Origin of the sequence: Catellatospora coxensis (assembly GCF_016862635.1) — a bacterium.
Lineage (GTDB): Bacteria > Actinomycetota > Actinomycetes > Mycobacteriales > Micromonosporaceae > Catellatospora > Catellatospora coxensis.
The window spans coordinates 55,933-96,589 of record NZ_BONI01000031.1; the positions used below are offsets into that span (position 1 = coordinate 55,933).

The 40,657-nt window shown below is 71.9% G+C and carries 30 protein-coding genes; 13 read left to right on the plus strand and 17 right to left on the minus strand.

Annotated elements, in window-relative coordinates; all coding sequences use genetic code 11:
• Positions 1 to 143: 143 nt before the first annotated feature.
• From Cco03nite_RS19300 to Cco03nite_RS19310, 3 genes are all read left to right on the plus strand, one after another.
• The gene (locus tag Cco03nite_RS19300; RefSeq protein ID WP_203693531.1) at positions 144 to 686 is read left to right on the plus strand and encodes a dihydrofolate reductase family protein; all 543 of its coding nucleotides are present in this window, start codon (positions 144 to 146) and stop codon (positions 684 to 686) included.
• 124 nt (positions 687 to 810) lie between these two features.
• Complete coding sequence (locus Cco03nite_RS19305; protein ID WP_203693532.1) at positions 811 to 1,716, plus strand: ABC transporter ATP-binding protein; 906 nt, start codon at positions 811 to 813, stop codon at positions 1,714 to 1,716.
• The gene (locus Cco03nite_RS19310; protein ID WP_203693533.1) at positions 1,713 to 2,666 is read left to right on the plus strand and encodes an ABC transporter permease family protein; all 954 of its coding nucleotides are present in this window, start codon (positions 1,713 to 1,715) and stop codon (positions 2,664 to 2,666) included. The genes Cco03nite_RS19305 and Cco03nite_RS19310 overlap by 4 nt, the downstream gene beginning before the upstream one ends.
• A gap of 60 nt (positions 2,667 to 2,726) precedes the next feature.
• Here the strand turns inward: Cco03nite_RS19310 and Cco03nite_RS19315 are convergent, their stop codons facing one another.
• Together Cco03nite_RS19315 and Cco03nite_RS19320 are read right to left on the minus strand one after the other, a co-directional pair.
• Positions 2,727 to 4,880 carry a bifunctional SulP family inorganic anion transporter/carbonic anhydrase gene (locus Cco03nite_RS19315; protein ID WP_203693534.1) on the minus strand — a complete coding sequence of 718 codons (2,154 nt, stop codon included), beginning with the start codon at positions 4,878 to 4,880 and terminating at the stop codon, positions 2,727 to 2,729.
• Between the two features lie 80 nt (positions 4,881 to 4,960).
• Positions 4,961 to 5,509: an ArsR/SmtB family transcription factor gene (locus Cco03nite_RS19320; protein WP_239167489.1), complete on the minus strand. Its 549-nt coding sequence runs from the start codon at positions 5,507 to 5,509 to the stop codon at positions 4,961 to 4,963.
• A 57-nt stretch (positions 5,510 to 5,566) separates the two neighbouring features.
• Between Cco03nite_RS19320 and Cco03nite_RS19325 the strand changes: the two genes are divergently transcribed.
• Entirely contained in the window at positions 5,567 to 6,523 is a 957-nt protein-coding gene (locus Cco03nite_RS19325) for a S41 family peptidase (protein ID WP_203693535.1), read from the plus strand.
• A 111-nt stretch (positions 6,524 to 6,634) separates the two neighbouring features.
• Entirely contained in the window at positions 6,635 to 8,593 is a 1,959-nt protein-coding gene (locus tag Cco03nite_RS19330; RefSeq protein ID WP_203693536.1) for a hypothetical protein, read from the plus strand.
• A 6-nt stretch (positions 8,594 to 8,599) separates the two neighbouring features.
• On the opposite strand, the gene Cco03nite_RS19335 is transcribed toward Cco03nite_RS19330, so the two are convergent.
• Complete coding sequence (locus Cco03nite_RS19335; protein WP_203693537.1) at positions 8,600 to 9,454, minus strand: phosphotransferase family protein; 855 nt, start codon at positions 9,452 to 9,454, stop codon at positions 8,600 to 8,602.
• Between the two features lie 286 nt (positions 9,455 to 9,740).
• Between Cco03nite_RS19335 and Cco03nite_RS19340 the strand changes: the two genes are divergently transcribed.
• Positions 9,741 to 10,328, plus strand: coding sequence for a hypothetical protein (locus Cco03nite_RS19340; protein ID WP_203693538.1), 588 nt, complete (start codon positions 9,741 to 9,743; stop codon positions 10,326 to 10,328).
• Between the two features lies 1 nt (position 10,329).
• On the opposite strand, the gene Cco03nite_RS19345 is transcribed toward Cco03nite_RS19340, so the two are convergent.
• On the minus strand, positions 10,330 to 11,862 hold the full coding sequence (locus Cco03nite_RS19345) for an aldehyde dehydrogenase family protein (protein ID WP_239167490.1): 1,533 nt from the start codon (positions 11,860 to 11,862) through the stop codon (positions 10,330 to 10,332).
• Positions 11,863 to 11,938: 76 nt separating this feature from the next.
• On the opposite strand from Cco03nite_RS19345, the gene Cco03nite_RS19350 reads away from it, so the two are divergent.
• The 5 genes from Cco03nite_RS19350 to Cco03nite_RS19370 all read left to right on the plus strand — a co-directional run bounded on the left by Cco03nite_RS19350 (position 11,939) and on the right by Cco03nite_RS19370 (position 15,129).
• On the plus strand, positions 11,939 to 12,307 hold the full coding sequence (locus Cco03nite_RS19350; protein ID WP_203693539.1) for a VOC family protein: 369 nt from the start codon (positions 11,939 to 11,941) through the stop codon (positions 12,305 to 12,307).
• Complete coding sequence (locus tag Cco03nite_RS19355; protein WP_203693540.1) at positions 12,283 to 12,936, plus strand: 2'-5' RNA ligase family protein; 654 nt, start codon at positions 12,283 to 12,285, stop codon at positions 12,934 to 12,936. The genes Cco03nite_RS19350 and Cco03nite_RS19355 overlap by 25 nt, the downstream gene beginning before the upstream one ends.
• Before the next feature lie 49 nt (positions 12,937 to 12,985).
• Positions 12,986 to 13,417, plus strand: a complete 432-nt coding sequence (locus Cco03nite_RS19360; protein WP_203693541.1) for a hypothetical protein — start codon at positions 12,986 to 12,988, stop codon at positions 13,415 to 13,417.
• 125 nt (positions 13,418 to 13,542) lie between these two features.
• Positions 13,543 to 13,863, plus strand: a complete 321-nt coding sequence (locus Cco03nite_RS19365) for a beta/gamma crystallin domain-containing protein (RefSeq protein WP_203693542.1) — start codon at positions 13,543 to 13,545, stop codon at positions 13,861 to 13,863.
• Between the two features lie 297 nt (positions 13,864 to 14,160).
• Positions 14,161 to 15,129, plus strand: a complete 969-nt coding sequence (locus tag Cco03nite_RS19370; RefSeq protein WP_203693543.1) for a carbohydrate-binding protein — start codon at positions 14,161 to 14,163, stop codon at positions 15,127 to 15,129.
• An 8-nt stretch (positions 15,130 to 15,137) separates the two neighbouring features.
• Here the strand turns inward: Cco03nite_RS19370 and Cco03nite_RS19375 are convergent, their stop codons facing one another.
• Positions 15,138 to 15,563 (minus strand): RrF2 family transcriptional regulator, encoded by a 426-nt coding sequence (locus Cco03nite_RS19375; RefSeq protein WP_203693544.1) that lies wholly within the window; start codon positions 15,561 to 15,563, stop codon positions 15,138 to 15,140.
• Between the two features lie 136 nt (positions 15,564 to 15,699).
• On the opposite strand from Cco03nite_RS19375, the gene Cco03nite_RS19380 reads away from it, so the two are divergent.
• Positions 15,700 to 16,923: a globin domain-containing protein gene (locus tag Cco03nite_RS19380; protein WP_203693545.1), complete on the plus strand. Its 1,224-nt coding sequence runs from the start codon at positions 15,700 to 15,702 to the stop codon at positions 16,921 to 16,923.
• A gap of 40 nt (positions 16,924 to 16,963) precedes the next feature.
• On the opposite strand, the gene Cco03nite_RS19385 is transcribed toward Cco03nite_RS19380, so the two are convergent.
• A complete protein-coding gene (locus tag Cco03nite_RS19385; protein WP_203693546.1) occupies positions 16,964 to 17,422 on the minus strand; it encodes an SRPBCC family protein in 459 nt (152 codons plus the stop codon).
• Positions 17,423 to 17,496: 74 nt separating this feature from the next.
• On the opposite strand from Cco03nite_RS19385, the gene Cco03nite_RS19390 reads away from it, so the two are divergent.
• The gene (locus tag Cco03nite_RS19390; protein ID WP_203693547.1) at positions 17,497 to 18,027 is read left to right on the plus strand and encodes a hypothetical protein; all 531 of its coding nucleotides are present in this window, start codon (positions 17,497 to 17,499) and stop codon (positions 18,025 to 18,027) included.
• Positions 18,028 to 18,038: 11 nt separating this feature from the next.
• Here the strand turns inward: Cco03nite_RS19390 and Cco03nite_RS19395 are convergent, their stop codons facing one another.
• The 11 genes from Cco03nite_RS19395 to Cco03nite_RS19445 all read right to left on the minus strand — a co-directional run bounded on the left by Cco03nite_RS19395 (position 18,039) and on the right by Cco03nite_RS19445 (position 40,477).
• Entirely contained in the window at positions 18,039 to 20,096 is a 2,058-nt protein-coding gene (locus tag Cco03nite_RS19395) for a bifunctional diguanylate cyclase/phosphohydrolase (RefSeq protein ID WP_203693548.1), read from the minus strand.
• A gap of 104 nt (positions 20,097 to 20,200) precedes the next feature.
• On the minus strand, positions 20,201 to 21,133 hold the full coding sequence (locus tag Cco03nite_RS19400; protein ID WP_203693549.1) for a 4-hydroxy-3-methylbut-2-enyl diphosphate reductase: 933 nt from the start codon (positions 21,131 to 21,133) through the stop codon (positions 20,201 to 20,203).
• Positions 21,134 to 21,216: 83 nt separating this feature from the next.
• Positions 21,217 to 22,140: a 1-phosphofructokinase family hexose kinase gene (locus Cco03nite_RS19405; protein WP_203693550.1), complete on the minus strand. Its 924-nt coding sequence runs from the start codon at positions 22,138 to 22,140 to the stop codon at positions 21,217 to 21,219.
• Positions 22,137 to 22,796 carry an HAD family hydrolase gene (locus Cco03nite_RS19410; protein ID WP_203693551.1) on the minus strand — a complete coding sequence of 220 codons (660 nt, stop codon included), beginning with the start codon at positions 22,794 to 22,796 and terminating at the stop codon, positions 22,137 to 22,139. Before Cco03nite_RS19410 ends, Cco03nite_RS19405 begins: the two co-directional genes overlap by 4 nt.
• Positions 22,793 to 23,620 carry an endonuclease/exonuclease/phosphatase family protein gene (locus Cco03nite_RS19415; protein ID WP_203693552.1) on the minus strand — a complete coding sequence of 276 codons (828 nt, stop codon included), beginning with the start codon at positions 23,618 to 23,620 and terminating at the stop codon, positions 22,793 to 22,795. Before Cco03nite_RS19415 ends, Cco03nite_RS19410 begins: the two co-directional genes overlap by 4 nt.
• A gap of 117 nt (positions 23,621 to 23,737) precedes the next feature.
• Positions 23,738 to 26,530, minus strand: a complete 2,793-nt coding sequence (locus tag Cco03nite_RS19420) for a helix-turn-helix transcriptional regulator (RefSeq protein WP_203693553.1) — start codon at positions 26,528 to 26,530, stop codon at positions 23,738 to 23,740.
• 188 nt (positions 26,531 to 26,718) lie between these two features.
• Positions 26,719 to 27,543 carry a peptidase gene (locus Cco03nite_RS19425; protein ID WP_239167491.1) on the minus strand — a complete coding sequence of 275 codons (825 nt, stop codon included), beginning with the start codon at positions 27,541 to 27,543 and terminating at the stop codon, positions 26,719 to 26,721.
• Positions 27,543 to 28,826 carry a VWA domain-containing protein gene (locus Cco03nite_RS19430; RefSeq protein WP_203693554.1) on the minus strand — a complete coding sequence of 428 codons (1,284 nt, stop codon included), beginning with the start codon at positions 28,824 to 28,826 and terminating at the stop codon, positions 27,543 to 27,545. The genes Cco03nite_RS19425 and Cco03nite_RS19430 overlap by 1 nt, the downstream gene beginning before the upstream one ends.
• Before the next feature lie 105 nt (positions 28,827 to 28,931).
• Positions 28,932 to 29,270 (minus strand): Imm51 family immunity protein, encoded by a 339-nt coding sequence (locus Cco03nite_RS19435; protein ID WP_203693555.1) that lies wholly within the window; start codon positions 29,268 to 29,270, stop codon positions 28,932 to 28,934.
• 46 nt (positions 29,271 to 29,316) lie between these two features.
• Positions 29,317 to 29,856, minus strand: a complete 540-nt coding sequence (locus Cco03nite_RS19440) for an SRPBCC family protein (RefSeq protein WP_203693556.1) — start codon at positions 29,854 to 29,856, stop codon at positions 29,317 to 29,319.
• Between the two features lie 370 nt (positions 29,857 to 30,226).
• Positions 30,227 to 40,477: a hypothetical protein gene (locus Cco03nite_RS19445; protein ID WP_203693557.1), complete on the minus strand. Its 10,251-nt coding sequence runs from the start codon at positions 40,475 to 40,477 to the stop codon at positions 30,227 to 30,229.
• Between the last annotated feature and the right edge of the window lie 180 nt (positions 40,478 to 40,657).

Sequence of the window (40,657 nt, forward strand, 5' to 3'; positions counted from 1 at the left end):
AGGCAGATCATGTCTAAGCAGCTCACGGGGCCGACAAAACTTTCTTCCCGGGGCCGATGAGTTTCGCGGGGCTCGTTCGTCGGAGTGGGTGAGACGGCAGCCGAGCCAACCGGGCGCGGCGCCGGCACCGACCGGAGGTCATCATGAGGAAGATCGTCGCTGGGCTGTTCGTGTCGCTGGACGGCGTCGTCGAGGCGCCCGAGACGTGGCACTTCCCGTACTTCGACGACGCCATGGGCGCGGCTGTCGGCAAGCTGATGGAAGACTCGGACGTGATGCTGCTGGGCCGCACCACCTACGACGGCTTCGCCGAGTACTGGCCCAAGAGCGAGGACGAGTTCGCGGCCGTCATGAACGGGCGGCGCAAGGTCGTCGTGTCCAGCACCCTGCAGGACCCGACCTGGGAGAACACCACGGTCGTGCGCGACCTGGACGAGCTGCGCGCCCTCAAGGCCGAGCCGGGCAAGGACCTCGGCATCACCGGCAGCGTCGTGCTGGTGCGCTCGCTGCTGCGGGCCGGGCTGCTGGACGAGCTGCACCTGCTGGTCCACCCGATCGTGGTCGGCCACGGCCAGCGTCTGTTCGACGACGGCGAGACGATCCCGCTGACCCTGGTGTCGTCGGAGACGTTCAAGACCGGCGTGCTGAACCTGGTGTACGCCCCCGCCCCGGCCGCCGAGGCCTGATCCGACGCCGCGTGGCCTGGGCGCACCCGGTGCGCCCGGCCGCGGACCCCGTCCTTGCGCGCCAAGATACCTAGAACTACTATGCATCACGCTTCTATGTATCTGACGTAAGGGGAGCTGGCCGATGGCCGACGATGGTATCGCCGTCAGTGGGTTGACCAAGGTTTACAAGAACGTGCGCGCGGTCGACGACCTGTCGTTCACCGTCAGCCCGGGCCGGGTCACCGGCTTCCTGGGACCGAACGGCGCGGGCAAGACGACCACGCTGCGCATGGTGCTGAACCTGGTCCGCCCCACCGCGGGCACCGCGACCATCGGGGGGCGGCGCTACGCCGATCTCACCGATCCCATCCGCAAGGTCGGCGCGCTGCTGGAGGCCTCGGGCGCGCACCGCGGCCGCACCGGCCGCAACCACCTGCGCATGCTGTGCGACGCGGCCGGCATCCCGGTCAGCCGGGCCGACGACGTGCTGTCCACCGTCGGACTGACACCGGCCGCCAACCGCAAGTTCAAGGGGTACTCGCTGGGCATGCGCCAGCGGCTGGGCATCGCCGCCGCGCTGCTGGGCGACCCGGACGTGCTCGTCCTGGACGAGCCCGCCAACGGCCTGGACCCCGAAGGCATCCGGTGGATGCGGGACCTGCTCAAGTCGCTCGCCGACGAGGGCCGCACGGTCCTGGTGTCGAGCCATCTGCTGACCGAGATGGAGCTGCTCGCCGACGACGTCGTGATCATCGCGGCGGGCAAGCTGGTCCGGCAGGGCACGGTGGCCGAGATCCTCGCCTCGGCCGGTGCCGCGCAGATGCTCGTACGCACGCCGCGCCCCGAGGCGCTGGTCGCCGAGCTGGGCGCCGGGGTCACGGCCACCCCCGCCGAGGGCGGAGCGCTGCGGATCGTGGGCGCGGACGGGCCGACGATCGGGGCGGCGGCGCTGCGGGTGGGCGCCGAGATCCATGAGCTGACCGCCGAGCGGCGCGACCTCGAGAACGTGTTCCTGCAGCTGACGGCCGGAAAGGCAGACATCCGATGACCGCGACCCTCCAGACGCCCCCGGCCACGGCCCGCCCGGTGATCGCACACGTCGGCGTCCCGGGGCTGCGGCTCGTCCGCAGCGAGTTCCGCAAGATCACGACGACGAACGCGTGGTGGCTGTTCGGCCTCGCGTCGGTGTTCTTCACCGGGTTCGCGCTGTTCATCAACATGTCCGAGGCGGCCCAGCACCTCGAGCGGGCCCGCGACACCGCCGCGGTGTTCAAGCCGGGCCGCGGCATGAGCGCGGCCGAGGTCGCCGCGGCCAGGGCGGAGTTCGCGCAGCTGCACGACCTGCCGCTGCAGGCGGTCAACGCGGCGGGCAACATCTTCACCAGCGGCCAGTTCTTCGGTCTGCTGCTGGTGATGCTGCTGGGCGCGCTCGTGATCACGAACGAGTTCCAGTACCAGACGGCGACGGCCACGTTCCTGACCACGCCGCGCCGTACGCAGGTGGTGTTCGGCAAGCTGCTGGCGGTGCTCGGGCTCGGGTTCGTCTTCTGGCTCGTGGCGCGGGTCCTGTCGCTCACGGCCGGGCTGATCTTCTTCGACAACCTCGGGCTGACCAACTCGCTGGGCGAGTGGCCGGTGCAGCGGGCGCTCATCTTCAACCTGGTCGCGTACCTGCTGTGGGCGCTGCTCGGGTTCGGGCTCGGCACGCTCATCAACAGCCAGATCGGCGCGGTCGTCACCGCGATGATCATTTATCTCGGGGGTTTCGTCGGTGCGATCGGCGTGTTCAGCCTCATCCGGGAGTACCTCATCCACGAGGACTGGGTGCTGACCTCGGCCGTCATGATGCCGTCGATCGCCTCGCAGGTCATGGTCTCGCCGGAGAAGCTGTACCCGGAAGCCGCGGCGTGGTGGGTCGGCGTGCTGGTGCTGACCGGCTGGTCGCTCGTCGCCGGAGCCATCGGCATCGTGCTCAACCGCCGCCGCGACATCGCCTGACGACCGGCGCGCGTCTCGCGGGTGCGCGGCGGGCGGCAGTGCCCGCCGCGCACCCGTGCCTCAGTGCGCCGAGACGGGTGTGAACCGGGTGTGCGTCGGGTCGAGCAGGTGGATGCGGCTGGTGGCGATGTCGAAGTACATGCCGACCAGCTCAAGTCGTCCGTCGTGGACGCGTTCGGCGACCGCCGGGTAGGACATCAGGTTCTCCAGCTGCTGGACCACGTTCTGCTGGCAGAGCCGGGTCAGGTGGTCGCCGTCGCCGACCTGACCCACCCGGTGCAGGCTGGGCTGGGCGTGGCGCAGCCAGCGCAGCAGGTGCGGCATCGGCGCGGGCAGGGTGCCCGGGCGCAGCAGCGCGGCCAGCGCGCCGCAACCGGAGTGCCCGCACACCGTGATGGTGCGCACCTCCAGCACGTTCAGCGCGAAGTCCATCGCCGCCGGCACGCTGCCGTCATGATCGCCGTCATCGTGCCGGGGCACCAGGTTGCCGACATTGCGCACGGTGAACAGGTCCCCGGGACCCGTCGACGTGATCATGCTGGGCACGATGCGGGAGTCGGCGCAGGTGATGAACAGCTGGGTCGGCTGCTGGCCGGTGCGGGCCAGCTCGGCCAGCAGCGGGCCGACCCGGCGGGCCCCGTGCCGGTGGAACAGCCGCGCGCCGCGGGTCAGGCGCTCGCGGGCCCCGTGCGGCACGGCGCGGTGCATGCGGGGCAGCAGCCACGCGGTCGGGTGGATCTTCCGGGCCGGCGCGCGCTGGCCGGTTATCGCGTCGGCGTACCAGTTGTGGTGCAGTTCGTGCACCTCGACGGTGCCGCCGCCGCGCTCGTGGCCGGTGCGCCAGTCGTGCAGCGCGGTCACCGCGGCGTGGTCCATGAAGTCGGCGTTCAGCTCGACGCCGACCGCGACGCCCGCGGGCACCTGGGCCAGCGTCCGGCTCAGCCGCGGCACCGCCAGGAACGTCAGCGACCCCTCGATGGCGACGTGCCAGCCGTGCTCGTCCTGGTAGGCCCGCACGGTGGCGTGAGTGAGCCGCCAGACCGACAGCAGCAGCGCGCACGCCATGCCGACCAGCACGCCTTCGAACAGGCCCAGCACCACCACAGCCAGCAGCGTGAGCACGTACACCGGCATCTCCCGGTGCTGGTGCACCTGCTGGGCGTGGGTCAGGTTGACCATCTGCACGCCCGTGTAGACCAGCAGCGCGGCCAGGGCGGGCAGCGGGATCAGCTCGATCACCGGCGCGGCCACCAGCACCAGCACCAGGATCCACACGCCGTGCAGCACCGCGGACAGCCGGGTCCGGCCGCCGGCCTTCACGTTCGTCGTCGAGCGCACGATCACCCCGGCGACCGGCAACCCGCCGAGCGCCCCGGCGACGACGTTGGCCGCGCCCTGCCCGGCCAGCTCGCGGTCCAGGTTGACCCGGGGCCCGTCGTGCATCCGGTCGACGGCGACCGCGCACAGCAGCGACTCGACGCTGGCCACCAGCGCCACCGCGCCGACGGCCGCGAGCAGCGTCGACGGGGCGGCGTCGGGCCAGATCGGACCGGCGTCGAAGGCGAGGATGTCGTCGGGGATGTCGACCCGCTGCAGGTCCCAGCCGGTCGCCACCGCGACGGCGGTGCCGACGATCACCGCCGCCAGCGGCGCGGGCACGATCCCGGCCAGCGTCGGCACGGCCCGCCAGCCCCACAGCACGGCCAGGGTGAGCACGCCGACGAACACCGCCGGGGTGTGGTTGTGCATCAGCTCGGACGGCAGGGCGCGCAGGTTCGCCAGCGCCGAGGCCTGCGGGGCGTCGCCGAGCAGCACGTGCACCTGGGACAGGACGATCACGACGCCGACCCCGGCGAGCATGCCGTGCACGATCGCGGGCGAGACGGCCAGCGCCGCCCGCGCCACCCGGGACGCGCCGAGCAGCAGTTGCAGCACCCCGGCGGCGACCGTGATCGCGCACGCCCCGCGCCAGCCGAAGGTGGCCACGGTCTGCGCCACGATCAGTGTCAGGCCGGCCGCGGGGCCGCTCACCTGCACCACGGAGCCGCCCAGGGCTCCCACCACGATCCCGCCGATCACGGCACTGATCAATCCGGCCAGTACGGGCGCTCCCGACGCCACCGCGATGCCCAGCGACAGGGGCAGCGCCACCAGCACCACCACCAGGGACGCGGGCACGTCCGTCCGCAACCGCTCACGCCATTGTGCGCTCATGTAGACGACCACCTCTCCTTACGCGTTCTGCCCACCTCAACTGCGGCAAGCTGAGAAAACGCTGATGAAGAGATCGTCGATCAATGCTGTGGACCGTCCGGATCGTGCGGCCGGTAGAGACCGAGCAGCAGGCCGTGCCGTATGCCGTCGGCACCGGCGTCAGGAGTGTCCTCGGCGAGGGCGGTCAGCGTGGCGGTGAGGTCCCGCACCTGGTCGGCGGTGAGCCGCAGGTGGCGCAGCACCAGGAACGGGTCCGGGGCGGCCGCGGCGATCTCCGCGCCGAGCGCCTGGAACGCGACCACCGTGTTCTCCGCCGCCGCCGGGCCGGTGTAGTGCAGCGCACGGGCCGGGCGGGCGTAGTACTGCTCGGTGCCGCCACGCACGGTGCGGGTGCCGGCGGGCCGGACCAACCCGGCATCCACCAGCACCTTCAGGTGGTGCGCCACATTGCCCTTGTTGGTACGCAGCACCGCCGCGAGCCGGCTGACCGTGGCGGGACGTTCGAGGGCGAACAGCAGCCGGTGCCGCATCGGATGGGCGAGTGCCTTGTAGTGCTCCGGCGAGCTCACCTGCATGACCGCCTCCTCGGCCGGCTGCTGGTCCGCTGCTTCGTCGTCGCGTGCCGTCATGGCTCAAGCGTCAAGAACTCTTGACGCTTTGTCAAGCGGCGTGCTTCCCTGTACGACATGCAGACCCCTGAAGTGACCGACATCGTCGACCGCCTGCGGACCCTCGTGCAGGAGCGCTACGTGTTCCCCGACGCGGCCGCCGAGATCGCCGACCGGCTGGCCGCCCGCCGGGACGGCTACCCCGCCGACCCGGCCGCGCTCGCCGGAGCGGTCACCGCCGACCTGCAGTCCGTCAACGGCGACAAGCACCTGCGCCTGCTCCACCACGCCGAACCGCTGCCCGAGCAGGCCCCCGGCGACGACGCGGCCGAGTACGCGGTGATGGCACAGTGGGCCGAGCGCACCTGCGGCGGGATCGCGAACGCGCGCCGCCTGCCGGGCGACGTCGGCCTGCTGGAGGTCACCCCGGTGCTGTTCCCCGCGGTGCTCGTCGGCGACGTGTACGCGGCGGCGTTCACGCTGCTCGCACCCGTCCGGGCGCTGATCGTGGACCTGCGCGGCTGCCTGGGCGGCGAGCCGTCCGCGGTCGGCCTGTTCATGAGCTACCTGTGGGACCACGAGCCGGTGCAGCTCACCGGTATGTACGAACGCGCCACCGACCAGGTGCGGCAGTCGTGGACCCACGCGCACGTGCCCGGCCGCCGCTTCGGCCGCGACCGGCCCCTGTACGTGCTGACCAGCAAGGGCACCTTCTCGGGCGGGGAGGCGCTCGCGTACGACGTGCAGCAGACCGGCCGCGGCGCCGTCGTCGGCGAGCAGACCCGCGGCGGCGCCCACCCGCGCGAGGCCTTCCGCCTGCACCCCCACCTGGAGGCGACCATCTCGGTGGCCCGCGCGGTCAACCCGGTCTCCGGCACGAACTGGGAGAGCGTCGGCGTGACCCCGGACCTCCCGACGAGCGCCGACCAGGCCCTGCCGACCGCCTACCGGGCCGCGCTGGAGCAGGTCTGCGCCGAGGGCGGCCCGTCCGCCGCCGAAGCCCGCGCCACCCTTGACGCCGGCGCACCGCTCTAGTCCGGCGCGCCGCCTTCGGCCGTGCGCACCCGCCAAGGGCCGCCGGTCGAGGGGTTGCGCATTCATGGAGGCTGATCGATACTGCCGTCACGTCGACTTGGGGAGGTCGCGATGGCGCGGATCGGCACAGGACTCCTCGTGGTGGCACTGGCGCTGCCGTCCGGCCTGGTGGCCTGCACCCGCCAGCAGCCGACGACGCTGCGCATCGAGGTCGCCGGGCTGGCGGCGGGGCTCGCCGCCCGGGTCACCGTGGCCGGCCCGACCGCCTACGAGATCACCGGCACCGACGAGCGTGAGGTCGAGCCCGGCGAGTACACCCTGACGATCGGCCCGGTCACCCAGAACGCCGTCACCCACTACCCGCCGGCCGACACCGTCCAGGTCACGGTGCAGGAGGGTGCCAAGGCCACCGCCACGGCCGCCTACCGCGTCGCCGTGCCCGAGACGACCAAAGTCCTCGACCCGGCGAACACGGGCATCACCAGGGTCGACACCGGATCCGTGACGCTCGGCGCGAACGCGCCGCAGGCGGCGGCTCTGCGTGCGGGCGACCACCTGGTGGCCACGAAGGACGGCAAACTCCTGGTCCGCAAGGTGACCAGGGTGAACCGCACGGGCGGCTCGGTGACGCTGGCGACCGAGCGCGCCCGGCTCGACGAAGCGCTGCCGTCCGGCGTCATCGAGATCGACGCCGGGCAGGGGCTGGAGATCCTGCGCCCCGCCTCCTTCACCGGCAAGGCGAAGGAACCCCTGGTGGAACTGAGCTTTCAGTTCCGCGTCAACGACCGGTGCCGGGCCCGGGACACCACCTCCACGGTCACCTCCGGCGGCCACCTCACCTACCGGCTCGACGAGATCAGCCTGCCGATCACCGGTGAGATCAGCTGGAGCGCCACCCCACCCCGGGTCACCGCCACCGTCGACGCCCGCCTGCGGGTGCGCCAGTCCGTCCAGGCCGGAGTGGACCTGGCCGTCAGCTGCATCGCCCGGACCGAGGTCGACCTGCAGAAGGCCTGCCAGGGCATCGTCGGCCGGCTGGTCCGCGTCGGCCCGTTCACCTTCGGCTGCACGTTCAAGGTCGGCGCGAAGGCGTTCGCGGAGACCAACGCCAGCTGGAACCCCGGATTCGAACTCAACCCCGAGGCGGGCTTCACCGCGACGGTCGGCACCGACACCGAACCCCGCATCGAGCCGTTCTTCGAACCGGGCTTCACCGGCAACTTCGACCCGCCAGAGCACGTCTCCCGGATCGGCGCGGAGGCCTTCATCAAGGTCGGCCTCGAAGCGAAGGACCCCGTCGGCATCCTGGTCGTCAACGCCCGGGTCGAGATCGACGCCGGGCCGACCCTGGAGAGCTCGCCCGAGGCCATGGCGCTCACCTTCGCCGTCACCCCGCGCCTGGTCGTCGAAGGCGAACTCGACCTGCTGATCGGCAGCGCCAAACGCCGCTTCGACGAGGAGTTCGAAGGCTGGCGGTGGGATCTGTGGCGGCTCGACCGGCCCCGGCCGCTCCCCTCGCCCGTGGACCCGCTGCCCCAGGGCCTGCCCCGCAACCTGCGCCTGCCCGGGGAGGACGATCCCGAGTTCGCCGATCGCAGCGACGCGCTGAGCACCCCGTGGTCCATCGCCGGATGCCCGGACCGGGCACTGCCGTCCGACGCCCGGCGCACCGCCATGCGCACGGTGTCCTGGGGCGCCGGCGACGGCGGCTTCACCAGCCAGGTCGCGGTCTACCCCGACGAGGACACCGCCCGGCAGGCGATCGAGCAGGTCCGCGCGGCGGTGCCCGGCTGCCCGGTGACCCGCCGCCTGCCGCTCACCGGGGTGCCGCTGGGCCACGAGGGCTCGCGTTACGGCACCTTCACCGTGTATGACCCGCCGTACGCCGACATCCCGGGAATGGGCTACCGGGAACAGCTGGTCGTGGTCCGCCTGTCGAACGCGGTCGTGGTGGTCGTCGGCCACGCCGGCGTGATGCTCGTCGAAACCCTCACCGAGGACATGAGCGGGCATCTCAGGGCGGCGGAAGGCATCGTCGACCAGCTCTGCTCGGCGGGTTTCCGCTGCTGACCCCCACTACAGCAGGCGTTCCAGGTAGGACTCCAGCACCGGGAGCGGGGCGGCGTGCGGGCCCTCCCACTCCATGTCCAGGAAGGCCAGCAGGTCCGCGGCCGGGTCGTGCTCGTCGAGCAGCGGGAGCAGGGCGTCGGCGGCTTCCTGGCCGTACGTGATGAGCAGGTTGACGCGCAGGTAGCCGAAGTCGTAGCCGGGCGCGCCCCGGGACGCGTTCGTCCAGTCCACGATGCCGGTGAGCCGCCCGTCGTGCCACAGCGTGTTGCCCGGGTGGTAGTCGCGGTGGATCAGGGTGCACCGCACGGGAGGCGCGACGGCCGCCCCGGCGGCGATCGCCCGCTCCCACAGCTCGGGCCGGGTGCTGGACCGCGGCGGCCGCGCGTCGGCGAGCACGACGTACGGCTCGAACGGGGCGACGCCCGTGCCGTCGGCGGCGTGCACGCCGCGTGCGGCGGCGACGAGCTGGCGCAGCATGCCCGTCGCCGGGGGCGGTCCGACGTCTTCACGATGGGTGGCGCTGGGCAGCATCGTGCCCGGCAACCATGTCATCAGCAGCGCCGGGAAGTCGGTGTGCGCACCCGTCTGGTCCACCGCGACGACCTCGGGCACGGGCAGGCCGGTGCCGGACAGCGCCGCCAGCGCGGCGACCTCGTTCGCCGGAGTGAACCACGGGTCCTCGACCTGCCAGCCGGGCCGGCACCAGCGCCGTAGCGCGTACCGCCGCCCGTCGGCCGTGTCGACGGCGCTGATGGCATGGGCGACGCCGCCGACCAGCGGGGTCACCGCGGCGATCGGCGCGCCGACGGCGCGGTGCAGCCAGTGCAGGGTCTCGGGCGTCGGGGGTGGATACGCGTTCACGCTCCTACGATCGCAGCCGGCAGCGGGGTCGCATCCGCCAAGGTACGCCGCCGGTTTCGTCCCCTTCGTCACGTGTGGGGGCACGCTCCACCGCCGTACCCGACTCGCAAGATCTGTTTTTGTGGACGCTGGATGCCCCTATGACGACGTCCATCGTCCACAAAAACAGATCTTGGAACAACCGCGCGACCGGCTGGACTTCGGACGGGTGACCGGTCACGGGTCAGCGCGACGCGCACCGGTCGCCTACCGTGGACCGTCCGTCCCCACCGCAGGGAGTGTGTCCGTGACCGAACCCCGTCCTGACCAGGCCACGAGCACGTCCGGGCCCGCCCGGTTCATGCTGGCGCTGTGTGTGCTGATGCTCGCCGGGGCGGTGTGGCTGATCGCGATGCCCGAGGAGGACACCGACGAGGAGCCGGTCCCGCAGGCGCAGGCGGCCGCCGAGTGCCTGGCCGCCGGCGAGGACCCGGAGCCGCACGGCACACTCGTCGAACGTCTGGCGGTGCAGGCCGGTGACGACTGGCTGCGCCTGTACGTCGCCGACGGCCGGCGCTGGGTCTATCTCTGCGAGGGCAACCAGTACGGCCACTACCAGGGCTTCGGCTCGATCATCGAGGAGCCGCCCACGCAGGGGCTGCACTTCTTCGGCGGCTGGGACGCGGTCGCCAAGCCCAAGGTCTTGATGGGCGCGCTGCCCGCCGGGGCGACCGCGATCGAGGCCCGGCTGGTCTCCGGCGAGGTGCTGCGCGGCACGCACGACGGCACCTACTTCGCGATCTGGTCACCGGACGCGACCGTGGAGGGCGCCACGGTGACCGCTACGGGCGCGGACGGCAAGGTGATCGCCACCGCGCCCGCGCCCGTCGGCTGAGTTACAGCCGGAAGTCCAGGTCGGCCGGCACGACCGCGACCTCCAGCTGCGCCTTCTGCAACCGCCCGGAGTAGTCCCAGTTCAGCGCCTGCCAGCGGGTGAACTGGTCGAGCACCCACATGCCGGACTGGCGGCTGCCGTTGCCGGAGCGGCCGTTGCCGCCGAACGGCAGGTGCGCCTCCGCGCCGGAGGTCGAGTTGTTCACGCTGACCATGCCCGCGCCGATGCCGCGCCGGAACGCGAACGCCTTGCTCGGATCGGTGGTGTAGATCGCGCTGGACAGCCCGTACCCTGGGGCGTTGGCCAGCTCGATCGCCTCGTCGAGGGAGCCGTAGGTGGTGACGCCGACCAGCGGGCCGAACGTCTCGTTGTCGAAGATGTCGTCCCCGGGACGGACCCCGTCCACGATCACCGGGTGGTAGAACAGGCCGGCCGCCGGGTCGCCCACGAACCCCGCCCGGGGATTGTCCCCGGTGATCCGCCCGGTCGGGCCGTGCACCCGGTGCCCGCCGGAGATCCAGCCCAGATATTTCTCGTATGCCGTCGCGAAGCGCTCGTCCAGCATCGGCCCGTAGAGCACGTCCCCGGTCGGGTCGCCGATCGCGGCGGCCGCCGTCGCCGCGGTGAAACGGCGCAGGAACTCCCCGTGCACCGACTCGTGCACGATCGCCGTGCCGAGCGACGTGCAGCGCTGACCGGCGGTGCCGAACCCGGCGAACAGCGCGCCCTCCACCGCCAGGTCGAGGTCGGCGTCCTCGGTGACCACCATCGGGTTCTTGCCGCCCAGCTCCAGGCACGGGCTCTGCAGGTGGCGGCCGCACAGCTCGCCGATCGCGCGGCCGACCTCGGTCGAGCCGGTGAAGCCGACCTTCTGCACCAGGCCCTCGTCCAGCGCCTGGGACAGCCCGGTGAAGGTCTCCGGGCCGTCGGCGTGCACCAGGTTGAGCACCCCGGCGGGCAGCCCGGCCCGGACGAACAGCTGGTAGAGGGCGTCGGCGGCGGCCGCGGCGTACCCGGCGGGCTTCCACACCACGGTGTTGCCGCACAGCAGCGCGGGCACCAGGTACCAGGACGGCACGGCGACCGGAAAGTTGCCCGCCGTGATGATCATGGCGGTGCCGACCGGTTCGCGGAAGGTGAACAGCTGCTTGTCCGGCATCTCCGACGGCACCGTCTGGCCGTACAGGCGGCGGCCCTCGCCGAGGAAGAAGCGGCAGGTGTCGACGATCTCCTGCACCTCGCCGCGCGCCTCGGCCAGCGGTTTGCCGATCTCGCGGGTGACCAGCCGGGCCAGCGCCTCGGCGTTGGCCTCGACCAGCGCGCCGATGTTCGCCACGACCTGCCCGCGCACCGGCGCGGGCACGTCGGCCCAGGCGCGCTGCGCGGCGTGCGCCGACCGGGCCGCCGCGGTGACCGTGGCCGGGTCGGCGAGCACGACCTGGGCCACGACGTCGTTCAGGTCGGCGGGGTTGCGGCTGTCGAGCATCCGGGCGGCGGCGGTGACCGGCGCGCCGTCGATCATCGAACGAAGCATGCCCAGCATCATGCCCCCGCCTGCGGGCTCCGCCAAGGTCCGGCTCGGCGCGGTGGTTTCATGTGAGAATGTGCCGATGCAGCGAGTAACAGGTATCGGCGGGGTCTTCCTCCGCGCCCGCGATGCCGAAGTCCTGCGGGCCTGGTACGCCACCCATCTTGGCATCGATGTGAGCGAATGGGGCGGGCACACCTTCCGCTGGCACGCGGGCGGCACGACGGGCTGGACGGTCCTGGAGAAGGACACCGACTACATCGGCGACCCCGGCCAGCCGTACATGATGAACTTCCGGGTGGACGATCTGGACGCGATGCTCGCCCAGCTGCGGGCCGCCGGCGCCAGGGTCGCCGACGAGGTCGAGGACGGGGAGTTCGGACGGTTCGCCTGGGCGTACGACGCCGAGGACAACCGCTTCGAGCTGTGGCAGCCGCCGCGCGGCCGGTGAAGGCGTTCCTGACCGGCGACCGGGTCTGGCCCGCGGGCTGGACCCGGCTGCATGTGTACCTGCTGCCCGACCTGGCGCACGATCAGGGCCTGGCGCGGCTCGTGCACGGCTGCCGGGCGGCCATGGCCCCGTTCGGCTTCCTGTCGCCGGTGCCCGACCCGTGGCTGCACGTCACCGTCCAGCCGGTGATGGGCATCCCCGCCGCCGAGATCGGACCCGGCGAGCGCGACAAGCTCACCGCCCGGCTCACCGAGGCGCTGTCCGGCGTGCCCGCGTTCACTCTCACCGCCGGGTCCGCGCTGGCCAGCGTCAGCGTCGTGCTCGCCGACCTGGACGGCGACCTGCCCGGCGAGCCGCTGCACACCCTGCACAAGCGCACCCGTGCCGCGATCTCCGATGTGCTGGGCAGCGAAGCGGTCGCCTACCAGGCGATGCCGGGCCATCTCACGCTCGCGTACGCCACCGGGTCCGGCGACTCCGGCCGAGTGCAGGCCGCGCTGCGCCAGGTGCGCCCGAGCCACGCCGCGCTGACGGTACGCGAGGTGCACCTGCTCGACGTCGCGCAGGACACCCGGGCGGCCGGATACCGGTGGACGCCGGTGGCCCGCATCCCGCTCGCCCGCCCCTGACGTGGGATCCGCCGCGACAGCGGACCCCGGCACGTGCCATCATCGCGACATGCTCGAGCAGTGGCGCACCATCGCGGACCTGGACGCGGCACGGCAACGCTTCGAGGCGGCCATCCCCGGCTGGCAGCCGCCGGCCGCGTTCGGCATCGCCCGGCTGGTCTCCGGACGGGCCGTGTTCGCGCGGGTGGCGGTCGGCGACGGTTTCCTGCCGGCCGTCGCGCTGGCGACCGTCTGCGGCCATCGCGGCGGCTCCGCCTCGTACCCGCTCTCCCCCGCCGACCTCGACCGGGTCATCGCCCTGCTCACCCCCGCCGTGGCCTGCACCGAACTGCCGCACCCCAACCTGCATGCCTGGCGGGCGCTGCGCCTGCAGCTCGGCCTCGGCGAGCACGCGCTCGCCGCTTTCGCGCACGACCTGTCCGCTCAACCCGGCGATCGGCACGTCGCCGCCATGCTCGAACAGGTCGAGCCGGTCAGGTGAACGGTTCACCGGTGCGGTTCGGCCGAACCGGGTGAACCGGGAACGCCGTCGGCACGTACAGAGTGCGTCCCGACGATTGGAGAACCCTCATGGGTCGTAGAACCTCGTGGTACCGCTCTCTGCGGATGACCGGCGTCGCGCTTGCCGCGGCCGCCGTCGCGGCCACGGTCGTGCCGGCGCCCGCCCACGCGACTTACGTGGTCCACTGCGAGACGAAGGCGTCGCAGATTCATGCCACTGCCGGTTCCTGGTGTTTCGCGGGGACGGGGTCCATTCCGGTCAACATCCCCCAGACCAGCCTGGTGCTGGCAGGCGATCGCAACCTGCTCGTCGAGTTCTCCGACGGATCGTCGGTGAAGGTCAACGCATGGGCGATCAGATCGGTGTGTGTGCAGATCTTCAACTCGTGCGTGCCCAGGAACACGGTCCGCATCACGCGCTCCTAGCGCCGGACACGTCCGGGGACCGCCAGGATGTACGGCGGTCCCCGGACCAGGCGCGGCTGTCCGCGCAGGACGCGCCCGCTCGCCGACGATCTCGGGGCCGCGGACATCACGCTCGCCCGGGAGTACGACCGAGGGTCGGCCGTCCGGCCGCTTCGGCCGCGCGCCTGAACGCGCCCGCCACCACTTCCGTATTACGACGCGGGCGGTGCCGTCGGGCACCGGGCCCGGCATTACGACGCGGGCGGTGCCGTCGGGCACCGGGCCCGGCGTGACGTTTCGCAGACGGCAGGGGTGGCGATGGCAGTGGACCACAGGTGCGTACGGTGCGGCGAGCCCGTGGCCGGCCCGTACTGCGAGCATTGCGGCCAGGCCGACGTGGGCGTCAACGAGCCGCGGGTCGGTCGCCACCGCTACGACGAGGATCCGGCCGGCTCGGCGTGGCCCGATCAGACGGCGCCCACGCAGGTGCGCAGCCGCCGGGACGAGCAGGCGTTCGGCGATCGTACGGCGCGGCCGGCCCGCAGGTGGCCCGACGACCGCTTCTTCCGCGGCATGATGATCTTCCTTGTCTGCGCGGGCTGCATCTCCGCGATCCTCATCGTTTACCTGACGCTCGGCACCCGGGTCCGGCCCCAGTCCGCGCTGGACGCGCCCGCGGCGGAGGTCGTCCCCGAGGCCATGTGGTCCGACCCGCCCGCCCCGGTGACCCCCTCGGCCCGGCCTGCGGTCACCGGCACGCCGACCGCGTCACCGAGCCGGGCCACAGCGACGGACAACTCGCCGAGCGCCCACCCGGCGAGTTCGTCGCCGTCGCCCGGCCTCACGCCGGGCAGCCCGACGCCGCCGAGCCCGGCGCCGCTGGTGACGGTGCACTACGACGCCGAGTCGCCGCAGAACAGGCTGACCACGGGCGCGTCGCCATCGGCCCAGATCGTCAGCTGCACGCTCTGCGCGGGCGGTAGGAAGATCCGGTACGTGGGTGGCGGCAACACCGTGTCCTTCACCGGCATCACCGCGGCGCAGGCGGGCCCGGCGACGGTGCGGATCATGTTCCTGAACGGCGACGCCGCGCCCCGCAGCGCCGGTCTGACGGTCAACGACGGGGCGACGCACGCGGTGACCTTCGCTCCGACCGGCGGCTGGCAGACCCCGGGCGCGGTGACCGTCGTGGTCGAGCTGCAGGCCGGGCAGAACGTGCTGACGTTCGCGAATCCGTCGGGGTGGACGGCCGACCTGGACGGGATCGACGTCACGACGGGAGGGTGACGGCGGCCTCAGGACCCGAGGCTCAGCAGCAGCGGGCCGGTGGGAGCGGCGAGGAGGTCGTCGAGCCGCACCTCGTCCAGGCTGGCCAGGAACGCCTGCTGCGCGCGGCGCAGCGCCGAGCGGAGCCGGCAGCCCGACCGCAGCGGGCAGGGCGGTTCGTCGCACGAGACGACCTCGTCCTCGCCCTCGAACGCGCGCACGATCTGGCCGACGGTGAACGCGGTGCGGGCGTCGGCGGCCAGGGCGACGCCCCCGGCGCGACCGCGGGTGGTGACGAGCACACCCAGGTGCTGCAGCCGCTGCACGACCTTGGCGACGTGGTTGCGCGGGACCGCGAGCCGGTCGGCGAGCTCGTCGACGGTCCACAGGCCGTCGCGTGCGGCGGTCGCCATGGCGACGCGCAGCGCGATGTCGGTGGCGCGGTTGAGCTTCACCGATCGACCTTAACCAGCCGGGATGGCCGTCGCCAGCGTGCTGCGCGCTGTGGCGGGCGCTACAGCCCACGACGGCCCAAAAGAGGTATCTTGCATACCTGTTTTACCGGAGCCACCGCGTCAACCAGGAGTCTTCATGCTCTCCACCTCCTCAGCGCAGGTCGTCAAGGCGACCCTGCCGGTCGTCCGCGCCCACGGCGAGGCCATCACCGGCACCTTCTACCAGCGCATGCTCGAAGCCCGCCCGGAGCTGCTCAACCTGTTCAACCGGGCCAACCAGGCCACCGGCGAGCAGCGCCAGGCACTGGCCGCCGCCGTCGTCGCGTACGCCGAGCACCTGCTCGGCGACTCGCCCGTGCCCTTCGCACCGGTGTTCGAGCGCATCGCCCAGAAGCACGTCTCGCTGGGCATCACGCCCGCCGACTACACGATCGTCGGCAAGCACCTGCTCGCCGCCGTCGGCGAGGTGCTCGGCGACGCGGTCACCCCGGAGATCGCCGCCGCCTGGGACGAGACCTACTGGCTGCTGGCGTGCGAGCTGATCGCCCGCGAGGCGCGGCTCTACCACACCGCCGGGGCCGCCGAACCGGCCGACGTCTGGCAGCACTGGCGCGTCGTCGACCGGACCGCGGAGACCGACGACGTCGTCTCGTTCACCCTGGTCCCCGCCGACGGCGCGGCGGCCCCCCGCCACATCCCCGGCCAGTACGTCTCGGTCGCCGTCGAGCTCGGCGAGGGGCGCGGCCGCCAGATCCGCCAGTACAGCCTGTCCGGCCCGCCCGGCGCCGGCTACTGGCAGATCACCGTGAAGCGGGTACGCGCCACCGGCGCCGCCCCGCAGGGCATGGTCTCCACGTTCCTGCACGACGACGTGCACATCGGCGACCTGCTGCGGCTCAGCGTGGCCGCCGGCGACGTCGACGCGACCGCCGGCGACGGCCCGCTGCTGCTGGTCAGCGCGGGCATCGGACTCACCCCGGCGATGTCGGCGCTGGAGCACGTCGCCGTCACCAGCCCGCGCCGGCCGGTGGTGCTCGTGCACGCCGACCGGTCCCGGCGCTCCCACGCCATGCGCCACCGCCTGCCCCGCCTGCACACCCAGCTCGACGACCTCACCGTGCGGCTGTGGTACGAGGAGCACCCCGCCGACACCGACCCGGCCGGCCTGCCCGCGCAGGTCGCCACCGGGCGGGTCGACCCCGACCAGATCCCGCTGCACCCGGACGCGCACGTCCACCTGTGCGGGCCGGTGCCGTTCATGAGCCACGTCCGGCAGAGCCTGCTGCGCCGCGGCGTGCCCGCCGAGCGCATCGCCTACGAGGTCTTCGGCCCGGACATGCTCCGCGCGGCCCAGGTCTGACCGGCCCCGGCGACCCGCGCGGCAGACAAGACCCCCGCAGTCAGGCGCGGCGCATACGCCGGGTCAGTTCAGCGGCACGGTGCAGCTGGACGCCGCGCGCCTGGCCCGTGACGAAACCGCGCATCGCCGCGGCCATGGTGATCTCCATCTGGTCGTCGACCGCCGTGCCGTCGCCCTGCGGGGTGAGCCGCACGGTCCACTCCAGGCGTACGCCGCCGGGGCTTACCACGCTCTGCCGCAGCGCAGCACCCTGTTCGAGCACCCGCATGCGTACCCGGATCAGGTTGTCCCAGCGCAGCACCTTCAGGAAGCGGAAACGTTCGACGGCGACGTAGTCGGTCACCGGCTCGCCCTGCTCGTCGAGGCCGCGGCGTACGTCGCGCACCTCGACGAGCAGCGGCGACAGCCCGATGTAGTGCCGCGGCTCGGTCAGGTGGGCGAACACGGTGTCCGGCGGGGAGTCGACACGCCAGGAGTGGACGAGGTGGGCGACGGCCATCGCGACAGCGTAGTGGGGTACGGCGGTGTGGCGTCGGCCGGAACCTCCGGCGGGGCGGGTCCGTCGGAGCTGCCATGAAGCTGCGTGCGGCACTCCTTCTCGTCCTGGCCACGATCGGCCTCGTCGTGGTGGTCTCCCCGGCTCAGCCGGCCTGGGCCTGCTCCTGCGCCAACTCCCCCGGCGACGAGCAGGACCGGCATGCCCAGCGCATCGTCCTGGGCACCGTCACGCAGGTGACGGACGAGTCGATCCGGCTCGTGGTCGACTCGGTCGAGAAGGGCGACGTCGCGATCGGGCAGACGCTCGGGCTGCGCGTGAGCCGCAGCGAGGCCAGCTGCGGCTACGAGTTCCGCCGCGGCGACCGGTACCGGGTGAACGTGTACAACGGCGCCACCGGCTTGTGCACCGGCGTCGTGCCCGCACCGCCCGCGGTGTCCGCGCCCCCGGCGTCCGATCCCGCCGTGGTCTCGCCGCCCGTCGTGGCCGAACCCGCTCCTGCCGGGACATCGCGCTCCTGGTGGCCCGCCGTCGGGGCGGTGCTGGTCGCGCTCGCCGCCGGTGTGGGGCTCGCGGTGCTGCGACGACGCCGTGGCGCGGCCCGGTAGGGCGCCGCCCCTCACCTCGGGTCGGTGAGTGCGCCCTCGTCGGCCAGGCCGAGGAAGACGTCCAGGACCGCGGGGTCGTACCGGGAGCCGCGCCCTTCGAGCAGCACCAGGCGGGCGCGGGCCGGGCTCGGCACCGCGTGACGGGCGTCGGCCCAGCCTTCGCACAGCGTGAGGATGCGCGCGCCGATCGGGATGGCCGAGCCGGCGAGCCCGTGCGGGTGGCCGCCGCCGTCGTGGCGTTCGTGCGCGGCGGCGAGCAGCGGCGCCAGGTCCGGCCGGTCCGCGAGGTCGGCGAGCAGCCGGGCGGCCTGGTCAGGCCCGGCGCGGGCCGGGTCCGCGGCACCCGGCAGGGGCGGGCCGCAGGTGAGGATGAGGCAGCCGATGCCGTGTACCCGCGCCGCGGCGGCGGTGCGCAGCCGGGTCTCCTCGTCCAGGCCGAGCTCGGCTGCCGTACGCCAGGCCCAGCCGCTGACCGCGGCGCTGCGCGGGCCGTGGCCGCGGATGCGGTCCAGCTCGTCGGCCAGCCAGACCAGCGCCGGCGGCAGGTCCAGCGCCGGGGCCGTGTCGACCTGTTCCCGGGGGCCGCAGCCGAGCACCCGGTCGCGGCCCAGCGCCTTGGCCCGGTACAGCTCGCGGTCCGCGGTGTCGATCAGCTCGTCGACGCGCAGCCGCCCGGAGGCCACCGGGACGGCGCAGGCGACGCCGAACGACGCGGTCAGCGCGAGCGGCTGCTCGACCCCGGGCACCGCGACCGGGGCCGAGCGCAGGTCCTGGCGCAGCCGCTCGGCCAGCTCCCAGGCGGCCCGGCCGTCGGTGCGGGGCAGCAGGCACACGAACTCCTCCCCGCCATACCGGCAGAGCAGGTCACTGGCCCGAAGGGAGCGGCGCAGCCGGTCGGCGACCTCGGTCAGCACCGCGTCGCCGACGGGGTGGCCGTGGGTGTCGTTGATGGATTTGAAGTGGTCGAGGTCGACCAGGACGACGCTGAGCGGGGCGCTGTTGCGGGCCGCGTCGGCGTCGGCGGCGAGCATCTCCTCGAAGAAGCGGCGGTTGTAGACGCCGGTCAGCGCGTCGGTGATGGCGGCGGTGCGCAACTGCTCGGTGAGCCGGGTACGGTCGCGGGCGGCGATGATCTGGCGTACCAGCAGGCTGATCAGCAGCAGCATGGCCACGGTCAGGGTGACCCGGCTGATGCGCCCGGACAGGATCAGGTCGGCCCCGGCGAGCCCGCCGACGACGAGCAAGGCGACCAGGGCGGGCAGGAAGGACACCTCGTGGGCGGGCAGCCGCTGCCCTTCGTCGCCGGGCCGCCGGGCCGCGACGAGCGCGGCCAGGCACAGCAGCAGCAGTTCGAGCTGCCAGCCCACGTTCAGCCAGGTGGAGCTGGTGTACTGGTGCAGCACGCTGGTGTACGCGTAGACGGCGTCCATGATCACGCCGACACCGAACCCCACGGCGAACAGGACCATGGCGGCGGGCACCCGCCGCGCTCCGGTGAGCAGCAGCCCGACCAGCACGCTGAAGATGATCACGGAGAACACCGGGTACAGGAACGTCACGAACGCGGCGGGGTCCCAGCTGGCCGGCACCAGCGGGCTGATGACCACCTGCCAGCCGATCGCCGCCCCGGCCGCGGCCACCAGCAGCGCGTCGAGCAGCCCGCGCAGTCTCAACCCCAGCGCGACCGTGATGCCGGCGATGGTCAGCACGAAGCGCAGCACGTAGCCGGCGTCGGCCAGGGTCGGCACCGGCGGGTCGCCGCCGGGGGTGGTGTAGACGTAGTACGCCCAGACCGTGTCGCCGAACAGCCAGGCCACGTTGGAGGCGACGAGCAGCCGCCAGGCGGTTCTGGTCCGGCCGGTGTTGCTGCGGGCCGCGTAGACGCTCAGGCCCAGCAGGACGGCCACCGGCACCAGGTACAGCACCTCGCCGGTGAACCTGGCCAGGTCGGGTCGGTCCTGGCCCAAGTAGGTCAGCCCGGCGTACAGGGCCAGCCAGCCGAGGCAGCCGACGGCGGAAGCGACCAGGACCCGATCGCCGCTGAGCGGCACCCGGTTTCTGTTCACCATCCCGTGCCCCCGTGATGACCCGTCGGCGTGGGTGGCAGCTTGCTCAACCATCTTGTCAAGAATGGTCAGCATGCGTCCCGTTTAACCGGAATCCGGTGGCCGGTTCAGCGGTCGGGTTCAAGCTCTCGGGGCAACGCGAACTGCTGGTTCTCCGTCGCGGCGGTCACCTGGTCCACGTGATCGAACCCATACGGCACGAGTGCCGCCAGCACGGACTGGATCACCGATTCGGGGGCCGAGGCGCCTCCGGTGAGTCCCAGCGTCTTCACCCCGGTGAGCCACTGAGGCCGGAGGTCGCTCTCATCGTTGATCAGGTATGCGGGCTTTCCGGCCGCCGCGGCGACGTCGACGAGGGCGCGGCTGTTGTGCGAGTTGGCCGACCCCACCACCAGCACGAGATCTGCCCGCTCGACGAGCCGGCTCACCGCGGTCTGCCGGTTCTGGGCGGCGTAGCAGATGTCGTCACTCGGCGGATCGATCAGGTGCGGAAAGCGGGTACGCAACCGGGCGACGATTCGCATCGTGTCGCTCATGACGAGGGTCGTCTGCGCCAGCCACACCACCTTCGCCGGGTCTGGGACGTGTAGCGCGCCGATGTCAGTGGAGTGGTCGACCACCTGAATGCGGTCCGGGGCCTCGCCCAGGGTTCCGATGACCTCGTCGTGGTCGGCCTGGCCGATCAGCAGGATGCTGTACCCCTCATCGGCGTAGCGGCGCGCCTCCCGGTGCACTTTGGTGACCAGCGGACAGGTGGCGTCGACGACCTGCAGCCGGTTACCGTTCGCCGCCTGGCGGACCTGCGGCGACACCCCGTGTGCCGACAGGATGAGTCGAGCGCCGGCAGGCACCTCATCGACTTCGGCGACGAAGACAGCGCCAAGATCGCGAAGGCGCTGCACGACGTGTCGGTTGTGCACGATCTCGCGCCGGACGAACACCGGCGCACCGTGGAGTTCCAGCGTCCGTTCGACAGTGGCGACGGCGCGGGACACTCCGGCGCAGAACGCCCGAGGCTCAGCCAGCAATACTGTGCCCATATCACCCTCCGGAGACACGTGGTCGCCGGTTACTACGTCTGCGGGTGTTGACGGGTTCACCAGTGTGCTGAGTCTGTGCGGGGTCAGCAGGCGTCGACGATGACCTCGGCGCGCAGGCGCTCGTAGACGGCGGGGTCGACGGTTCCGGCGACCGGGGACAGCACCGCGGCGGCCGACAGCGCGACGGCGTCGCGCAGCCGCTCGGGCCAGGGTTGCCCGGCGAGCAGGCCGCGGGCGAGGGCGGCTACGCAGGCGTCGCCCGCGCCGGTCGGGTTGCCGGTGAGCGGCTCGGCGAGCCGGGCGCGCCATACGCCGTCGGCGCTGACGGCGACCAGGCCGCCACCGCCCAGCGACGCGACGACGTCGCCCGCGCCCAGCTCCCGCAGCGCGGCGACGGCGGCACGGGCCGCGTCCGGGCCGTCGACCCGGATGCCGGTGAGCGCGTGCAGTTCGGCGGCGTTCGGTTTGACGAGGTCGGGCTGGACCCGCAGGCCCTGGCGCAGCGGGTCGCCGTCGGCGTCGAGGATCGTGGCGGCTCCGGCGGCGTGGGCCAGGGCCAGCAGTTCGGCGTACGCCGTCGCGGGCACGCCCGGTGGCAGCGACCCGGACAGCACGACGACCTTGACGCCGCCGAGCAGGGCGGCGAAGTGCGCGGTGAACGCCGACCACTCGGCGGCCGACACGATCGGGCCGGGCTCCCAGAAGCCGGTGGCGTCGGCGCGGTCGGCGACGACCACGGTGCGGCGGGCGTCCCCGGTCACCGGCAGGAAGGCTTCGGCGACGTCGTCGGCGACGAGCAGCTCGCGCAGCCGCTGCCCGGTGGGTCCGCCCGCCAGGCCGGTGGCCAGCACCGGCGTGCCGAGTCCGTGCAGCACCCGGGCCACGTTGACGCCCTTGCCGCCGGCGCGCTCGGCCACCGTGGCGACCCGGTGCGTCGCGTACGGGGTCAGCGCGTCGACCTGGTAGGTCACGTCGAGCGCCGCGTTGGGTGTGACGGTGAGGATCATCGAGTTACCTTAACCGCCGTTACGGTGATCATTTCGAGGCTGGTCAATACGTGGCGGCGCGGAGCGTCCGGAATGTCTTGAAGGTGCGGTACGGCGACCGTGGTGCAGCCCGCCCCCTCGGCGGCGGCCAGCCCGGCCAGGCTGTCCTCGATCGCGACGCAGCGCGCCGGGTCCACGCCCAGCAGCGCCGCCGCGGTCGCGTACGGCAGCGGGTCCGGTTTGTGCCGCGGCACGTCGTCTGCGGTGACCGTGTGCGCGAACACCGCCCGGCCGAGCACGTCGAGGATGAACTCCGTGTCGGCCCGACCCGACGAGGTGACCAGCGCGCACGGCACACCGGCCGCGCTCAGTCCGTCGAGCAGGCGGCGCGCGCCGGGCCGCAGCCGTACCCCGACCTCGGCGACCCTGCGCTTGACCGCCCGGTCGATCCATCGGTCCAGGTCCGCCGCCGCGTACCGCCCGCCGGTGGCCGCGCCGACCACCGCGACGATGCCCGCCACCGTGCCGCCGATGACCTGCGCCTGGTCCAGCGGGTCAGCGCCCAGCTCGGCGGCGACGCCGAGCACCGCCTCGATCCACAGCGACTCGGTGTCGACCAGGGTGCCGTCCATGTCCAGCAGGACCGCGTCGAACGCGCCGAGGTCGAACAGCATCATGCCTCCATGACGAACGTGCTCAGCACCGCCCAGTGGTCCGAGGTCCACTCATTGTCGGCATGGTGCGGCATCGCGCGCGGCTCGCCCACCCCCACGGTGTCGGACGCCACCGGCCGCAGGGGTCCCGCGTAGTGCACGAAGTCGATGCGGTCCTGCGGTTCGAGCACCCCCTCCTGCTGCTCGTGCCAGTGGTTCAGCGGAGACCAGGTGTGGCCGGGCTTGGCCGCGGCGTCCGGGTGCACGACGCGGTACGAGTCGCGCAGGCCGGCCCGCTCCACCGCCACGCTGACCTGCCACGGCAGGTTCGGCCAGTCCAGGTGCGAGGGCACGTTGAAGTCGCCGGTCAGCAGCACCGGGAGGTCGCGCTCGGCCAGCGCCGGGCGCAGCGCGTCGATGATGTCGGCGATCTGGCGTGGCCGGCCCGCCTCCTCCTCGCGGGCCAGCACCTGCGGCACGGTCATCCCGGCCAGGTGGAAGTCGTACGGCCCGTACGGCTCGTAGTTCAGGTGTGCGCTCCACACGACCAGCTCACGGCCGGTGGGCAGCTCGATCCGCGCGCCGACGCCGCGCAGCGACTCGTCGCCGTAGCGGGCGGTGATCGGGTGCGGCGAGATGACGCCGCAGCTGCCGCCCTGGTGGTGGTGCCAGCCCAGGTCCTCGGCCAGCTCCTGGGCCGCGACGCCGAGCGTCTCCTGCAGGCCGACCACGTCGGGCGCCTGCTCGCGCAGGAACGCCAGCTGCTTGGCCCGGGAGTCGTCGACGAACCGCCCGGCCAGCCACAGGTTCCACGACATGACCCTCAGGTAACCGTTGTCTACGCCCATCGCCGCTCAACACTCCTGCTCATGCAACGCCATCGCGGCCGCCCTCGACGGCCCTCGCAGCGCAGCAGCGTATCCGTTTTCGCTCCTGAGGCAAACACCACGCCCGCACCTCCAGGCCTAGCCCTCGGCCCGCCCGATCGCGTCGGCCTGCTGGATCAGCTCGATCCGCGAACGCATCCGCAGCTTGGTCAGCACCCGGGACACATGGGTCTGCACGGTGTTGCGGGAGACGAACAGCTCGGCGGCGATGTCCGGGTTGGACATGCCTTTGGCGACCAGCTGCGCGACGTGGATCTCGCTGGGCGTCAGCGCCTCCCAGCCCAGGGCGGGTCGGCGGCGCACGGCCCGGGGCCCGCGCCGGACGCCGTACGGCCGCAGCCGCGCTTCCAGGCGACGCGCGTCCCACGTCGCGCCCAGATCCAGCCAGGCCGCCAGCGCCTGTCCGAAGGCCGTCCGGGCACCGGCCAGGTCTCCCTGCTCGGCCAGCACGTACGCCGCCTCCTCCAGCGTCAGCGCGCGATGGTGCAGCCACGCCCACTGGCCGAAGTCCGACGCCACCGTGAGCAGCCCGACCGCGTCCGCGTCGACCAGGGCACGGCAGAACCGCATGACCAGCAGCCGGTGCGGCGACGGGTCCGGGTCGGCGGCGACCGCCGTCGCGGCCGCCTCGGCGAGCGCCGGCTCGCCCTGCGCCAGCGCCGCGCGCACCAGGTACGCCGCCTCGTCGCACCGGCCGGCGCGGCCCGGCCCCGGCGGCAGGTCCAGGTACGCCGCCCGCAGTGCCAGACTCTCGGCCAGGTCGCCCCGGCTCTCGGCCAGCAGCGCCAGCGCGTCGGCGACCGGCCCGAACGCGCCGACCCAGCGGCCCTGGTCGGCCGGGTCGAGGAAGCCCCCGGCCTGCAGCCTCGCCTCGGCGGTGGCGCGGTCGTCGCGGTGTATCGCGATCAGCGCCACGATCGCGTGCAGGTAGGACATCGAGGGGCTGGCCAGCAGCTCGTGGTTGAGCCGGTCGGCGTAGGCCACCGCCTCGTCCCACCGGCCGTAGGTGTACGACGCGTTGGTGGCCTGCGCGTACACCACCCCGATGCGCATGCTCCCTTTCTGCTCGGCGCTGCGCAGCGCGTCGGCGATCGACGCGTCCAGGTCGGCGCGGCGGCCGTTGACCAGCAGGCAGACCAGCCGGTTTCCCGTCAGCAGCAGTTTCAGGTCGGTCGACTCGGCGTCGTCGCCGAGCGCCGCGAGCGCGGCGTCGATGTGGCCGAGCTGGTCGGGCTCGGCCGCCAGGTAGGTGAGGGTGTTGTGGGCGAAGCCGATGCCCAGCGAGTCCCCGCACGACTGCGCCTCCGCCAGGGCCAGGTGGGCTTCGGCCGACGCCTCGTCGAACCTGTCCAGGTTCAGCAGGATGAGCGCCCGCCAGGCGCGTAACCGGGCCTGGCAGTGCAGTGGCAGGTCCGGTTCGGCGGGCGCGGCCAGTTCGAGGGCGTGATCGAAGCGGCGCAGCCGTCCGGCGGCACGCACGGCCAGGATGCGCAGCCGGCTGGCGAACTCCCGGTCGGCGGTCCGGTCCAGCACCTGGACGGCGACCTGGCAGGCCTGCTCGTCGCGGCCGAGCCAGAACAGCGTCAACGCCAACCGGGCCAGCAGCGCCTCCTGCACCGCGTCCGAGTCGACCGGCTGCGCGCTCGACCGGGTCAGCAAGCCCACCGCGACGTCGGCAGCCGAATACAGCATGGCCTCAGGCATGTCTGCCAGCCAGGTCGTCGCCCAGGCGTCGAGCGGCCCGGACGTGGCCGCCAGATGCAGCGACACCTCGTCCACTCCGGCTCCCGTCTCGGCGACCACGCGCGCGGCATGCCGGTGCAGCCCGGCCCGGACCGCCTCCGGCAACTGGTCGGACAGCACCTGGCGGATGACGTCGTGCCGGAACGTCAGGCGGTCGCCCGCGCCGACCAGCACCCCGGCGGTGACCGCCTCGTCGGCGGCCTGCACGATCTCCGGCATCGACCGGCCGGTGACCGCCGCCCAGCGGCCCACGTCGAACCGCCGGCGCAGCAGTGCCGCGAAGCGCAACGCGCCCACCGTCTGCTCGCTGAGCGTGTCGAGCCTGCGGGCGATGGCCGCCTGCAGCGACGGCGGCACCGTCGCCGCACCCGGGCTCAGCTCGCGGACTCCGCCGCTGTCCCGCAACGCCCGGTCCCGCACCACGGCTTCGAGCATCTCCCGCAGGTACAGCGGGTTACCGCCGGCCCGGGCGAGTTCCCGCCGCAGCCCGGCGCCCGGCTCGCCCTGGACGAGGCGGGCGGCGAAGGTCAGCGTCTCCGCCGTGCTCAGCGGGCCGAGGTCGAGATGGACGCCGGGCCGGTCCCGCAGCAGCGCGCGCAGCCGTGACACGGTGGTCCGCGGCGCGACCGGCCGGCTGGTGGCCAGCAGCAGCAGCGGGATCTGGTCGACCGCCCGGGCCATCCGCTGGCACAGGGCGAGGCTCGCCTCGTCCGCCCACTGCAGGTCCTCCAGCGCCAGCAGCAGGGGCCGATACGCGCTGAACCGGTCGACGAGCTCGAGCATCCGCTCCCCCGCGGCGAGCACCGGATCGAAGGTGGCGGCCCCCACCGCTTCACCACGCAGCAGCCGGGCGATGAGCACGCGGGCCGGATCGGCGGCCCTGGCGGAGACGTCGAGGGCGTCGGCGATCATTCGCAGCGGGAAGGCCTGCATCAGCTCGTCACCGCCGCCGCGCAGGACCCGGCAGCCGGTCTTGACCGCGGCTTCGGCCGTCGCGTCCACCAGCGCGGTCTTGCCGATACCGGGTTCGCCCTCGATCCAGGCGATACCGCCACGGCCGTCGGCCAACCTGGCGATGGCGTCGTGCAGCCGCGCCGACTCGACATTCCTGCCGACGATAACTGTCACTGCGCACCTGCCCCTTGATCAACAAGATCGGTGACGACGCCGTCGGATGCTAGCCGTTCGACAATGTCACGGGCATCGTCGATCTTTCCAGCACGAATCGGTGACAGAACAGGGAACGCCGTCCGACGCGATCCTCATCGGACGGTGCGCCCCTCCCTCCGCACGTCGGGGAGGGAGGGGCGCTTGTCTCAGCTGCGGCGGCGACGCCAGGTGAGGGAGAACCCGAAGACACCGGCCACGGCGGCCAGCACGCCGCCGACCGTGGTCCAGATCCAGCGGGCGGACAGGTCCGGCAACCAGTCCAGCGCGCTGCTCCCGTCATCGGGGGTCGGGCTGGGGCTGGCCGAGGGATCGACCGGTTCGGCCTGGGCCACGACCTGGCCGGGCTTGGCCGGCGGCACGAGGGGAGCCTTGAGCTCACCGTCGTCGGCGCCGGCGTCGCCCTCGGCGCCGAGCAGCATGTCGACCTGGATGGGCAGGCCGAGATCCGGCTCGGGCAGGTCGGTGACCGACAGCCGGACGTAGTACGTGCCCGGCAGCGGATCACCCGACCACGGCTCGGCCCACGAGCGCACTCTGCGCAGGGTGCAGCCGAGCTCCACGGCGGTGGCCGTGGCGGCGGCGATCGGCGTCTGCGCGCCGGCCGTGCACGCCTGGCGGCGGCGGAGCCCGTCGAAGACGTCCACGGTCCACGTGGACGCGCCGGTCCGCTTCGCGGCGGGCGGCAGTGCGACCGTCAGCGCGACCTGGGTGGTCTGCCCGGCGGTGGCGCTGAACGACCAGTACAGGTAGTCACCGGTGGAGGCGGTGACCTGAACCGGCTGCCCGACGCTGACCGCGGTGGCGGTGAGGAACGAGGTGCCCGCCCGGTTGACGGTGGCCGATCCGGGAGACGGGGTCGGCGCCGCCATGGCGGCGGCGGCCGGCAGCAGGGTGGCGCAGGCGGCGGCGAACGCCGCGGCCGCGAGGCGGTTGCGCAGGCGGACGTGCCCTTGCCCGTGGTGGATGAGCATCAGTTGGTCCTCCAGGTCGCGACCCACCAGCGGGTCAGCCAGCCGGCGAGCACGCCGGTGAGCAGTCCGGCGATGGTCAGCACCAGCAGCAGCAGCCAGCCTGACCCGAGCCCCGGTGCGTCCGGCGCGGGCGAGGTGGCGACGACGTCGATGGTCAGCTCGAACGGCATGCCCGGTGCGTCGTTCGCCGTCGAGCCGGCGAACGAATTGCTGATCACCAGACAGACCTCCGTCGGCTTGACGGGGCCGTCGGTCGACGGTTCCGACTCGACGTCGGGCTCCAGGGCCGACCAGCGCAGGCCGGTGGACAGCACATCGGTGCGCCCGCTGCCCGCGTCCGTGCCGCGGACGAGCTCACGGCCGTCGGCCGCGGTGGCGCGCAGCAGTACGCCGTAGTCCGGGTTGACCGGGCGGTCCAGGGCGATGCTCACCGAGGCGCGCAGTTCCTGGTCGTCGCGGACCGGGACCCGGTACCAGCGGTGCTCGGAGATCTTCTCCCGGTCGGTGTAGACGCCCGGCGCCAGCAGCGGCGCTCCGGCGCACTCCTTGCCACCGGCCACGAGTGCGGGCGTCTTGACGGTGGTGGTGTCCTTGGCCCGGTCGACGAGCTGCTTGATCCGACCGGTCAGCTCCGCCGGCGTCTCCGCCGAGGCGTACGTGCCACCGGTGGCCCCGGCGATGCAGAGCAGCTGCCGGCGAACCTTGTCGTCCGGTGCCAGGCCGAGCGTGTCCACCACCAGATGGGTGCCCTTCGCGGCCAGCTCGCGGGCGACGTCGCACGGGTCCGGCGGGGCGCAGGTGTCCTCACCGTCGGTGATCAGGATGATCCGGCGGGTCGTCTCACCGGTGCCCAGGTCCTCGGCCGCACCGCGCAGTGCCAGCCCGACCGGGGTGAACCCGGTGGGCCGCAGCGCCGCGATCGCATTCTTCGCCGCGGCCCGGTCCACCGGAGCCACCGGCACGATCTGCTGGGTGTCCTTGCAGCCCTCGGTCTTGTCCTTACCCTTGTACGTCGCGCCGAGCACGCGGATACCGAGCTCCGTCCCGTCCGGGAGGGCATCCACGACCTCGTTGAACGCCTGCTGCGCGACGGAGATCCGGGTGCGGCCGTCGATGTCGGCGGCGCGCATCGAGCCGCTGACGTCGAGGACCAGCTCCACCCTCGGCGGTACGGCGGTCTCGACGGGCTCGTTGTCGTCGGCGTGGGCCGGCGTCGGGAGAACGGCCGACAACGCGACCATTGGTCCGATGAGGATGGCTCGTAACCATCTACTGTTGATCACCGCGCGGATCTTACGGACCGCGCGCGGCCCTCTGACAGCGCAGGCACCAATTCGCGATCATCCACACACGACTCAGGTGTCACCGCGAGAGCAGAGCGGCACCGCTCAGTCGTCGAATTCGAACCCGGTCGCATCCGCCAGGCTCATCAGGGCACGGATGCGATCCGGGTCGTTCGCGACGGCCGCCATCCTTGCGCCCAGCTCCTCCAGCGCTGCGCGGTCCGTGCCGTACGCGCAGAACATGCCGCCCTCCGGGTCGTAGTCGAACCGGCCGTCCAGCGCGGTCGCCTCGTGCAAGACCAGCAGCTGGGCGACCCCCTCCCAGAAGTAGCCGTTCGGCTCGTGCCCCAGCTCCTCGATGAGCCCGTCCACGCTGGTGTCCCCGGCGTTCAGCAGCAGCGAGTACTTGCCGGAGCTCGTCTCGATCAGTGTCAGCGGTGTCATCGGCGCAGCATCACATATGGCACCGACACACAGCCGGGAGCAGATGTCAGACTGCCTCGTCGTCGGCGATGCCCAACTCGCGGCTGTACGCCTCGTCGAGCTCGGCCCAGCCGTGGTTCTTGGCCTCGCTGCCGCGGATCGGCGGCACCGGGTCCCCGTCGAGCAGCCGACCGGCGACCACCAGGCACAGGTGCCAGCCCGCCGCGACCTTCGGCAGCCAGGTCCGGTCGGCCATGGTGTGGCGCAGCACCAGCCGGGTGCCGGTGGCGGTGGGGGCCAGCTCCCAGCGCAGCAGGTCCTCGCCCCAGGTGTGGACGAGCAGGTGCGGCGGTTCGGCCCGCTGCACGGTGGCGGGCAGGTCCTCAGTGTGCTCGCCGTCGACCATCGTCAGCACCGCCGCGCCGGGGCGGCCGAGGTCGCGGTCGGCCAGGAAGGGGGCCCACCCGGCGAGCCGGTCGGGTTCGGTCAGCGCCGCCCACACCTTCGCGGGCGGGTGCGCCAGATCGTGCTGCAGCACCAGGGTCCAGCGCCCGCCGGAGGCATGGCACTCGACCGGCCAGATCGGGCCGGGGTCGATGACCTTCATGTCGTCACTCCTGCTTGTCGAGGTGCCGTCACAGCGTGTCGAGGCGGCGGTCCCACAGCCGACCGTACTGCGTCGGCCGGTGCTCCGCTCGGCGACGGCGCCCGCGGGCGCTGGCCGATCGCCGTCACGACCCGTCCACACGCGGTTTCCACCACCCCGACCACGTCAGCGACGGCGGCGGCTGTCCGTCGAGCGGGTGGCCGACCAGTCAGGCGACAGCATCGACGGATCGCGACCGGTGCCCGGACCCGGCACGTCGGACGTCGACGCCTGCGCATGGACCGGTCGTCGCACGCCGCCGGTGACACCGTCGAAGCTGATCAGCGGGCGTGGCACAGTGGACCATCCGGTCTGCCGATCGCTCTGCGCATCATGGTTGAACTGGCGGCTCAGACAACCTGGCCGGGGACAGCGGCACAGCCGCAGGCTGATCCAGCTGGACCGAACCGGGCGCCGCGGCCTGCGCCGTCGTCGAGTCGCCGTCGCCACGCATCACGATGTCCGTATTGGCGACGTCACGGCGGACGCCATCGATATACGGCACCCGCCCGTCGGCGAGATCGTGTATTGCTCGGTCAAGCTCGTGGTCGCGGAAGAACTCCAAGGTGAACAGGTTCCCGCCCACCGCGAACGCGGTCGAGCCGGGCCGGCCCGCGGCGTCCTCGCGTGCGGCGTTTCCGGCCCGGAACCTGCGCCGCCATTCGTCGGCCGACACCGCGCCGTTCTCGTAGCCCTGATACTCGTTGGTCGGGTACTGCTTGTGCACCTCGTGCACGATCCGTCCGTTGAGCACGACGGTCGCCGTGTGGTTCAGCGTCGGCCGCCCACCCGGCGCCACGCCTGCCCACACCATCGTGCCGGGCAGGATCAGCAGGTGCGGATGATCGGCGCTCACCTCGCTGATCTCGTCGAGGAAGACCTCCCGGTCGGCCTCCGTGAACGGCTCCCCCGGCCGCTTGAAGAACCGCTCAGGAAGAGTGAGCACACCGTAGACGGCATTACGGTCCACCGACTCCGACTCCGGCTCCGGCTCCGGCTCGCGCAGCGCTGCCTCGACCTTGCGATACTCGGCATCGATGTGACTCTTCATCATCTCCAACCGGACATCCAGCTCGCTGAGTTGCCTACCGAACATCCGGGCAAGGCCGGGTCGATGCCGTGCGTGCGCGGCCCGCAGGTCGGACTCACCGCCGGCGGTGAAGGCGCCGTCGTGGCCGATGAAGGCCGACAGCGACACGGGCCGTTGCTCGGCGTAATGATTCTCCCTGGCCAACGGCGCGGTCCGCTCAGCCCGCCGCTCCCGCAACAGTTGGCGACGCCCGTGGCGCACTGCCCGCGCCAGCTGCTGGACGGCCGCGGCTCGGCTGCTGGCCACATCATCCCCCCTGCCGCTCGGCTTTCCCGCCGACCACACGTTGATCGCCTGCAGGGCGGCGTCCAAGCGCCGGAGTCGTTCGAGCGAGCCGAGATCCTGACCCGCCGGCGTTTGAAGGTCGGCGACCGCGCCATCGATCACGAGCAGTTCGGCCGAGCGGCGCCGGAACGTTGATTTCGATGTGGCCGACCACTCGGCCAGCGCGGTGCCCAGCGCCGTGTCCGCAACGCGCGCATGCGCGGGAGAGGTGGCGTCGTGTTCTGCGGCCGCCCGGACCGCCACGTTCGCCACCTGCCCTCCGGCCGAGATGAACGACACCGTCGCCTGGTCGTCGACCGGCCGCACCGGCCCCTTGCGGGCCCAGTCGAGCAGCAGCACTCCCTCCTCGACCCGCACGACGTTGAGCACCGCGCCGATAGTCCGCCCTGGCCCGTGGAGCACCGCGAATCCGCGCGCACCGGGCGCGGCCGCTTCGAACGCGGCGAGCAGATCCGCGAGCCGGACACGCACCGGTTTCGCCGCGGCATCCGTACCGGTTGCGCGGGCATAGCCGGTCAGCAGCGCCATAACCCGTCCCGGCAGGGCGCCTGGCTCCGGGTTCTCCTCGGGAGCAGCTGAGTCGGCCCTGCCCGCGAGCCGGAGGTCGGTGTGAATCGCTGCCAGCACGTAGCGGAGCCGGGGATCTGCCACCGCAGGAACAGACTTGGCTGCGAACCACGGGTAACGATCACGGACGAGCGCGACGTGGGGTTCGTCGTCCTTCACCGCTGGAGCGAAAACGGCGTCGACACTGACCCGGCCCGGTGGCAGCGACTCATCCACGGCCTTGGTGAAGGAGATTCCGTCGGCTGGGAGATCCCATTCGGCCAGGCGCGCCTCGACCATCGCCGCGAGCTCGACCGCGAGCTGTCGCGGTCCGGCCGAGCTGCTGTCGGCCGAGCGAACACGGACTTCCAGCAGGGTGACCCGGCCTGTGTCGGCCGCAACGGCACGGATCGCCTGGACCAGTGATCCCGCCAGTGATCGCAGGCTGCCCAGGTGCCGCAGGCCGGAAGCCGACAGCATGTGAATGTCCATGTTGACGGGTCGCACGGCGATCACACCGCTGTCGGCTCTGTGCTCGACCAGCGGGGCCGCGGACACCGACTCCTGCACCCACCATAGCTGCCAGAGGTGACGGACTGCGATGTCCTCCGCGATGGGCCTCCCGGTGGGCCTCCCCATGATCCACTCACCATGGGTGCGTGCCGGCATCCGGCCGGCCGACTGCGACGGCACGGCGGCAGCGGGTCGCAGGCGCAGGAGCGGGCGGTAGGAGCCTGAGTCGGGTCCACGCGGCATGGCGTACTCGTCGTAGAGGCCGAGGCTGTGCAGGATCTCGTGCAGGATCAGGTTGCGGGCACGTGAGTCGCGCAGCAGGCTCGTCGGCCAGGTAGTGCTCGACGCAAGGGTATGCGGTATCGGCTCCTTCGGCACCCGGATGACGTGATGCGGTCCGTCGTCGGTGAACTCGACCATCAAGTGGAACTGGTCGCCGCCCGGCAGCCGGAAACGTTCATTGATCTCGGCCACCGCAGCCGCCGCGAGTCCTTGCATCCGCACGACGTGGGCGCGGGGAATACCCCCGTCCGGAGCCAATCTCAGACGCATCCGGAAGACCCGCACCACCTGGGGCGCCGAGCCGGACATGGCGATCCGCACCACGTCATAGCCGATGGTGCTGCCGTAGGTCCCGATCATTTCCGCGGGCGTGCCCACGGGCTCCACCGTTTCCAGGACAGAGCTCTCCACCTCGCGCACCTGTGACGGGTCGAGACTGCGGACGACATCTTCGATCTCGCCTGTCGGCACCGGTTGTTCCAGGGTCCACCAGCCGCGCTCGGAAGCCGGGAAGCTCACGGTGCGCCAGGGATTCAGGTAGTGCAGCCACAGGTGGTGGTCTTCGCCGGGCTGCGGCTCGGCCTGCCCTGGCGGCCTGTAGGGTCCAGGTCCATCCATGGCAGGAAACGTGACCGAGTAGAGCTCCAGGTATCGATCCGCTGTTTCTCCGTCCTGCCGAGGCTGGTAGGCAATGACCGTCTCCTCGGCCAGATTCTCGGCCCATGCGGTGACCAGCGGCTGCTCAGTGCCGATCTCACGCACCTTTTCCGCCACGTTGACGATGATTCCGCGGGCGATTTCAGCGGCGGTCTTGCCTGCCTGGTCGGTGTCGTTCAGAAGCGGGACCCACGCGGTCAGCCGGGGAAGCGCTCGGTGCTCGCTCAAGCTTGTCTCGGCCTGCGCCCACAGGTTGCGTGCCGCCTGCTCGACCACGGCCGGATCACTCGGCAGCCAGCTCTCCGGGTTGAAGATCACCTTGCCGATCTCCGTGCCCGCCCGGGTGATCGGCCGCGTCGGCCCTCGCATCCAGCGGGGCCGCCGGAGCGGGGCCTCCCACAGGTTGTTCGTGTGGTCACGCTGCCAGCCGACGGCGATCAGGTCTCCGTCGTACCCGCGGTAGCCGCCGGGGTCCGACTTGGCGACAGTCACAGCCACCAGCGGCTTCGTGCCACGCGTTGGGGGAGGTTGCCGCTCGTGCCATCGTGTCAGAGCGACTTCGAGCCTGCGGTGGAGCGCCGAAGCCACGCGCTCCGCTATCAGCGGAGCGCTACCGGCGCCGAAACGGGCGAATACTTCGAGCACCAACTCGGCCGGCTCGCCGATCTCCCCGGTCCTGTCAGCCATGGCCTGGTCAGAGCTCGCGTTGTCGACCAGCTCCGACAGCCAGGCCACGACCGCGGGGCTGCCGGCCGGGTCGAATCCGTCCCCTTTCAGCACATCGCCTTGGAGAATCTGCCGGAATCGGCTGTTCCACAGCACGCGTCGCGCTTGCGCCCACGGCGGGCCCTGCGGCGAGACGGCATCGGGGGACGGGTCACCGCCCTCGCGTACGTCTCGCAGGTGGAAGAGGGGGAAGTCCACCACGGTCGTTCCCTCGTCGATTCTGCTGGCCACGGAGACGTTGTCGACGAACTCGACCTCCAGCAGTTGACCTGCTTCGAGGTGCCTCTCGCCGGGCTTTCCCGGTTCGCCGACGTCCGACAGGAACACCGTGCCGCGATCGGCAGGCGGATTCCTGCGCACACTCCGTTCGGCGACAAGATCACTCAAGAGCCGCACCGTGTACCCGCCGTGCCACTCGATGTCGCGGTTCGCGACCTCGATGCGCAGCGGCAGCAGCGCATCCGGTGGTCCTGGCTGCGCGGCGACGGCGGCGTTGCCTGCCGGCCCCGCCGCAGCCGCCAGACTGGCCATGGGCGCCGACTGCGCCGCAGGCTGATCGAACGTGCTCGGCCCCGCAGCGGGCGCCGCGACTTTGCCGTGGCGAACGTCACCCGGCAGGATCACCACATCGGCGATGTCGCGGCGGACGCCACCGATGTACGGCACACGCCCATCGAACAGGTCGCGCATTGCCCGGTCGTGTTCGTGGTCGGTGGGGAACTCCAAGGTGATCAGGTGCCCGCCCACCGCGAACGCGGTCGAGCCGGGCCGGCCCTCGACGTCCTCACGCGCGGCGTTTCCGGCCCGGAATCTGCGCCGCCACTCGTCGGCCGAGACCGCACCGTTCTGATAGCCCAGGTACGTGTTGCCCGGATACTGCTGGTGCACCTCGTGCACGATCCGCCCGTTGAGCACGACGGTCGCCGTGTGGTTCAGCGTCGGCCCCCCACCCGGCGCCACGCCCGCCCACACCATCGTGCCGGGCACGATCAGCAGGTGCGGATGGCCGGCGCTCACCTCCAGGAGCTCGTCGAGGAACACTGCCCGGTCGGACTCCGTGAACGGCTCCCCCGGCCGCTTGAAGAACCGCTCGGGAAGGGCGAGCACACCGAAGACGACAGGTTCGCTCACGGTGCCGATCGGGCCAAGGACTGTCCTGGAGGCGCGATACTCCGCCTTGACCCGCGTCTTCATCATCTCCAGGCGGACTTCCAGCTCGCTGGCTTGTTCCCCGAACATCCGGGCGAAGTCGGTTCGATGCCAGGTGTGCTCGGCCCACAGGTTGAATCGGCTGCTGCCTGCGCCCAGGCCACCCTCACCGGCGGCGAAGACACCGTCGTGGCCGATGAAGGCAGTCACGGGCATGGGCCGGCCTTCGGAATAGCGATCCTCCCCTGGCACCTGTGCCACGGGCTCGGCACGTCGGTCCCGCACCAGCTCACGACGCGCGTCGCGAACCCGTCGGGCCAGTGCCTGCACAGCTGCGGCTCGACGGCTGACCAGCTGAGTCCCGTCCCCGCTCGGCTTGTCCGCCAACCACGTCCGAACGGCCTGCAGGACGGCATCCATTCCGGCGAGCCGTGTGCGGGAACTCCGGCCCAGCTCCGACCGCATGCGAAGGTCATGGACCGCCCCATCGATCACCCGCAGCGCCAACGAGCGGCGCGCATGCGGCAGTCTGGACGCCGCCAGCCACTCGGCCAGCGCGGCGTCCAGCCTCAACGCCGCATCATCCGTGTGCACGAGCGCGGCGACAGCACCGCTGTCGGCACCCGCCCGGGTCTCCACGCTCACCGCCGGGCTACCGGTCGAGAGGAACCACACGGTCACCGGCTCATCGGCCGGCCGCACGGGCACCTCCCGGGCGACGTCGAGCAGGAGCACCTCGTTCTCGACCCGCACGACGTTGAGCACCGCCCCGACGGAGCGGCCCGACCCGTGAAGCACCGCGAATCCTCGCGCACCGGATGGGGCGGCTTCGAACGCGGCGATCAGATCCCCAAGCCCGATGCGTACCAGGCTCGCCGCCGAATGCGGCACGCGCTGCCTGGCGTAGTCCGTCAGCAGCCCCAGTACCCGATCCGGCGTCACGCCCCGTACCGTGGTCGCCTTCGGAGCGGCCCAGTCGCGGGTGCCCGCAAGCTGGGTATCGCCACGAATCGCCGCCAGCACAAAGCGGCGGGCATCGGTTACCGCAGGCCCAGGCTGTTCGACAAGCCACGGATACCTGCGCTGAACGCGCTCGACCAGGCCGGCCTCGCCATCTTTCACCAGTGGTGCGAAGACGGCGCTGACTCTGATCCGGCGGGACGTCGGCTGCTTCTTGTCAGCGGTGACGACGATGCCTTCGGCTGGAATGTCCCAGTCCGCCAGACGAGCATCGACCATCTCCGCAAAAGCTGTCAGTTGCTCCCCCCTGACGGAGTCGTCGCCGGACATGCCAAGCCGCACCACCAGTCGGCTGAGCCGGCCGGGATCGTTCGAAGCGGCATGGGCCGCCTGGGCCAGCTGTGTCGCCACGCTTTCCAGTCTGAGCCGGTGCAGGTTGTCGACCGCGGCCCGCGCGCCGATCGCCATGTCGACCGGAGCCAGAGCCCGCACGCCGTCAGCGATGGAGACCTCGACGTGCGGCGCCTCAACCAACCGCTCCTGTATCCACCAGATCTGCCACAGGTAACGGACGGCGAGGTCCGCTTCGGCAGGTGCCCCCACGACCTGGCTCATGATCCCCATGTCGTGGATGCGGCTCGGCATCCGCCCGGCCGATCGTGGTGGCGCACCGACGGCGGGCTTCTGGAGTAGCGGCACGGCACGAGCGTCCGGGCCGCGGCGACGCGACACGGCGTACTCGTCCTGAAGGCCGATGAGGTGCAGGATCTCGTGCAGGATCAGCCTGTGTCGCTGAGAGTGGTCCAGCAGCGTGGTGGGCCAGGCGTCGGCCCTGGCGATGGCATGGGGCGGCGGCGTCGTCGTCACTCGGACGATGTGGTGTGGTTGGTCGGTGGTGAACTCGACCATCATATGGAACTGGTCACCGCCGGGTAGCCGGAACCGTTCGTTCATCTCGGCGACGGCGATCGACGCGATTCTTCGCAGCTTCACGACGTGGGTACGGGTGACGTCCGGGTCCGAATCCATCTGAATCTTGACGCGGAAAACCCGAACCGTCCGGGTTGCCGCTCCTGCCACGACGATCCGCACCACGTCATAGCCGATGTCGAGGCCGTACGGGCCGATCGTCGCGTCCCCGACGCCCACGCGCTCCGCAGCCGAGTAGTGGCTCTCCTTCACGCGGTGTAGTCGCGACGGGTCGAGAGTGCGAACGATGTCTTCGATCACGTCGGTCCGCACCGGCTGTCGCATGGTCCACCAACCCGGTTCGGACAGACGAACCTCCGCGGCGCGCCACGGATTCAAGTAGTCCGGCCGCTGCTCGTAATCATCGTCGGGCCACCCCTCGGCCTCCTGGGCCTCCTGGACCTCGTCCTGGGACGGCTTGAGGGGTGGAGCGCCGTTCAGCACGGGAAACCTGACCGAGTAAAGTTCAAGGTCGCCGTCGATGGTTCCATCGTCCCGCCTCGGCTTGAACGCCATGAGCGCCCTGACGGGCAGGCCCTCGACCCATGCTCGGACCAGCGGCGACGCAGGATCAGACTTCCCCACCTTCTTCGCCACCTCAGAAATGAACTTGCGGGCGAGTTCACCGGCTTTCTCGCGCGCCTGCGGGGTGTCTTCCAGAAGTGGAACCCAGGCGGTCAGCCGCGGAAGCGGTCGGCCCTCGCGCATGCTCGCCATGGCCTGCGCCTGAACGGCTCTTGCCACCTGATCCAGCACTGCCGGAGTTCTCGGCACCTGATTCTCGGGATCGAAGCTCACCGCGCCGACAGGCTCTCCGGCCCGTCCCACCGGTCGAGCCGGCGGACCCGGCGCCCAGACCGGCCGCCGCAGTGGTGCATAAAGGCTGTTGGCGTTGTCCTGTTGCCAGGCGACGGCAACCAGGTCGTAGTCGTACCCGTGGTAGCCGCCTGGGTCTGATTTCGCGACAGTCACCTCGACCAGCGGCTTGACGGCTTTCGTGCCGCGGGGCTGCCGCTCGGACCAGCGCGTCAGGGCGGTTTCCAGTCTCCGGTGCAGCGCTGCGGCAAGGCGCTCCGCCACCCGCGACGCCCGAGCGGTGTCCGTGCCGAAGCGGGCGAACACTTCGAGCACCAGCCGGTCCTGTTCACCGAACAACGCGGTCCGGTCGGCCATGGCCCGGTCCGCGGTCGCCTTCTTGACCATGTCCGACACCCAGGCCATCGTCGGGGCGCTGCCGATCGGATCGAATTCCTGCTCGGCCAATATGCTGCCCCGCAGGACGTGCCGGAAGCGACTGTTCCACAGCACGCGTCCGGGCTCCCACATCGGCGTGTCCTGCGGTGGCGGCGCGGTGCGCGTGGAGCTCACGGAGCTCGCGGAGGCATCGCTGCCTTGGCGAGTACCTCGCAGGTGGACGGTTTGCTCGGTTCCGGTGAACCGGGTCCCCCAGGCCTTCGACTTGATCTGGCCGACCAGGGTGATCTGGTCGACGAACTCCACCTCGAGCACTTGACCGGATCCGACGCTCACGTTCTCGTCGGCTTGCCCGAGTTCGCCGATGTTCGACAGGAACACCGTGCTCCAACCGTCGGGCAGCGGCCTGCTGACATCCCGTACGGCCACATAGGTGCTGTCGAGCAACCCCGTGTTTCGGTCCGGCTGCCAGACGACCTTCTTGTCTTCGACTTCGATCCGCAGCGGCAGCAGCGCCTCCGATGGGCCTGCCAGATGATCGTGCGGTACCTCGGCCACGCCGTCCGGCACGCTGCCCGCGACGAGCCGATCAAGCGTCTCGCGCCGCATCACCTGCCCCCGCCCGGTCAGTGCGGAGAAGCCCTCGGTCAGCGGAAGGAAGAAGAAGTCTCCGCCGGTCGGCAGTCGCGCCCACGCGCCGGCCTGCGCGTCCAGGAACACCGCCCGGCCGCCGTCGTTGAACACGTTGACCACATGCCAGCCGCTGTCGCGCGTGCCGAATCCCAGCACCCCGCGGCTGCCGGGCGCAGCCGCGGTCGCCCCGGCGATCTCGTCCACGCCACCGCGCACCTTGATGAAGCCGGGACCGCCGGCGAACACCTCGTCGGCATACCGCACCAGGTCGAGCACGGCAGACTGCGCCGATGCCGGCGCCTGATAGCCGGCGAAGCTCCGCGTGCCGCGCTCACGCCACGTCATGTCGGCGACGATCGCCGACATGACGCAGTTGGTGACGAACTCACCACCGATCCCGCGCCACGGGTTCACCCCCGCCAACCACGGATACCTTCGCGCGACATCCTCCTCCGACAACCGACGCGCTGGAGGGCTCACCTGCGGCGCACCCACGCCCACCCAGCCGCGCAAGAACCTCGACAGAGTCCGCAGGTCCGCGGCCATGGAACGCCGCCAAGCGGCGACCCGCGAACCGAGGTCGGCGGATCCGGCGACCTCCGCAGGGTTCGGTGCCGTCCGGATGGGGGCGGCGGAGGCCGCGTCCGGCCGGCCGCCGACCGCGGTCTCAGTGCCGGGTGCCTTGACGCCGTGGAACGATCTGCCCGCCTTGCCGGCGGCGAGATCCACCGTCGGCTGGACCGCCGTGCCGAGCATCGGCACGACCACACTCGGCCCCAGCACGGCCGCGCCTCGTTCGGCCACCACAGGACCCGAAGAGCCGACCGGGCCCGAGCCCGCCGACCCGATTCGCCCGCCCATCGGCACAGCCTCGCCACGCGCTGTGTCCGCGCCTGCCCACACAGGTCGCGTTTCCTTCGTGCCGGCAACGCCGGCCGTGTCGCCGCCTCCGGCCTGTGTGTCGCTGTCACCAGGCCGGAAACTCTGAGGTTCCGTGCTGCTCGCCTCTTCGTCGGTCTGCGTGTCCCGGCCGTCCCCGCTTGACAGCGCTGTCGACGGCACGACGCCGTCATGCGCCGTGGCGGCTCCCGGATCGACCGGCTGGGACACGTCGGCGGCCGCCGGTATGGCTGTGTTCTGCGCCGCCACGTTCTGCGCCACCACCGGGTTCCCGGCCCGCCCGTCGTCGCCCGGCACGGTCTCGACGACGGCGGGCTGACCGAGCGCCTCAGGCCCGATGATCGTCCTGTCCTGCGACGTCACCGACGCGCGCACGAGTGCACCGGCATTCGCGCCGGCGGCGGTGTTGGCGGCCGAGGTGGTGGTGCCGGACGTGGCGGTGCCCCCACGCACCGGACCCGCCTCGACCTGTGCCATAACACCGGCCACCGCGACCGGGACACCCTCACCCGACGGCGTGAACGTCCCCGACACGTCGAACAGCCCGGCCAGCTTGCCGCTGCCGCGCACGTGCCCCACGACCACGCCCCGCTCGTCGACCCGCAGATCCGTCCTGGACCAGCCGCCCACGAAATCGGCCGCCGCCCAGCCCGAACCCTTGAACGAGCCCGCCACCACCGTCCCGTCACCACGCGTCCAGGAGCCCGTGAACCTCAGCAACCCCCCGAAAAGCCCACCCGCGCCGTACGTGCCGTCGAACTCGAAGTCGCCCCGCCACAGGCCCGCACCGAGGAACCGGACCCCGGAGCCCTGCCCGTCCTCGCCGCCGGCGCCGTCGGTGATCGGATCCCAGGGCCT

Excerpts from the sequence above, each read along its gene's own strand:
- Cco03nite_RS19300 (WP_203693531.1), top strand. The coding sequence starts at position 144 with ATGAGGAAGATCGTCGCTGGGCTGTTCGTGTCGCTGGACGGCGTCGTC.
- Cco03nite_RS19305 (WP_203693532.1), top strand. The coding sequence starts at position 811 with ATGGCCGACGATGGTATCGCCGTCAGTGGGTTGACCAAGGTTTACAAG.
- Cco03nite_RS19310 (WP_203693533.1), top strand. The coding sequence starts at position 1,713 with ATGACCGCGACCCTCCAGACGCCCCCGGCCACGGCCCGCCCGGTGATC.
- Cco03nite_RS19315 (WP_203693534.1), bottom strand. The coding sequence starts at position 4,880 with ATGAGCGCACAATGGCGTGAGCGGTTGCGGACGGACGTGCCCGCGTCC.
- Cco03nite_RS19320 (WP_239167489.1), bottom strand. The coding sequence starts at position 5,509 with ATGACGGCACGCGACGACGAAGCAGCGGACCAGCAGCCGGCCGAGGAG.
- Cco03nite_RS19325 (WP_203693535.1), top strand. The coding sequence starts at position 5,567 with ATGCAGACCCCTGAAGTGACCGACATCGTCGACCGCCTGCGGACCCTC.
- Cco03nite_RS19330 (WP_203693536.1), top strand. The coding sequence starts at position 6,635 with ATGGCGCGGATCGGCACAGGACTCCTCGTGGTGGCACTGGCGCTGCCG.
- Cco03nite_RS19345 (WP_239167490.1), bottom strand. The coding sequence starts at position 11,862 with ATGCTTCGTTCGATGATCGACGGCGCGCCGGTCACCGCCGCCGCCCGG.
- Cco03nite_RS19350 (WP_203693539.1), top strand. The coding sequence starts at position 11,939 with ATGCAGCGAGTAACAGGTATCGGCGGGGTCTTCCTCCGCGCCCGCGAT.
- Cco03nite_RS19360 (WP_203693541.1), top strand. The coding sequence starts at position 12,986 with ATGCTCGAGCAGTGGCGCACCATCGCGGACCTGGACGCGGCACGGCAA.
- Cco03nite_RS19365 (WP_203693542.1), top strand. The coding sequence starts at position 13,543 with ATGACCGGCGTCGCGCTTGCCGCGGCCGCCGTCGCGGCCACGGTCGTG.
- Cco03nite_RS19370 (WP_203693543.1), top strand. The coding sequence starts at position 14,161 with ATGGCAGTGGACCACAGGTGCGTACGGTGCGGCGAGCCCGTGGCCGGC.
- Cco03nite_RS19380 (WP_203693545.1), top strand. The coding sequence starts at position 15,700 with ATGCTCTCCACCTCCTCAGCGCAGGTCGTCAAGGCGACCCTGCCGGTC.
- Cco03nite_RS19385 (WP_203693546.1), bottom strand. The coding sequence starts at position 17,422 with ATGGCCGTCGCCCACCTCGTCCACTCCTGGCGTGTCGACTCCCCGCCG.
- Cco03nite_RS19390 (WP_203693547.1), top strand. The coding sequence starts at position 17,497 with ATGAAGCTGCGTGCGGCACTCCTTCTCGTCCTGGCCACGATCGGCCTC.
- Cco03nite_RS19395 (WP_203693548.1), bottom strand. The coding sequence starts at position 20,096 with ATGGTGAACAGAAACCGGGTGCCGCTCAGCGGCGATCGGGTCCTGGTC.
- Cco03nite_RS19400 (WP_203693549.1), bottom strand. The coding sequence starts at position 21,133 with ATGGGCACAGTATTGCTGGCTGAGCCTCGGGCGTTCTGCGCCGGAGTG.
- Cco03nite_RS19405 (WP_203693550.1), bottom strand. The coding sequence starts at position 22,140 with ATGATCCTCACCGTCACACCCAACGCGGCGCTCGACGTGACCTACCAG.
- Cco03nite_RS19410 (WP_203693551.1), bottom strand. The coding sequence starts at position 22,796 with ATGATGCTGTTCGACCTCGGCGCGTTCGACGCGGTCCTGCTGGACATG.
- Cco03nite_RS19415 (WP_203693552.1), bottom strand. The coding sequence starts at position 23,620 with ATGGGCGTAGACAACGGTTACCTGAGGGTCATGTCGTGGAACCTGTGG.
- Cco03nite_RS19425 (WP_239167491.1), bottom strand. The coding sequence starts at position 27,543 with ATGCTCATCCACCACGGGCAAGGGCACGTCCGCCTGCGCAACCGCCTC.
- Cco03nite_RS19435 (WP_203693555.1), bottom strand. The coding sequence starts at position 29,270 with ATGACACCGCTGACACTGATCGAGACGAGCTCCGGCAAGTACTCGCTG.
- Cco03nite_RS19440 (WP_203693556.1), bottom strand. The coding sequence starts at position 29,856 with ATGAAGGTCATCGACCCCGGCCCGATCTGGCCGGTCGAGTGCCATGCC.